This window comes from Rhodococcus sp. YH3-3, from assembly GCF_001653035.1.
GTDB lineage: Bacteria > Actinomycetota > Actinomycetes > Mycobacteriales > Mycobacteriaceae > Rhodococcus_F > Rhodococcus_F qingshengii.
In genome coordinates, this window is record NZ_BCWH01000002.1 from 607,149 (window position 1) to 663,470 (window position 56,322).

At 61.9% G+C, this 56,322-nt stretch carries 56 protein-coding genes (2 of these 56 running past the window's edge); 33 read left to right on the forward strand and 23 right to left on the reverse strand.

The features are described from left to right. The 6 genes from YH3_RS15590 to YH3_RS36055 all read left to right on the forward strand — a co-directional run. A protein-coding gene (locus YH3_RS15590; protein ID WP_042923920.1) for an aspartate ammonia-lyase crosses the window boundary here: on the forward strand, window positions 1-516 show its end. The gene continues 918 nt to the left of window position 1, outside the view; the window shows 516 of its 1,434 coding nt (coding positions 919-1,434); the start codon falls outside the window, past its left edge; the stop codon is at window positions 514-516. Window positions 517-669: 153 nt separating this feature from the next. Beyond that, complete coding sequence (locus YH3_RS15595) at window positions 670-2,256, forward strand: GMC family oxidoreductase (protein WP_058226606.1); 1,587 nt, start codon at window positions 670-672, stop codon at window positions 2,254-2,256. 41 nt (window positions 2,257-2,297) lie between these two features. Further along, the gene (locus YH3_RS15600) at window positions 2,298-4,097 is read left to right on the forward strand and encodes a thiamine pyrophosphate-binding protein (RefSeq protein WP_031330783.1); all 1,800 of its coding nucleotides are present in this window, start codon (window positions 2,298-2,300) and stop codon (window positions 4,095-4,097) included. Window positions 4,098-4,128: 31 nt separating this feature from the next. Further along, window positions 4,129-4,965, forward strand: a complete 837-nt coding sequence (locus YH3_RS15605) for a sugar phosphate isomerase/epimerase (RefSeq protein ID WP_054188413.1) — start codon at window positions 4,129-4,131, stop codon at window positions 4,963-4,965. Between the two features lie 50 nt (window positions 4,966-5,015). Continuing rightward, window positions 5,016-5,156, forward strand: a complete 141-nt coding sequence (locus tag YH3_RS36050) for a hypothetical protein (RefSeq protein ID WP_156778931.1) — start codon at window positions 5,016-5,018, stop codon at window positions 5,154-5,156. A 125-nt stretch (window positions 5,157-5,281) separates the two neighbouring features. After that, window positions 5,282-5,434, forward strand: a complete 153-nt coding sequence (locus tag YH3_RS36055; protein WP_164490599.1) for a hypothetical protein — start codon at window positions 5,282-5,284, stop codon at window positions 5,432-5,434. Here YH3_RS36055 and YH3_RS15615 read toward each other — a convergent pair. Genes YH3_RS15615 through YH3_RS15625 form a run of 3 tightly spaced genes read right to left on the reverse strand, consistent with a single transcriptional unit; the run spans window position 5,427 to window position 8,336 of the window. Continuing rightward, complete coding sequence (locus YH3_RS15615) at window positions 5,427-6,206, reverse strand: ATP-binding cassette domain-containing protein (protein WP_019745466.1); 780 nt, start codon at window positions 6,204-6,206, stop codon at window positions 5,427-5,429. The two genes, YH3_RS36055 and YH3_RS15615, sit on opposite strands and share 8 nt — an antisense overlap. A gap of 33 nt (window positions 6,207-6,239) precedes the next feature. Beyond that, complete coding sequence (locus YH3_RS15620; protein WP_054188412.1) at window positions 6,240-7,208, reverse strand: sugar ABC transporter substrate-binding protein; 969 nt, start codon at window positions 7,206-7,208, stop codon at window positions 6,240-6,242. A 48-nt stretch (window positions 7,209-7,256) separates the two neighbouring features. Further along, window positions 7,257-8,336: an ABC transporter permease gene (locus YH3_RS15625; RefSeq protein WP_021331893.1), complete on the reverse strand. Its 1,080-nt coding sequence runs from the start codon at window positions 8,334-8,336 to the stop codon at window positions 7,257-7,259. A 346-nt stretch (window positions 8,337-8,682) separates the two neighbouring features. On the opposite strand from YH3_RS15625, the gene YH3_RS15630 reads away from it, so the two are divergent. After that, a complete protein-coding gene (locus YH3_RS15630) occupies window positions 8,683-10,224 on the forward strand; it encodes a PucR family transcriptional regulator (protein ID WP_042923930.1) in 1,542 nt (513 codons plus the stop codon). 924 nt (window positions 10,225-11,148) lie between these two features. After that, a complete protein-coding gene (locus tag YH3_RS15635) occupies window positions 11,149-12,195 on the forward strand; it encodes a LacI family DNA-binding transcriptional regulator (RefSeq protein ID WP_081377525.1) in 1,047 nt (348 codons plus the stop codon). A 29-nt stretch (window positions 12,196-12,224) separates the two neighbouring features. Here YH3_RS15635 and YH3_RS15640 read toward each other — a convergent pair whose 3' ends face one another. Further along, window positions 12,225-13,388, reverse strand: a complete 1,164-nt coding sequence (locus tag YH3_RS15640; RefSeq protein ID WP_042923934.1) for an iron-containing alcohol dehydrogenase — start codon at window positions 13,386-13,388, stop codon at window positions 12,225-12,227. Between the two features lie 63 nt (window positions 13,389-13,451). Then, the gene (locus YH3_RS15645) at window positions 13,452-14,942 is read right to left on the reverse strand and encodes a CoA-acylating methylmalonate-semialdehyde dehydrogenase (RefSeq protein ID WP_054188408.1); all 1,491 of its coding nucleotides are present in this window, start codon (window positions 14,940-14,942) and stop codon (window positions 13,452-13,454) included. 114 nt (window positions 14,943-15,056) lie between these two features. Here YH3_RS15645 and YH3_RS15650 point away from each other — a divergent pair, with 114 nt between their 5' ends. Continuing rightward, window positions 15,057-15,950 (forward strand): LysR family transcriptional regulator, encoded by an 894-nt coding sequence (locus YH3_RS15650; protein ID WP_064444202.1) that lies wholly within the window; start codon window positions 15,057-15,059, stop codon window positions 15,948-15,950. A gap of 127 nt (window positions 15,951-16,077) precedes the next feature. On the opposite strand, the gene YH3_RS15655 is transcribed toward YH3_RS15650, so the two are convergent. Next, window positions 16,078-16,656, reverse strand: coding sequence for a TetR/AcrR family transcriptional regulator (locus YH3_RS15655; protein ID WP_042923936.1), 579 nt, complete (start codon window positions 16,654-16,656; stop codon window positions 16,078-16,080). A gap of 82 nt (window positions 16,657-16,738) precedes the next feature. Here YH3_RS15655 and YH3_RS15660 point away from each other — a divergent pair, with 82 nt between their 5' ends. Beyond that, window positions 16,739-17,668 (forward strand): DMT family transporter, encoded by a 930-nt coding sequence (locus YH3_RS15660; protein WP_064444203.1) that lies wholly within the window; start codon window positions 16,739-16,741, stop codon window positions 17,666-17,668. Here the strand turns inward: YH3_RS15660 and YH3_RS15665 are convergent. The 6 genes from YH3_RS15665 to YH3_RS15690 form a co-directional block, all read right to left on the reverse strand. After that, a complete protein-coding gene (locus YH3_RS15665) occupies window positions 17,655-18,476 on the reverse strand; it encodes a tyrosine-protein phosphatase (RefSeq protein WP_003939715.1) in 822 nt (273 codons plus the stop codon). The genes YH3_RS15660 and YH3_RS15665 overlap by 14 nt on opposite strands. 38 nt (window positions 18,477-18,514) lie before the next feature. Beyond that, window positions 18,515-18,928 carry a phage holin family protein gene (locus YH3_RS15670; RefSeq protein WP_003940418.1) on the reverse strand — a complete coding sequence of 138 codons (414 nt, stop codon included), beginning with the start codon at window positions 18,926-18,928 and terminating at the stop codon, window positions 18,515-18,517. A 27-nt stretch (window positions 18,929-18,955) separates the two neighbouring features. Further along, window positions 18,956-19,933 carry a DUF1214 domain-containing protein gene (locus YH3_RS15675; protein WP_030537231.1) on the reverse strand — a complete coding sequence of 326 codons (978 nt, stop codon included), beginning with the start codon at window positions 19,931-19,933 and terminating at the stop codon, window positions 18,956-18,958. A 65-nt stretch (window positions 19,934-19,998) separates the two neighbouring features. Next, window positions 19,999-20,307, reverse strand: coding sequence for an SHOCT domain-containing protein (locus YH3_RS15680; RefSeq protein WP_007729626.1), 309 nt, complete (start codon window positions 20,305-20,307; stop codon window positions 19,999-20,001). A 1-nt stretch (window position 20,308) separates the two neighbouring features. Next, complete coding sequence (locus tag YH3_RS15685; RefSeq protein WP_007729624.1) at window positions 20,309-20,746, reverse strand: DUF6325 family protein; 438 nt, start codon at window positions 20,744-20,746, stop codon at window positions 20,309-20,311. Continuing rightward, window positions 20,743-21,117, reverse strand: coding sequence for a PLDc N-terminal domain-containing protein (locus tag YH3_RS15690; RefSeq protein WP_007729621.1), 375 nt, complete (start codon window positions 21,115-21,117; stop codon window positions 20,743-20,745). Before YH3_RS15690 ends, YH3_RS15685 begins: the two co-directional genes overlap by 4 nt. Before the next feature lie 171 nt (window positions 21,118-21,288). Between YH3_RS15690 and YH3_RS15695 the strand changes: the two genes are divergently transcribed. Then, the gene (locus YH3_RS15695; RefSeq protein ID WP_064443687.1) at window positions 21,289-22,824 is read left to right on the forward strand and encodes a LuxR family transcriptional regulator; all 1,536 of its coding nucleotides are present in this window, start codon (window positions 21,289-21,291) and stop codon (window positions 22,822-22,824) included. Here YH3_RS15695 and YH3_RS15700 read toward each other — a convergent pair. Next, a complete protein-coding gene (locus YH3_RS15700; protein ID WP_030537226.1) occupies window positions 22,759-23,346 on the reverse strand; it encodes a TetR/AcrR family transcriptional regulator in 588 nt (195 codons plus the stop codon). The two genes, YH3_RS15695 and YH3_RS15700, sit on opposite strands and share 66 nt — an antisense overlap. A gap of 95 nt (window positions 23,347-23,441) precedes the next feature. On the opposite strand from YH3_RS15700, the gene YH3_RS15705 reads away from it, so the two are divergent. The 4 genes from YH3_RS15705 (at window position 23,442) to YH3_RS15720 (ending at window position 28,263) form a co-directional block, all read left to right on the forward strand. Next, window positions 23,442-25,220: an ABC transporter ATP-binding protein gene (locus YH3_RS15705; protein WP_007729612.1), complete on the forward strand. Its 1,779-nt coding sequence runs from the start codon at window positions 23,442-23,444 to the stop codon at window positions 25,218-25,220. Window positions 25,221-25,295: 75 nt separating this feature from the next. Further along, entirely contained in the window at window positions 25,296-26,507 is a 1,212-nt protein-coding gene (locus tag YH3_RS15710) for an acyl-CoA dehydrogenase family protein (protein WP_003940162.1), read from the forward strand. Next, window positions 26,504-27,529 carry a phosphotransferase family protein gene (locus YH3_RS15715; RefSeq protein ID WP_007729609.1) on the forward strand — a complete coding sequence of 342 codons (1,026 nt, stop codon included), beginning with the start codon at window positions 26,504-26,506 and terminating at the stop codon, window positions 27,527-27,529. Before YH3_RS15710 ends, YH3_RS15715 begins: the two co-directional genes overlap by 4 nt. Then, complete coding sequence (locus YH3_RS15720) at window positions 27,526-28,263, forward strand: SDR family oxidoreductase (protein ID WP_030537223.1); 738 nt, start codon at window positions 27,526-27,528, stop codon at window positions 28,261-28,263. Before YH3_RS15715 ends, YH3_RS15720 begins: the two co-directional genes overlap by 4 nt. A 4-nt stretch (window positions 28,264-28,267) precedes the next feature. On the opposite strand, the gene YH3_RS15725 is transcribed toward YH3_RS15720, so the two are convergent. Continuing rightward, entirely contained in the window at window positions 28,268-28,813 is a 546-nt protein-coding gene (locus YH3_RS15725; protein ID WP_007729604.1) for a hypothetical protein, read from the reverse strand. A 144-nt stretch (window positions 28,814-28,957) separates the two neighbouring features. On the opposite strand from YH3_RS15725, the gene YH3_RS15730 reads away from it, so the two are divergent. From YH3_RS15730 to YH3_RS15745, 4 genes are read left to right on the forward strand one after another with little or no spacing between them, the layout of a single operon-like run. Beyond that, window positions 28,958-29,458: a methylated-DNA--[protein]-cysteine S-methyltransferase gene (locus YH3_RS15730; RefSeq protein ID WP_003940613.1), complete on the forward strand. Its 501-nt coding sequence runs from the start codon at window positions 28,958-28,960 to the stop codon at window positions 29,456-29,458. Further along, on the forward strand, window positions 29,445-29,999 hold the full coding sequence (locus tag YH3_RS15735) for an RNA polymerase sigma factor (protein WP_082920593.1): 555 nt from the start codon (window positions 29,445-29,447) through the stop codon (window positions 29,997-29,999). Before YH3_RS15730 ends, YH3_RS15735 begins: the two co-directional genes overlap by 14 nt. Further along, entirely contained in the window at window positions 29,996-30,595 is a 600-nt protein-coding gene (locus YH3_RS15740) for a methylated-DNA--[protein]-cysteine S-methyltransferase (RefSeq protein WP_007729599.1), read from the forward strand. The genes YH3_RS15735 and YH3_RS15740 overlap by 4 nt, the downstream gene beginning before the upstream one ends. After that, window positions 30,592-31,437: a DNA-3-methyladenine glycosylase gene (locus tag YH3_RS15745; RefSeq protein ID WP_064443688.1), complete on the forward strand. Its 846-nt coding sequence runs from the start codon at window positions 30,592-30,594 to the stop codon at window positions 31,435-31,437. The genes YH3_RS15740 and YH3_RS15745 overlap by 4 nt, the downstream gene beginning before the upstream one ends. A gap of 4 nt (window positions 31,438-31,441) precedes the next feature. Here YH3_RS15745 and YH3_RS15750 read toward each other — a convergent pair whose 3' ends face one another. The 5 genes from YH3_RS15750 to YH3_RS15770 form a co-directional block, all read right to left on the reverse strand. Beyond that, entirely contained in the window at window positions 31,442-33,667 is a 2,226-nt protein-coding gene (locus YH3_RS15750) for an MMPL family transporter (protein WP_064443689.1), read from the reverse strand. A 102-nt stretch (window positions 33,668-33,769) separates the two neighbouring features. Continuing rightward, the gene (locus tag YH3_RS15755) at window positions 33,770-35,320 is read right to left on the reverse strand and encodes a bifunctional 3'-5' exonuclease/DNA polymerase (protein ID WP_047272080.1); all 1,551 of its coding nucleotides are present in this window, start codon (window positions 35,318-35,320) and stop codon (window positions 33,770-33,772) included. Window positions 35,321-35,366: 46 nt separating this feature from the next. Continuing rightward, window positions 35,367-36,230, reverse strand: coding sequence for a biotin-dependent carboxyltransferase family protein (locus YH3_RS15760; protein WP_064443690.1), 864 nt, complete (start codon window positions 36,228-36,230; stop codon window positions 35,367-35,369). Then, complete coding sequence (locus tag YH3_RS15765) at window positions 36,227-36,859, reverse strand: allophanate hydrolase subunit 1 (protein ID WP_003940006.1); 633 nt, start codon at window positions 36,857-36,859, stop codon at window positions 36,227-36,229. The genes YH3_RS15760 and YH3_RS15765 overlap by 4 nt, the downstream gene beginning before the upstream one ends. Continuing rightward, the gene (locus YH3_RS15770) at window positions 36,856-37,335 is read right to left on the reverse strand and encodes a MarR family winged helix-turn-helix transcriptional regulator (protein WP_064443691.1); all 480 of its coding nucleotides are present in this window, start codon (window positions 37,333-37,335) and stop codon (window positions 36,856-36,858) included. The genes YH3_RS15765 and YH3_RS15770 overlap by 4 nt, the downstream gene beginning before the upstream one ends. Window positions 37,336-37,409: 74 nt before the next feature. Between YH3_RS15770 and YH3_RS15775 the strand changes: the two genes are divergently transcribed. After that, window positions 37,410-38,243, forward strand: a complete 834-nt coding sequence (locus YH3_RS15775) for an alpha/beta fold hydrolase (protein WP_064443692.1) — start codon at window positions 37,410-37,412, stop codon at window positions 38,241-38,243. Between the two features lie 4 nt (window positions 38,244-38,247). On the opposite strand, the gene YH3_RS15780 is transcribed toward YH3_RS15775, so the two are convergent. Beyond that, complete coding sequence (locus YH3_RS15780) at window positions 38,248-38,691, reverse strand: hypothetical protein (RefSeq protein ID WP_054188400.1); 444 nt, start codon at window positions 38,689-38,691, stop codon at window positions 38,248-38,250. Between the two features lie 49 nt (window positions 38,692-38,740). Here YH3_RS15780 and YH3_RS15785 point away from each other — a divergent pair, with 49 nt between their 5' ends. Beyond that, complete coding sequence (locus tag YH3_RS15785; RefSeq protein ID WP_064443693.1) at window positions 38,741-39,019, forward strand: hypothetical protein; 279 nt, start codon at window positions 38,741-38,743, stop codon at window positions 39,017-39,019. A gap of 118 nt (window positions 39,020-39,137) precedes the next feature. Here YH3_RS15785 and YH3_RS15790 read toward each other — a convergent pair whose 3' ends face one another. Then, entirely contained in the window at window positions 39,138-40,514 is a 1,377-nt protein-coding gene (locus YH3_RS15790) for an NAD-dependent succinate-semialdehyde dehydrogenase (RefSeq protein WP_039973099.1), read from the reverse strand. Between the two features lie 99 nt (window positions 40,515-40,613). Further along, on the reverse strand, window positions 40,614-41,927 hold the full coding sequence (locus YH3_RS15795) for a YhgE/Pip domain-containing protein (RefSeq protein WP_007729572.1): 1,314 nt from the start codon (window positions 41,925-41,927) through the stop codon (window positions 40,614-40,616). A gap of 171 nt (window positions 41,928-42,098) precedes the next feature. On the opposite strand from YH3_RS15795, the gene YH3_RS15800 reads away from it, so the two are divergent. From YH3_RS15800 to YH3_RS15840, 9 genes are all read left to right on the forward strand, one after another. Beyond that, on the forward strand, window positions 42,099-42,731 hold the full coding sequence (locus YH3_RS15800) for a DUF4178 domain-containing protein (RefSeq protein ID WP_042448586.1): 633 nt from the start codon (window positions 42,099-42,101) through the stop codon (window positions 42,729-42,731). Then, the gene (locus YH3_RS15805; RefSeq protein ID WP_042448582.1) at window positions 42,728-43,228 is read left to right on the forward strand and encodes a DUF2617 family protein; all 501 of its coding nucleotides are present in this window, start codon (window positions 42,728-42,730) and stop codon (window positions 43,226-43,228) included. The genes YH3_RS15800 and YH3_RS15805 overlap by 4 nt, the downstream gene beginning before the upstream one ends. Window positions 43,229-43,254: 26 nt before the next feature. Then, window positions 43,255-43,632, forward strand: a complete 378-nt coding sequence (locus YH3_RS15810; RefSeq protein WP_042448578.1) for a DUF4247 domain-containing protein — start codon at window positions 43,255-43,257, stop codon at window positions 43,630-43,632. Further along, window positions 43,629-44,132, forward strand: a complete 504-nt coding sequence (locus YH3_RS15815; protein ID WP_042448576.1) for a DUF350 domain-containing protein — start codon at window positions 43,629-43,631, stop codon at window positions 44,130-44,132. Before YH3_RS15810 ends, YH3_RS15815 begins: the two co-directional genes overlap by 4 nt. After that, the gene (locus YH3_RS15820; protein ID WP_064443694.1) at window positions 44,132-45,706 is read left to right on the forward strand and encodes a polyamine aminopropyltransferase; all 1,575 of its coding nucleotides are present in this window, start codon (window positions 44,132-44,134) and stop codon (window positions 45,704-45,706) included. Before YH3_RS15815 ends, YH3_RS15820 begins: the two co-directional genes overlap by 1 nt. 150 nt (window positions 45,707-45,856) lie before the next feature. Then, entirely contained in the window at window positions 45,857-47,410 is a 1,554-nt protein-coding gene (locus YH3_RS15825) for an acetolactate synthase large subunit (protein ID WP_064444205.1), read from the forward strand. Window positions 47,411-47,459: 49 nt separating this feature from the next. Further along, on the forward strand, window positions 47,460-48,137 hold the full coding sequence (locus YH3_RS15830) for a GAP family protein (protein WP_064443695.1): 678 nt from the start codon (window positions 47,460-47,462) through the stop codon (window positions 48,135-48,137). Between the two features lie 18 nt (window positions 48,138-48,155). Then, a complete protein-coding gene (locus YH3_RS15835; protein ID WP_064443696.1) occupies window positions 48,156-50,048 on the forward strand; it encodes an SEC-C metal-binding domain-containing protein in 1,893 nt (630 codons plus the stop codon). A 35-nt stretch (window positions 50,049-50,083) separates the two neighbouring features. Continuing rightward, on the forward strand, window positions 50,084-52,006 hold the full coding sequence (locus YH3_RS15840; RefSeq protein ID WP_231917396.1) for an SEC-C domain-containing protein: 1,923 nt from the start codon (window positions 50,084-50,086) through the stop codon (window positions 52,004-52,006). 36 nt (window positions 52,007-52,042) lie between these two features. Here the strand turns inward: YH3_RS15840 and YH3_RS15845 are convergent, their stop codons facing one another. Continuing rightward, entirely contained in the window at window positions 52,043-53,473 is a 1,431-nt protein-coding gene (locus YH3_RS15845) for a coniferyl aldehyde dehydrogenase (protein WP_064443697.1), read from the reverse strand. A gap of 109 nt (window positions 53,474-53,582) precedes the next feature. Between YH3_RS15845 and YH3_RS15850 the strand changes: the two genes are divergently transcribed. The 3 genes from YH3_RS15850 to YH3_RS15860 all read left to right on the forward strand — a co-directional run. Beyond that, entirely contained in the window at window positions 53,583-54,380 is a 798-nt protein-coding gene (locus YH3_RS15850; protein ID WP_003939812.1) for an enoyl-CoA hydratase, read from the forward strand. A gap of 45 nt (window positions 54,381-54,425) precedes the next feature. Beyond that, window positions 54,426-55,946 carry an acyl-CoA synthetase gene (locus YH3_RS15855; RefSeq protein ID WP_003940405.1) on the forward strand — a complete coding sequence of 507 codons (1,521 nt, stop codon included), beginning with the start codon at window positions 54,426-54,428 and terminating at the stop codon, window positions 55,944-55,946. Window positions 55,947-56,066: 120 nt separating this feature from the next. After that, window positions 56,067-56,322 carry the beginning of an acyl-CoA dehydrogenase family protein gene (locus YH3_RS15860; protein WP_007729538.1) on the forward strand. It continues 911 nt past the right edge of the window, so only the first 256 of its 1,167 coding nucleotides appear in the window; it begins with the start codon at window positions 56,067-56,069; its stop codon lies off the right edge, out of view.

The following is a 56,322-nucleotide window of genomic DNA, read 5'->3' on the forward strand; positions in this document are numbered from 1 at the left end:
GGTGAGATCAATTTACCTGCGGTGCAGGCAGGTTCGTCGATCATGCCCGGAAAGGTCAATCCGGTCATTCCGGAAGTGGTCAATCAGATTGCCTACCGGGTGGTGGGAAACGATCTGACCATCACCATGGCTGCCGAGGCGGGTCAACTGCAGCTCAACGCATTCGAACCGGTCATTGCACACAGCTTGTTCGAGACTGCAGAACTCCTCACGCGGGGCTGCACTGTGTTGCGCGAGCGATGCGTGATCGGCATTACCGCCAACGTCGAGCATCTCGAACGAACGGTCGCGGCTTCGATCGGTGTCGTGACCGCGCTCAATCCCTACATCGGCTACACAGCCGCGACGGAATTGGCGGCGGACGCGCTTGCTTCCGGTCGTACCGTCGTGGAGTTGGTGCTCGAACGCGGGTTGTTGGGCAAGGAGGATTTGGACGCGATCATGGAGCCTGCGAATTTGGCACGAACTGCGATCGTGTCGGCTCCCGATTTCGATCCACTCGTCCCGTCGACCTGACCAGGTCTTCAGGGCGGTTGACACCGCACATGTGGGCGGTATCGTTTAGTGATACGTATAACTACTTGCAGTCCTGTTGTGTCAGGATTGACAGAAGCTGAGTCGGCACGGTTCAAGGACGTACCGCGCCAAGCCAGCCAGGAGACGGAAACCATGTTCGAAAAGACACGAATGGACAGTCATCCCCCCTGTAAGAGCAACTACGACGTCATCGTCGTGGGAAGCGGAATGGGGGGTGGAACGATGGCATACGCTCTCAAGGATTCCGGCCTCGATGTGCTCTTGATCGAGAGGGGAGACTTCCTTCCACAGGAACGTCAGAATTGGGACCCCCGAGCGGTGTTCGAGAAAGATCGGTACAAGAACGCCGAAAAATGGGTCGACACCGAAGGGCGGGAGTTCGCCCCCGGCACCTACTATTACGTCGGCGGAAACACCAAATTCTACGGTGGCTCGTTGGTCAGGTTCAGGAGAGAGGATTTTCAGTCCTCACGGCATCAGGACGGTGAATCGCCGGCATGGCCGTTCTCGTATGACGATCTCGAACCCTACTACGCACGTGCCGAGCAGGTGTACAAGGTTCACGGCGACCACACCGACGACCCGACGTTGCCACGCGACCAACCATTTCCGTACCCTCCCGTAGGGCACGAGCCAGCGATACAGCAGGTCGCCGACGACATGCGTAAGGCGGGTTTCACCCCTTCCAATCTCCCTCTCGGGGTCGACCTTCGGCAGGGTGGGTCATGTATTCGATGCAAGACATGCGACGGGTTCCCCTGCCGTACCTTGGCGAAATCGGATGCCGACGTCTGTTGCGTGCGACCCGCACTCGATTCGGGCAACGTCGAAATCGTCACGAACGGGTACGTGGAGAAGGTGTTAACCGACGATTCCGGACGTCGAGCATCAGGCGTCGAAGTGACCCATCGCGGCGTCACCTCCACAGTACGTGCGGATACGGTCGTAATCTCCTGTGGTGCGGTCAATTCTGCAGCGCTGCTGCTACGTTCGGCCACATCTGTCCATCCTGACGGGCTCGCAAATTCCTCCGGAATGGTCGGTCGTAACTACATGGTGCACATGAACTCGATCATGGTGGCCATCGACCCACTCAAGAAGAACAAGTCCGAATTTCAAAAGACGTTGTACTTCAACGACTTCTACCTGCGTGGCACTGACGATCATCCGTATCCGCTAGGCCACGTGCAACTGATCGGGAAGCTCCAAGCGGAGATGATCAAGGGGCAACGGCCCCACATCCCCAAATGGGCGTTGAGCCTTGCCACGAACCGTAGTACCGATTGGTGGCTGTTCACGGAGGATCTGCCCAACCCTGAAAATCGTGTCACGCTGACTCCCGGAGGGCGTATCCAGATCGCATGGAAACCGAATAACGTCCGGGCACACGAGGTTCTGGTTCGCGAGACGCGAAAAATGCTTCGCAAGATCGGATTTCCGGTGGTCATCAGTGAAGGAACAGGGATAGAGGTCAACTCGCATCAGGCCGGAACCGTTCGGCTCGGTACCGACCCGGCTACATCGGTCCTCGATCCGAGTTGCCAGGCACACGATGTCGACAACCTGTATGTCGTCGACTCCTCCTTCTTTCCGTCGCTCCCGGTGATGAATCCGGCGCTGTCGATCGCGGCGAACGCGTTGCGTGTTGCAGATTCGATCATCGCTCGAAGCGGCGACTCCACGGCGGGTGCATCGCACGGCTCGTCGATCTCTGCATAAATTGCTCACCCCCAATTCTTTTCGATTCGAAAGTGAAGAACATGACTGTGCAAAAGCTCACCGGTGGCCAGATGGTGGTCGACATACTGATCCGTGAAGGAGTTGAAAAGGTATTCGCTATTCCGGGACACGGCAATACGGCGTTACTTGATGCGTTCGTCGACCGGGCCGACGAAATCGAGTTGGTTCCCGCCATCCACGAGCAGGGCGCCGCACACATGGCCGACGGCTACTACCGCGCATCGGGCAAGATCGCGGCCGTCTGTACTTCCATCGGACCGGGAGCGACAAACACCGTAACCGGAATCGCGACTGCGTTCGCGGACTCGCAGCCGATGATTCTGATCACCGGCGCCGTTCACACGTATATGGAGAACCGCGGCGTCCTCCAGGAGATCGATCGGCCGCACGGGAACAATTTCCCACGGATGGTCGAGCCGGTCGTCAAGCGCTGGTGGCAGCCCGGTCGACTCGAGCAGCTACCTTCCGCGATGGCTCAGGCGTTCAACACGATGCTCGAAGGTCGCAGAGGGCCTGTCCTGGTGGATATCCCGCAGGACCTGCAAGCTGAGTACGGCGACTATGTTCCAGAGTTGTACTCGCGCCGAGCTCAGACCCGGGCGACTGGTGATCCCGTCGCCATTGCCGAGGCAGCCAAGCTACTGGCGGGTGCTAAGCGTCCCGTGATCCTCGCTGGCGGAGGCGTCATCGCAGCCGAGGCCGGTGCGGAACTCCTCACACTGGCGGAACGTCTCGGCGCTCCCGTGACGCACTCCTTCCAGGGCAAAGGCGCATTCCCTGCAGACCACGATCTGTACGCGTGGCCGTGCGGCGACATGGGATCGATTCCGGGTAACGGAGTCACCAAGACCGCCGACGTCATTCTTGCAGTGGGTTGCCGATTCAGCGATCGCATCACGTCCTCGTACCGCCCCGGAGTCACATTCGACATCCCTAACACGAAACTCGTTCACATAGACATCGACGGATTCGAGATCGGCCGCAACTACCCGGTCGAGGTCGGGATCGTCGGCGACGCCAAGACCTCGCTCTCGTCTCTGATCGACGAACTCGGCGCACCGGCAGCGGATTACGACTTCCGGGCAACCGACTACTACGCCGAACTTCAGGACTTGAAGGCACAGTGGGACGAGCACCTGCGCCCTATGCGTGAGACCGACTACTTGCCGATGACCAACTCGCGGGCAATGGTCGAGATCCGAAAGGTCCTTCCGCGTAACGGAATTCTGGTCACCGATTCCAGCAACCCGGCAAATCAGGCGTTCAACGAATTCCCGATCTACGAGCCGAAGAGCAACATCGTTGCCGGCGGATTCTCCGGAATCGGATTCGGTGTACCTGCCGCGATCGGCGCCGCGATCGGCGCACCGGACAAGCCGGTTCTCGCGCTCGTCGGCGATGGCGCGTTCCTACAGACCGGCACGGAGATCGCAGCTGCCGCCATGAGCGGCGTCAATGTCGTCTTCGTCGTTCTGAACAACGGTGGCTGGGAAGCAATCAAGGACCTCCAGATCAATCTCTTCGGCGCGGAACGGGAAATCATCTCAGGCTGGAAGTTGCCGGATGGATCCCCGTACTTCGCCGATATCACTGCGTTCGCGCAGTCTCTCGGATGCAAGTCCGAGCGAGTCGAGGATCCCGCAAAGCTCGGCGCCGCTGTTCAGCGCGCATTCGAGACCGAGGGCCCCGTAGTCATCGAGGCGATCAGTGCTCGCGAGCTTCCCTGGACCGAGATGCATGCAATGGGTTGGTGGGATATCACCGTGCCGGCCTACCACGGCGAAGTTCGAGACGACTACGTGAACCAGCGCGGCTTCTGACCCACCCCTCACCGGAAAGTAGTTGTAAGTCATGGGCAACATCAAACTCGGACTTAATCTGGAGTTCGCGCGATACGAGAACGGCTCTTTCGATTGGGCCATGGACCAAGCTGCCGAGATCGGCTACAAGTACGTCGAGCCGATGGTGCACTGGGGTCGTGAACTGCTCAGTGCAGCAGGATATTTCCACAGCCGTTCCATGCTCGACGATCCGTTGATCCTGCGGAATGCGGCCGAAGATCGCGGTCTCAGCATCTCGTCGCTGTCGAGCCACGCGCCACTCGCCAAGCCGGAGGTGGCAGTGGAGTACTTCCGCCAGGCCATCCGCTACGCCGCGGAGGTGGGTTCTCCGATGATCATGGTCGACGATGGACCCACCCCGTCCTGGACCACGGAGGAAGAGAACTACACGCTCATGCGGTACACCCTGAAGGAGGCAGCGCTGGTCGCGGAGCCCCGGGGTATCAAGATCGCAATCGAGACCCACGGGCCGTACACCGCGACTCCGGAGCGCCTCGACAAGATCATGAATTTGGTCGACAGTCCTGCCCTGACGATCAACCTCGATACCGGAAACAGCTACCTGAGTGAGAACGATCCGCACGAGTGGCTCGAAGCCATCATCGGTCAGGTCACGCACTTGCACGCCAAGGACATTGCGGTGGACGACGCGAAACGTCTACGCGGAAAAGTGAGAGGCATGCTGGGATGCGCCTGCGGTGAAGGTGTCATCGACTGGAAGCGCATCGTCGACACGCTCGCCGCGGCCGACCACGACGTCGTCTTGTCGGTGGAGTGCGGCACGCTCGACGCCGCGAAGAAGAGCTACACCCACCTCAGCGCATTGATCGAAGCAGTCGGTCAGTAGCCGTGTTCGGTTTGGAGATGCATCCGGGAAACATGAATACAGTCGTGATCATGAACCCGTCCGTGATGAAGCAGAGGATTCCGAACGGTGAAGTACCGACCGTCGAGGAGTTCGTGACAGCCCCGCCTGCCTTACGCGCACTGCCGATCCCGCGGATCGAAGCCGTCGATGGCCGAGTACAGATCAACTAACCGAACACCGAAAGTGCTCGGGCCCAACCTCATCAGGTTGGGCCCGAGCACTTTTCGTCTCGGCGGCTGTAGTTCTGCCTCGTCTGGGGCGGTGGGGGCCAGAGGGGTGACGGAAAGGGTCTCGGATGTCCGACGCCGACGCCGACGCCGACGGTGACGGTGACGGTGACGGTGACGGTGAGTATCGGATCCGCGACACGAACAGGCCCGTCGAAAGTCGTGGTGACTTCAGACGGGCCTGTACGTCGATCTGCCTGCAGCTACAGCTGCTTACGTGACGGCCTCTGCAGGTCGAGCGCCGGTGATCATCGAGACGATCTCGTCGGCGGTGGTTTCCTTGGTGTTTCGGCACCCGACGACCTGGCCTCGCCGGAAAACGTACACCCGGTCGGTCAGTTCCAGCACCTGTTGCATGTTGTGGCTGACGATGATGACCGCGACTCCGCGTTGTTTGAGGCGTTTGATGATGTCGTGGACGTGGGCGGTCTCCTGCAGGCCCAGTGCCGCTGTGGGTTCGTCCATGATGATGAGCTTCGATCCCCAACCGGATGCGCGGGCGATGGCGATACCCTGGCGCTGGCCACCGGAAAGACCCCGAACGGTCCGGTGTACCTCGGGCACGTTCACTCCGATCTCCGTGAGCAATTCGGTTGCACGCTTGGCCATCTTGCGTCTGTTGAGCACGCTCAAGCCGCCCAAGTTGATCAGCTTCTCTTCACGCCCGAGGAACAGGTTGGTCAGGACGTCGAGGTCGTCTGCGAGTGAAAGATCCTGATAGACGGTTTCGATCCCGGCTTCGCGTGCATCGATCGGGCTTTGGAACTCACAGTCCGCACCGTCGAATCGGATGGTGCCATCACTCGACGGTTGCGCGCCGGAAAGGATCTTGACGAAGGTGGACTTGCCTGCGCCGTTGTCGCCCATGATGGCGATGTGCTCACCGTGTCCGACGCTGATGGAGGCGCCTTGCAAAGCTTTGACGCCGCCGTAGAACTTGGAGAGGTTCGTAGTCTGGAGAAGAGGCTCGGTGGTGTTGGTGATAGTACTCATTGAGGTGGTTCCGATCTGGGGGGTCGTCTCGAATCAGTACGCTGCGGGAGAGTCGGCGACATTGGCGGATGTTACGGGCGGGATCGGGACGAAGATCTTGGGTTGCACCGTGCCACCGTCCAGCAGGGTCAGCATGGCGGCGACAGCTTCTCGCGCCATCTCCTTGGGATCACCGTTGATGGTTCCGTACGTGTCTCCCGCGAGGATGCTCTCGCGCATCTCTTCCGGATAGTCGTTGCCGACGAAGACGATTTCGCTTCGGCCCATAGACTTGGCCAGGCGGGCGCCCGCAGCCAATTCAGGTCCTTGCGCGACAACGGCGTTGATCTGCCCCGCCGGATACTTCGCGAGCCAGTCCTGGGTCAGGCTGATGGTCTTGTCGTTCGCCCAGTTGTTCGGCTGCTCTTCTACGAGCTTGACGTCGGGGAAGTTCTCCTGCAGTTCGGCACGGAATCCTTCCGACCGACCGATCTGCGGCCCACTGCCGAGGATGCCGGTCATCAAGGCGACGTTGCCCCGATTGCCTATTGCTCCTGCGACCATCTTCGCCTGCTCGCGTCCGACCTGAACGTCGTCGGTCCCTACGAACGAGGAGACCGGGGCGTCTTCGGACAGCGCCAGGGAGAATGCGATGACCGGGATTCCTGCTGCTTCGGCTCGTTTGATAGACGGAGTCATGCTGTCCTGGTCGCTGGGGGCGAGGAGAATGGCGTCGACCTTCTGCGTGACCAGCTGGTCCATTCCGCTACTCATCTGAGCGATGTCGTTGTGCCCGTTGACAACACTGAGCTTGTATCCCGCAGCTTCAGCTTCTTCTTGCACAGTCGAGATGGCTACGTTCATCCATGGGTCGACGCCGACGTCGTACACCACGAAGCCCAATGTCTTGTTCGCACCCGAGGAAGGTGCGGTTCCGCAGGCCGTGAGTGCGACGGCGACGAACGCAGCCAGGCAAAGGGCAAATGCGGTTTGGATCGTTCGAGAAGTTCTTCTTACGGTCATGTGTTTTCACTCCTGGAATGTGGTTGGCTGCGAGGGGAATCGGATGTATCAGCGTTTGCGGGCGCTGCGGAACGCTTCGAAGCCGACTGCGAGCAGAACGGCCGTACCCGTCAGCGCCGGCTGCCAGTAAGCGGACACGCTGTACAGGTTCAACGCGTTTGTCAGGACGGTGAGCGACAGGATGCCGATCACCGCGGAGCTGATGCCGCCGACTCCGCCGGTGAGTGGTGTGCCGCCGATGATGACGGCGGCGATGGCGAGAAGTGCCCACTGTGTACCTGTTGCCGGACTCCCGATTCCGGAGATCGAGACAAGAAGAATTCCTGCGATGGCGGCGCACAGCCCGCCGATGGCATAGACGGCAATCAGAACCCGATCGACATGGATTCCGGCGCGGCGCGACCCTTCCTTGTTGCTCCCGACGGCGTAGATGTGCTGGCCGAAGAGCGTGCATCGTAAGACGAACAGCAGAATCAGGATGACCACGACGAATGTAAGACTGGCAAAGGAGATTCCGGCGATGTTCTTCAAGCCCAGATCGGTCCATCCGGAAGGAAGAGGAGCGATCGGGGTGGCGCCGGTTGCGGCGTACAGCAGTCCGGTGACGACGGCTTGTGTACCGAACGTGGCCACGAATGGGTTGATGCCGATCTTGGCTACGAGGATGCCGTTCACGAAGCCGGCGAGTAGACCGGCGACCAATCCGACGAGAATTCCGATGGCTATACCGTGCTGGAGACTGACGTACGCTGCAGCGCATCCGGCTGCCGCTGCCACGATTCCGACCGAGAGATCGAAGCCACCCGAGATAATCATCAGCTGCATACCGCCGGCAATGATTCCGACCATCGCCGCCTGTTGCAGCACGTTGAGCAGGTTGTCCGACTGCCGGAAGATCGGGTTGGCGATGCACAGAATCACCACCGATGCGACCAGTACAGTCAGCATCACCCGCTGAACGACCTGCGAAGGTGTGCTCGGCAGAATGCGTTTGAGCAGAGCCGGTAGCCATTCCTGCGAGGATGCGTGGGGCGGCTGAGGTGCCGCGGAACGAGTGGAACGGCCGACGTCATCGACAGAGATTCCCGCGCTTGGCGGCCGTTTCTGCTGGTCTTCGGTCAGGGGCATTGAGGACTCCTCGAAAGGGTGTTTCGGTGTTCGGTCGAAAGAGCGAAATCAGGTCACCCGGTCGCACGGCGTTGTGCGTGTCGAGATTCGGATCGGTGCCCTGCAGTTCGCGTTCGGTTCGAGAATCGGTAGCGATTACTCGGACGGTGGGCCGGCAGTACAGGGGCGCTGAAACAAATCTTCGGACAGGTAGGAAGCGGGTTCGCCATGTGTCTCAACTCTGTTTGGCGACCCCCGGCGAAGCCCTGGGGTTGTAGAAATACTGTCCTGTGACTGCATTCACAGCTAGACGCAAGCCGGGAAAGATGTCTCGGCTGGACGACACGTTTTGTGTAGTGTCTTTGACATGTCTTTCACGGTTGCGGACGCTCTGGAACTCTCACTGATCCGCGCGGCCGGTCCTCACGTACTCACCAGCGGAACGGATCTGGATCAACGCGAAGTCCGATGGGTTCACTCGTCCGAGATCCCCGATATCGCACGATTTCTCAGCGGCGGCGAATTGTTGCTGACGGCGGGCCTCGGTATAGGGGAAACAGAAGCCGAGCAGCGTGCTTACGTGAAGGCGGTTTCTCGAGCCGGTGCGGCAGCTCTGGTGATCGAAGAATCCGGTCGCATGTTCGATCGAGTTCCTCAAGCTGTTGTGCAGGAAGCCCAACAAATGCTGCTTCCGGTGATCGCGCTGACCCACGAAGTGTCGTTCGCCGGAGTCTCCGCCCAGGTGCACGAAATTCTGACCGAAATGCGACTTCGGAGCCTGACTCGTGAACGTGAGGTCGAAGCAACATTCTCGGGATTGCTGCTCGACGGCGCAGACCATCTCGGAATAGTGGAGACTCTGGCGGCGCTCACCGACAGCACGGTGGTTCTGGAAAACATCGCTCACCGGGTGACGGTCTATTTCTCAGTGGACGGTGTCGAATTCGACGACGACGAGTGGAATCGTCACGCCAGAGTATCGCACGACAATGAAACTGATTGTGTCCGAAGGCCCGTCGTCATGCGTGGTCAACCGTGGGGGTGGATCCACGTGCTCCAAGGACAATCGCCGACCGCGCCGTTCTCGGCTGAATTCGCGGCGGAGCGGGCAGCAGCAGCGATCGCGATCTCGCTTCTCACCGATCGTAGCCGCGAGGCGCGTGACGATCAGCGCAGTACCGCTTTGATGACACACTTGCTGCTGGGAGAAATTTCCGGCGATGAGTTCGTGAAGCAGGCCAGTCGTCTGGGGTATCGGCTCGGATCTGGCCTGATGCGAGTGTTCGTGGCCAACAAGAATACTCGTGACGATTCTGCTGGAATCCGGCCCAAGCGCAGGAGCAGTCCCAATGCGATCAGTGCCGACATGGGTGATTACATCGTCACGGTGGCGCCGGAAGTGGGTGGCCGTCCGCCGGAGATCGAGGATCTTGTCGGTTTCGTCGGTGCGGGTGTCGGTGTGAGCCGCGCTATTTCACGTGACATGGTTGCTGTCGCGCTCACTCAAGCGCGCAGTGCTGCCGCGGTCGCCCGAGCTTCTGGTGGTGTCCTTCACTTCGACGAACTGGGGGTCGAGCGGATTTTGGTGACCCTGGCGCAGGGCCCGGAACTGGCGAGCTTCGTCGAAGACGAATTGGGTCCGTTGTTGACGAAGGATGCGCACTCGGCCAGTCCGCTACTGCCGACACTGCGCGCATTTCTCAGCGTCGACGGTCGCAAGACTGAAGCGGCGGACAAGCTCTACGTGCAGCGCAGAACTCTGTACAACAGGTTGGAGCGGATCTCGACGATTCTCGGGAAATCCCTTGATGCCCCGGAAACGCGGCAGCGCTTGCTGTTGGCAGTCAAAGGTCTCGAGCTGCTGGAGGGGTCGGCGATCAGTTCGTCGCGACGTTCCGGAAGGAACTAGCATTCCGACTTCGATGAGGGGGACGGCGGTGCGGGCTGCGCGCGCGGCAGTGAGACGGCCTGTTGCCGGCAATCCGCACAGGGAACCACCGGGCAGTCCCAAGATGACGAAACCGAATCCGCTGGTGGTGAGCTCGAGTGCATTCTTGACGTCGGGTGTCCCTGTCGCCCAAGAGGCTTGGCAAGCTCCGTGAAGTGCGAAAGATGACAAGCAATGCCCATTTCGTGCGGTCGAGCACGAACGGCGACTTCGGCTAGAGCATTTCGTTGATTCCCTTCATAGAAGAGATGAGTGAATCGTATCACTAGGTGATACGATTCACTCATGTCGGTGGTGGTAAAACAAGGTGAAGGTTGAGATGTGGCGCGACAGGCGAAAGTATCGCAAACCGCGGTGTCGCGCCTACCTTCTCCCGAAGTGTCCAGTCGGGGCAATCGCCGCTGTCGACAGTACGTCTCACGGACGTCGTCGTGTGTACATATGCGGGACCTTCAGTGCAGAAACATCTTTCAGGCTACCGAGCTACGGCAGGAGTGGGGCGACGAACATGGCTGGTCACCGTATGGAGGAAGAAGTGGGGTACGTCTGTGTCACGTGTCGCCATATCGGTTCGTCGTTGCCTATGCCCAAGCCGTCTGTGCCGCTGGCCGTGCGAGCTCGATGCAACCTCTGTGGCGAGATCGACACGGCGATGTCGGGGCGGAAAGACGATGTGCCATACCGTGTCGAGCTCTTCGGGGGCTTTCGTAGAGCTTGGACGCATGCAGTCCGGTGTGGGCGAATGTGTGAACACCATCTACTGTGACGACAGGTCAACCGAAGCCAACACTCGGTTGAAACGAGACCACGATAGAATTCGTGAGATCGTCAAGGGTTACGGCGGATGATTCGTCCGGAGCAAGGGGAGTCGCTTCAGTGGTTACGATGAAGGACGTGGCGCGGGCAGCAGGCGTCTCCCAAGCCGCTGTCTCATACGCGTTCAGTAACTCTCCGAAAGTTTCTGCATCGCAGCGTGATCACATCTACGCAGTCGCTCAGTCTTTGTCCTACGCCGGGCCGAACATCGTCGGCAGTAGCCTGCGCTCCGGCCGAGTCGGAGCGGTTGGCATCATGGTGATGGAGTCGTTGGGGCACGCACTGGAAGACCCGTCGACCATGCTGTTGATGAAGGGGGTAGTCGAAGTCAACGAACTCGCCGACGTTGCCCTGACTTTGTTGCCGTTGGTCTCCAGTAGGGAAGAAGGATTCAATTCTCCCGCGGTCAGAGGTTTGGTCGACGGAGTCGTCCTGCACAATGTGACTCCTACCCACCCGATCATTGCGGCCCTGATTCACTCCGGAACGCCGGCAGTTGCGATCGATTCACCCGCGGACTGCGGCTTGCCGTTCATCGGAATCGATGATCGCGCTGCAGGATTCAAGCAGATGGCCCATCTCTTGGATCTCGGGCACCGAAGAATCGGTGTGGTCTGCGAACGTTTGAACATCGGTGGCACCGACGGGTCGATCTCCAAGACAGTTGTCGAACATTCTTCCGAGCGGGTCCAGCGAGATCGGATCCTCGGGTACTTCGATGCTGCAACTGCGCGGGGAGATGCCGGTGTCTCGATCGAGGTTTACGAGGCTTCAGGTATCGATCGTGACAGCGGCGTCCGTGCTGTCCGCTCGATGGTCGAGAAACTGAATCCGACCGCAATAGCCACGACGTCAGATGTCTTTGCCGTCGCTGCCTTGAGCGTGCTTCGTAGCATGAATATCCCAGTACCTGAGGTTGTTTCGGTTGTCGGATTCGACGATGCCCCCATCGCCGAACTCATGGATCTGACCACTGTGCGTCAACCGCTGGTGGAGAAGGGCCGCGCCGCAGCCTCCATGCTGCTCGACAATATCGACGGCGCGAAGCGAAGGCAGAAGATCTTCAAAACCAAGCTGATCGTCCGAAACTCGACAGGCCCGGTCAGCACAGTCTGAACGAGACCATGCTGACCGGGCCGGAGTGGTCAGGATCGATAGACTTTCCGGTACAGTTCGGCGATTTCCTGTGCGCTGGGCACCACCGGGTTGTTCGACGGAGAACCCGACGCCAACGCCTGGTCCGCCATCAGTGGAATGAGCTCCTCCCAGCGAGTCTCGTCGATGCCGAATGTGCGCGGACTGGGTACCTCTACGTCGACGCACAAAGTATCGATGAAGTCGACCAGCTTGTGCGAGGCCGCCTCGTCTGAGTCGCCGCGATCTGCCGCGCCCAGCTGCCTGGCGCAATCGGCGTATCGATCACGCGCCCCGGGTATGGAGAACGCGGTGATCGCCGGAAGCAGCATTGCATTGGAAAGTCCATGCGCCACATGGAAATGTGCGCCGATCGGACGACTCATCCCATGTACCAGGCACACGCTCGCATTGGAGAACGCCATACCCGCCTGAGTGGAAGCATGCATCATCTGTTCGCGCGCCTCCCGATCTGAGCCGTCACGGTACGCGCGCAAGAGGTACTCCCCGATTGTCTTCATCGCAGACAGTGCGAGCCCGTCCGAGATGGGGTTTGCCTTCTTACTGACGTAGGCCTCGATCGCGTGTGTAAGTGCGTCGACACCTGTGTCGGCCGTCAGTCTCGGCGGCATCGACATCGTGAGGTCGGAATCGACGATTGAGGCGATCGGAAGAAATGAAAGTCCAGGGCACAGCATCTTCTCGTCGGTGGTGACATCCGTGATGATCGTGAATTGTGTTGCTTCCGAGCCACTTCCTGCCGTCGTCGGGATGGCGATGATCGGAAGCGCCGGCCCCGCGTACACCCGAGGGGCTTTGAAATCGCGCATGACGCCGCCCTGCTTGAACAAGACGGCAAGTGCTTTTGCCGTGTCCATCGGGCTGCCACCGCCGAAGCCGATGATCGAGTCGGCATCGTGGGCGGTCAGAGCGTCGAGACCAGCCTGTAGAGAATCGGTAGTGGGGTCGGGAACCGTCTCGGAGAAGAGTGCGGCCTTCTTTCCTGCTGCTGCAACGATCTTCAGCAATCGATCGGCTGAACCATTGCTGACCATGAATGCGTCGGTGACGAGAAGCGGACGCTCGATGTTCAGATCCGTCAGCACTTCGCCGAGACTCTCGACGGACCCAGGACCAAGTTTCAAGAACCGGGGAAATGAAATGTTGGCAACCATGCCGATCCCTTCGAATGTTGTGAATGTATTTCCCAGCCCGTGGTATTCGGACGGGATAGGGACTCAGTTGTTTTCGGGGAAGCCGAGGTTGATGCCGCCGTGGCTGGGATCGAGCCAGCGGGTAGTGACGACCTTCCCGCGGGTGAAGAAGTGGACACCCTCGGTACCGTGAGCGTGCGTGTCGCCGAACAGGCTGTTCTTCCAACCACCGAAGCTGTAGTAGGCCATGGGGACTGGAATAGGGACGTTGATCCCGACCATACCAACCTCGATCTCGTTCTGGAAGCGACGTGCTGCGCCACCGTCATTGGTGAAGATCGCGGTGCCATTCCCGAATGCACTCGAATTCACCAGGTCGAGTGCTTCGTCGTAGGAGTTCACCCGCACGACCGAGAGCACAGGGCCGAAGATTTCGTCTGTGTAGATGCTCATGTCGGTGGTGACGTGGTCGATCAGGGTCGGGCCGAGCCAGAATCCGCCCTCACCACCGTTCGCCTGCACTTGCCTGCCATCGACGACGAGTGTCGCGCCGGCGGCCTCACCGGCGTCGACGTAGGAGGCGACCTTGTCGCGGTGGGCCTTGGTCACCAGAGGGCCCATGTCTGAGTTCTTCGTGCCGTCACCGGTTTTCAGGGTGCGGGTCCGCTCGGCGATCTTGCCGACGAGTTCGTCGGCGATGTCGCCGACGACGACCAGTGCCGAGATCGCCATGCAGCGCTCGCCGGCCGAGCCGAATCCGGCGTTGACCATTGCGTCGGCGGCCAGATCGAGGTCTGCGTCAGGCAAGACGATCGCGTGGTTCTTCGCTCCTCCGAGAGCCTGAACGCGCTTTCCATGGCTGGTGCCGGTGCTGTACACGTACTGGGCGATGGGGGTTGAACCGACAAACGAAACGGCCTTGATCGCAGGGTTGGTCAGAAGTTCGTCGACAGCTGTCTTGTCGCCTTGCAGGACGTTGAACACGCCTGCTGGAAGTCCTGCCTCGGCCCAGAGTGCCGCGATCCACAGCGAAGCAGATGGAACTTTTTCGGACGGCTTGAGTACTACCGTGTTTCCGGTGGCGATCGCGATGGGGAAGAACCACATCGGGACCATCGCGGGGAAATTGAACGGCGAGATTATCGCGACCGGGCCGAGTGGTTGACGGATCGAGGTGACGTCGACGTTCGTCGAGGCATTCTCGGTCATACCGCCCTTGAGCAGGTGCGCGATGCCACAAGCGAATTCGACGACTTCCTGGCCTCTTGACACCTCGCCGAGTGCGTCGGAGAGGACTTTGCCGTGCTCGGCGGTGATTATCTCGGCGAGTTCGTGCTTGCGGGCATTGAGCAGTTCGCGGAACGCGAAGAGGATTGCGGTTCGCTTGGCGAGCGAACTGTCGCGCCAATCGGGAAACGCAGCAGCAGCTGCGTCGATAACGGCGCGTGCGTCTTGCACGCTGGCGAGCGCGACACTGCCAGTGACGGCGCCGGTCGCAGGGTTCGTGACCGGCGCGGAGTTTCCGCTCGAACCGGGGGCGATCGTGTTGTCGATCCAATGTGCGATGACAGTCATGACTATTCACTCCTGAGGCTGGGGTTGATTCGAGTCTGTGCCGCAGAATTGCCGTCGTCAACAAGTAAGATCGCAGTACTCAATGCAAAATTGCAGCCAAGAACGGGAATGGCGATGTTTACTTCTGACAACCTGCGCTTTCTGCTGGAACTGTCACGCACGGGGCGCATTTCGGATACGTCGAAGCGGCTGGGGGTCGATCAGACCACTGTCTCCAGGAGAATCTCTAGGCTTGAAAAAGACATGGGAGCAAGGCTTTTCGATCGCGGCGTCTCGGGCTGGCAGCTGACCGAGGCGGGCAGGCGATTGGTTCCCTACGCGGAGAGTATCGAGTCGACGCTACTTTCTGCGCTCGGTGAGACGACCGCCTCGGCGTCGCCGAGCCTCAACGGGACGGTCCGGATCCTGACCCCAGACGGCTTCGGTGCCTTCGTCTTGGTTCCGGGCCTGCGCTCTGTCCGTGTCCGGCACCCGGATTTGTACACCGAAGTGCTGACTTCGACTACCCACGATGTGTTGACCGGGCGTGACTTCGACGTCGCCGTCACGTTGGAGCGTCCCTCTCCCCGATCTGTGGTCGTCAGCAAACTTGCGGACTACAACTTGCGGCTTTACGCCTCGCATCGGTATCTGGAGACGCACGAGTCGATCTCGTCGGTGGACGACCTACGTCATCACACGCTCGTCTGGTATGTGGACGCGTTCTTGGATGTCGAACCTCTGCGTATCCTCGACCGGATACTGCCCACCGGGCGGGCGCAGATCCAGACCAATAACATCGCTGGTCACTACGAGGCGGTCAGGCACGGTGTGGGAATCGCGCCCTTGCCGACATACATCGGCGCGACCGACGATGACCTCGTGCCGGTGCTGCGTGACGAGTTCGTAATTCGGAGGTCGTATTGGCTCGTTGTCCCGCGCGAGCTGATCAGATTGGCCCGCGTACGGGCGATAAGCGATGCCTTGCATGAGATTGTCGACAGGAATCCCGACCTCCATGCGCGGTGATGTGCGTTTCCTGTATTCCCCGGGTTGGGCGATGGTTGACGGTCAGTTTGTAGCGCCTGAGGAATGATCGCGATGTCAGGTGTGGACGCTGTCGAAGGGTCTTGTGGAATGTGCGAAGAGGGGTGGGTTACCCCGAGGTCTTCAACAATTCGAGGGCTGCGTTCCGGCCGGCACCGAAGGGGTTGGTGCCGATACCGATCCCGTCTGCGACGAGGGCACCTTCGTGAAGCAGCATGATTGCCTCGACGAGACGTTCGTCGGCTAGTCCGTCCGTCGCCAGAATGCGCCGGAAAAGGTCTGACATCTCCCGCTTTTGTTCGGCGATGACAGCGAACACCGGATGTGAGTGATCGCTGAACTCGGCGTGCGCGTTGATCATGCTGCACCCTTTGCCTCCGCTCGCCTTGGACCAGGAGGCGGAAGCGTCGAATACCGCACTCAACTGTTCGGCGCGGCTAGCTCCGGCTGATGCGAGCTTCTCGTCGCGAAAGATTCGCCACCGCCGATCTCGAGCCCTCAGGTATTCAACGACGAGACCGTCTTTCGAGCCGAACCGTTCGTACAAAGTCTTCTTCGTGACCCCGGCGTCCAGTGCGACGGTATCCACGCCTACGGCATGAATCCCCTTTTCGTAGAACAGCTTCGACGCAGACTCCAGAATGCGACGCGCTTTCGGAGTCAATTCGGGTGTGGATTCCTCTGCCATGGACAAAAGTATACCGATCTGTATAGTCGGGCTCATGAGTAAACAGATCGGTATACCTCGGATCGTGACCTCGAGATCTGCCGTGACGGCTACCTTGTCGGTCCTGTTCGTCGCGTGCTGGAGTTCGGGATTCATCGGAGCCAAACTAGGCGCCGGCAGTGCCGGGGTCCCCACGCTGCTGATGTGGCGTTTTCTCCCGCTCGCGGTGGTACTGCTCCCGATTGTCTGGTTCTCCGCCCGGCGCCAGAACACGATGCCGACACCACGGGCTCTCGGCAGGCAGGTGGTGATCGGGATGCTCTCCCAGAGTGGCTACCTGTTGTCGGTGTACTGGGCAGTCGATCTCGGCGTGAACACCGGAACAACTGCGCTGATCGACGGTATTCAGCCGCTGGTGGCTGCCGCGCTGCTCGGTCCGGTCCTCGGTGTCGCAGTCCCGCGTATGCAGTGGGTCGGGTTGGCGATCGGAATGGGCGGCGTCGTGATGGTCACGGCAGCCGATGCCGGGGCCGGTACATCGGCGCCGTGGTGGGCGTACGCGATTCCGTTCCTGGGGATGCTCAGCCTGGTTGCATCCACCTTCGTCCAGCAACGCGCTCCCACGTCTACACCGCCACTGCAGGCTTTGGCCATCCACTGCTCAACCAGCGCAATAGTTTTCACAACTCTGGCGATCGTCTCGGATGCTGCCGTACCGCCGAGTATCAGCACATTCTGGATCGCGTTGCTCTGGTTGATCGTGTTGTCCACCTTCGGTGGTTACGGGCTGTACTGGTTGTTGCTCCGCCGCATCGGCATTACGTCCGTCAACACCCTGATGTTCTTGATCGCCCCCGTCACCGCGGTCTGGGGCGCACTGATGTTCGGAGAATCCTTCACTCCGTTCACCGCGCTCGGCTTGGCGGTGGGCATCGTCGCCGTCGTCGTGGTCACCCGGGTGGGTAATCGCCCGAAGAAGCAGGACGAGGGCACGGATTCCTGCCCGCCGAGAGCTTCGATCACGTCGCGCTGATGAAGGCCGATCGGGATGTGAACCGCTCGCGGAGCGCGGTGAGTTGCTCTGCGGTGAGCTTCAGTCCGTTGATTGCGTAGTCCTCGACGGTGCCGAAGTGCGTGCGCATTTCGTCGAGAGCTGCGTCGAAATAGCTGTCACGGACTCCGAGGAGGGGTCGTAGCACTTCTGCGTCAACGCCTTTGCTCGCGGCGAAGTCGAGGATCGGTTCTGTCATGGGAGCCAGATCGGTGTTCGTCTCCAGGTAGTCGGCGCGTACATCGGCTTCGTCGGCCCCGAGGAGGAGTAGGAAAGAGGTCGCGGCCCACCCGGTTCGATCCTTGCCGGTGGTGCAGTGGAAAAGTGCTGCCCCGGTGCGTTTTTCGTCGATGAGGTCGAGGTAGAACGTGCGATAGGCGTCGAGAGCGGACGGCAGGCTGACGAAGTTGCGGTTGGCTTCCTCCATCTGTGCGATCCCACGTCCATCGCTGATGGTCTCGGCGTATGCGACCGGGTCCGTCATGAGTAGTCCAGTGGCCGCGGCGTTTTGGGCATTGTCGGCAAGTACGTCGAGCCAGACTGTGCGCGTCGAGTCAGGGAGATTGTCGAGTGCGCCGTCGCGCTCGGCGGCGGTCCTCAGGTCGTATACCGTCCGGACGTCCAAGTCGGCGACCGCGGCAAGGTCGTCGCCGTCGAGTTTCGCCAGAGTCGCCGAACGATAGAGCGCGCCCGCGCGGACGGTGCCGTCCGCAACAGGAATGCCACCGAGGTCCCGGAAGTTCGGAGCGGTCTTCAGGAGAACGCGGCGATCGAGCGGGTGAGTTGGCATGGCTGACTCCTTGTGGGTTCCGTTTCCGAACTGATCATTCATGCCTTCTGCACACTGCGCACGAGCTTTTCGGCATTGCGTCTCTTGATCCACTTGTCGATGACGAGAGCCATGAAGATCCACCCGCCCAATGCCGTGATCACCCACACGATGATCGGGGCGAGGATCCAGGACCCGACGCCGCTGATCTCGATACCGTCGGGGACCAGGGTCGCAACCCAGAGCGCGAGCAGTGTGGCGACCAAGCCGACACCACCCGCGAGCGGAGCCGCGTAGTGCAGTGCCACGCTGAGCACGAATGGGCCGAGGATCATGTGTGCGAGGGTGAATACACCGATAGCGGCCAAGAAGCCGTTCACGCTCAGGCTGACCCCGGGAAGAGCAAAATGCACGACGATCAGCGCGATCGCGCCGAGAACACATTGCGAAACGAGCTGAAATAACAGACGCATGGCTTGTACCTCCGTGATCAGGTCGAGTCACCCGAGAGTGGTGTGTGCGTGGGGAACGCTTTGCTGCAGGGCTTCGGGACGAGGCGCCGTCCAGGTGCCGTCGAGCACGGAGGGACGGGGGCGGTACAGGCGCAGTACGTAGTTCCACCCGGGCATGATGGGCAGTGCGTTCGCGACGCCGTCGAGATGGACCCCGAAGCGAATGGTGGTGCTGCCGTCGGAGTCTGGGGTGGCCGTGAGGCTGTTGATGCTGTTGACGCCCAGAGCGTTCTCTTCGAAGTATCCGGCCGCGTTGTACAGCGAGACCGACCAGAACGCATCCACGGGAACATCGTTCAGGCGGAGACGGTATTCCCCGACCGGGAGACGTTCGTCGAAGTTGACGTAGGTGGCCTCGTACTCGGGAAGGCCACCCCAGCCGGATGCGGTACCGAGCAGGTGCCTGATCGGATCGACTTCCGCAGCGGTACCGAATGAATGGTCGTACGTGGTGATGCCACGCGCGAGTGCGAGGAGTGCGTCGCGGGTCTCGGTCTGCGATTGCTCGTCGTAGTCGGGCAACGGGAACTCTCCCGTTCCGCCGCCGTCGATGTTGAGGGCGTCTTGCAACCGGTTCACCTCGGCGACGTCTTCGGGGCTGTTCGGATCGACGAGGATGCGCACGATCAGTGCGGCGTAGTCGGTCCCGACCAATTCACGCGTGAGCAGGTGCTCTCCCGGGTCGCGCAGGATGACGGGACCGTAATGATCTTGACTGACCACCCACACGGAGATGTAGCGCTTGCCGGTATCGGGCACCGTGATCGTGACGTTCTCGCGCACGTCGATGATCGCGCTGCTGTACAGAGTGTCGCGGTTCTGGCGGATGATCGGCTGGTTGTCGAGTGACCCGAGATCACGAGTGTGGTTCCACGTGCCCAGGCCGACGCCCGCGGCCAGGCGAGCGAACATGAGATCGGACTCTGCCCGATTGAAGTTCAGGACGTTGACGGCGATCGTGGACATAGTGGGTTCCAATCGGTGTCGGGGTACGGAAGCGGGCGCGGTAATCCATGGCCCGTCGGGGTGAATCAGCCCAGCAGTCGTGCTTTCGCGGCTTGGAACTCGGCGTCACTCAGCAGGCCTTGTGATTTGAGGTCGCCGAGTTTCTGCAACTCGGCGACGAGATCGACCGGGGCCGCGGGTGCGGGTGTGGGCATCGGGAGTGCGGCATGCTGCTGGGCGAATTCGTACTGCGCCTGCTCGTAGTCGGCCTGAGCTCTCCTTTGCCGGCGGGTGGCCATACCGTCGCTGACGGCGGTCGCGGTACCGGTGACGACCGCGGTGCGGGCGGCGAGGCCCAGCAGTCCGGGGCGGCCTCGTCTCGGGATGTACGGCATGTCAGACCTCCAATTTCGGGATGATCGTGTCCATGAGGGCATTGACGACGGGTGCGGGTATCCGCTCGTAACCCAGTAGCACCGCGCCTGACGCAGCGGTGCGGGCGGCGAGTTCGCGCTGATAGACCAGCTCGAGCGCGACCAGCAGCGCTGCAGCGCCGGTGGGAATGGCTGCCGCGAGTTCGGTGATGTCCTCATGCCCGAGCAGACCGGACGCGCCGAGCATCTCGACGTTGATCTCGAAGCCGTTCGGCAACTCCTCGACTTCGATGAGGGTGAGTTCATCGTCCTCGGACTTGGAGATGACGATCAGATCGAGCAGCCGCACCAGGCCGGTATCCGTAAGGTCGGTCAGTGCGGAGAGCGCGGCCGGGTCGAGGCTCTGCCCAGGCAGGCCGAGAAGGTAGAAGTCGACGGGGCCGAAACGCGCGGCACTCACGAGAGGACCTTCAGCTTGAGTGCGGCGAACTCGTCCTCGCTGATCGCTCCGGCTTCGAGCAGTGCTGCGGCTGCGGCGATCTCCTCGCTGGGGCTCTTCCCCGCGACCTCGCGGATATACGATTCGGCGGCCTTCTCGGCGTCGCGTGCGGCCTTGTTGCTGCGTTCCGTCATCCCTTCGCCGCGGGCGACGAGATAGACGAGGGCGGTCAGGATCGGTAGGAAGAGCAGGAAGAACACCCAAACGGCCTTCAACCAGCCGTTCAGCTTGTGGTCGCGGAACAGGTCGGCGATGATCGCGAACAGTGCGAAGAGATATCCGATGAAGACGGTCGCCCACAGCATCCAGCCGAGGCTTTCCCAGAAGCTCATGTGTCTTATCCGTTTCGTGTAAGGCCTGCGCACACGGTATTCCGCTGACTCACGCATTTCGGTTGATTCCGGCAATTCTCACTGGTTTCCGCAGGCTTCGATCGCGGTCTCATCCGAAGCGGATGAGACCGGATTTCCACGGACATCGAACGTCTCGAGTATCTTCGACACATGATCGAAGCCGTGCGTGACGCACTCGCCTCTGGTGAGGCGGAGCAGGCTCGACGAGTCCTGCGGAAAAACTGGCTTCGTTTGATTCTCGAATCTCACACCAGGGAACTCGAGCAGCTCTGCCTTGCTCATCCCGATCCCCACGATCCGCACATCCTGCTGATACGGGCGTGCTGCCGCGATCTCAGCGGTGATCCGTACGGCGCTGAGTTTCTCCGCGGGCAGGGTCTGCGGGTGGCGTCCGACGATTTTGTCGTCTGCTTCACCGACCTGCTGCTCGCTCCGGACACCTCGACCAAGGCCGTCATCGCCGATCGCGCGCGTCACGCGCTCGCCCAGTGCGAGCCCGAGGACGATTACCCGTCCGCGCTTTTCCTCCTCGGATGGACCGAGGTCAGGCTTCGTCGTGACCTTCCTCGTGCCATCGCGCTACTTCGCTCCGCCAGCGACGAGGCGCAGTTGCAGTCGCGCACGGAGACATTGCGTCTTGCACAGTCCAACTTGGCCTTTGCGCTGACCCACGCGGGAGCATTCACCGAAGCCGAACAGATCCTCGACGGCCTTCCTGCGCGAGATGTGGCGTCCGATTGGGAACGCTTCGAAGGTGGTCTCCCACAGTCGAATCGGGGGTGCATCGCTTACTGGCGTGGCGACTTCGAGGAGGCGATCGCTCAGTTCGACTCGATCATCGAGGAGGGCAGCCCTGGAACCAATTTCGAGGCGCTCGCCCGTCTGTACCTGGTGATGAGCCTGATCGCTCTGAACCGGGAAGACCGGTACCACAACGCCGCTCGTCTGCTGCGAGGCGTGAGCACTGCGGACAAGCACGGCATTCCTTGGGATACGCTGCGGCGCGTCACCACGGCCTGGCTCGCCCACGCTCAAGGACAGGACGAGCAAGCTCGCCGCATCGCAATGCCCACGCTGACCAGAACAGGTGCTGCGGTCGCTCACGCGCTTCTCGCGGAGCTCTACCGAGTCATGGGGGATCCGGAACCGTCGGCTCAAGCGCTTCGCTTGGCAACCTCGGCCGCGCTGCCGCGATATGCGCTGGTGAGCACCCTTGTCACGTCTGCCGCCCTGAGCTCCGTCGCCGGGCGTGGACCGCAGGCGCACGAGCAGTTGGATCGTGCGCTGGCGGAAGCAATCCCCGAGCGGATTCTCGCCCCATTTCTGAGCGGCGATCCGGTAATCGTCGATCTGTTGAACGCGCACGCAACACAGGGGTCGAGACACCAGGAGCTCCTGTGCACGATTCTGGAAAAACGGGGCCAGCTCTCTGCCAAACTCGCCGGAGTCCTGACGGAACGTGAGAAAGAGATCCTCACTTTTCTGCGAACTACGATGACTGCAGACGAGATCGCTGCGCACCTCGGCATCGCCTATCCCACTGTGAAGACTCACATTCGCTCGATCTACCGCAAACTAGGCGTGACCAAACGGCGTGCCGCTGTTCAAGCAGCCGACAACCTAGACCGCGGGATCGGGGGCGATTCCGCGGCGGAGGCTGCGAACCGTCAGGTCCAAGGCTTGTAGGCGCGTCCCGGAACCACGGTTCACGTAGTCCATCGACGTGTAGAGCAGTGACCACAGCAGGTTCTGCACCCAGTCCGAACCCATGTCGGGGTCGATGGAACCGTCGGAGTGTCCGCGCTCGATGGCATCGGTGACTGAGTCGTCGTTCGACGCGGACTCGGCAAACGAATCTTCCTGATACACACCGGGAGTGAAGAACAGGACCGTCAAGAGGTCGGCCAGTTCGAAGTATTCATGGCACAGGCGAACCAGCGCTTCGGCTCCCGTACCCTCGCCGAGTCGAGCTGCTGCTGCTGCCTCTCCGACGGCGCGGGTGGCCTCGGCCGCGACTGCGTCGACCAGGTCTGACCGTTCGGGAAAGTAGCGGTGCAAAGTGGTCCGGCCGACCTTTGCGGCCGAAGCGATCTCGCTGAGGGTCGCAGCAGGCTTGGATGCGAACACCGAAACGGCAGCATCGAGGATGGCCTTCCGTGTGCGCTCGCGGGTCGCGCTTTGTTCTGGTGCGCTGTGGATCGTTGTCACGAATCCGAAGCGTAGCCGTGTCCGGTTTCGGTATCCAGTGTTTCCGAATCGGAATTTCTCTTGCCCTTTATGGAACATTCGTGTTCCATAAATTCATGCTTGAATCCGACGCTTCTCAGCCCGCACCGAAATGGAGCAATCTCCGCGTCCTCTCGGAGTTCGCTCGACCGCATCTGCCGTCGCTCCTTCTCGGATTGGTACTGGCGCTGTGCGGCTCCGCGGCGACGCTGGCAACGCCCATGGTCACCAAGTGGGTTCTCGACACCCTCGATACCGGTGCGTCGCTGAAAGGACCTATCCTCACGCTCGTCGTCCTTCTGATCGTCGGTGCCGTGCTCGGTTGTGCTCAGTGGATCGTTCTCGGAACCGCCGCCGAGAAGGTTGTCTTCGACGCCAGGTCGTCGCTGGTGAAGCGATTCCTGGCGGCGACCGTACCTTCGCTGCAATCGCGATCCGTGGGTGAATTGGTCACCCGGGTCACGTCTGACACCTTGCTGCTGCGGGAGGCTGCGTCGTCGGCCGCGGTGAATATTCTGAACGCAGCCGCGTTGACCATCGGAACGATTGTTCTGATGGGCGTACTGGATCTGCCGTTGTTGGGCGTCACCATGGTGGCAATCGTGTTCGCCTCCATACTCTTTGCCGTTCTGATGCCTCGGATTTCCGCAGCCGAAGCGCGAACCCAGGAATCGCTCGGTCAGCTCGGCGGCGTACTCGAGGGTGGCTTGCGTGCGATCCGGACGGTCAAAGTTTCCCTCGCCGAGGATCGCGTCGGCGCTCTGGTGACGAACAATGCGTCCGATGCGAAAAAGCATGCGATCACGGCAGTTCGAGTGTCGGCAACCGCGTGGACTGTCGCGTGGACCGCCATTCAAGGATCGATCATTGCCATCCTCGGCTTTGGTGCCTGGCGAGTCGCCGACGGCGAAATGGCAGTCTCGACGCTAATCGCGTTTCTGCTCTACGCCTTCACCCTGATGGGGCCGGTGTCGGAGCTTGCGCAGAACGTGACCTCCGTTCAGTCGGGAATCGCGGCAGCTATCCGGATTCGCGAGATGCAGTCGTTGCCCACCGAGCAGTACGACGAGGTCGTGGACGTGGTCGCGAAAACCAACGCTGCCGCGCCGCTGATCGAGTTGCGCGACGTCACCGTGAGCTACCACGGATCGAACCAGCCGGCGTTGCGCGATGTCTCGCTGGTCATTCCGACGCGTGGGCACATGGCCATCGTCGGCCCGTCGGGTGCAGGAAAGACGACCTTGCTCTCGACCGTGCTGCGATTTGTCGAACCGCGATCGGGTGAGGTTCTCCTGCATGGAGTCGGTTACGACGCGCTCGATCACCGCGCTGTGCGCGAGAGTCTCGCATACGTGGAGCAGGAGACACCGGTGGTGCCCGGAACGATTCGGGAGAACGTCGTCTTCAGCCATCCCGATGCGACGGACGAAGAAGTCCAGGCCGTTCTGCGCTTGCTCCGGCTCGACGACGCGATCGAGGCCCTGCCCAACGGACTCGACACCGCTCTGACGGCCACTTCGCTGTCGGGCGGCCAACGTCAGCGGATCGCGATGGCGCGCGCAGTTCTGCGGCCGAGTGCTTTGCTTCTGCTCGACGAAGCCACTGCCCAGGTCGACACGCTCACCGAAGCCGCGATTGTCGACGCGATCAACGAACGTGCGCGCACCGGGGCCGTGGTGACTATCGCTCACCGGCTCTCGACGGTGCGTGACGCCGACTGGATCGTGGTCATGGAAGACGGTCGGATCCGCAACATCGGCAACCATGACGAGCTCATGGACAAGGACGATCTGTACCGCGACATGGTGGTTGCCGGCCGGCTCGATCAGGGCGAGGCAATGCTCGAGGATTGTTGACCCGACGCGTCGGCGTGTGCGAGAGTGCTGATACCGAGCGATCGCTCGGTCGGGATGTTCTTTCGGAGGTGGCTGGTGGCAATCGATCTGACGTACGCGCCCGAGGTGGTGGCGCTGATCGAGAAGACGCGCGACTTCACGCGCAACGTAGTGCTCCCCATCGAAGACGAACACGCCGGTGACATCGCTGTAGCGGGTGGCGATGCAATCCGCATCGAGATGCAGTCGGCAGCAAAAGAAGCCGGTGTCTTCGCCCCGCATGCGCCGATCGAGTACGGCGGACACGGACTCAACATGAGTGATCGCGCGCCGGTCTTCGAGGAAGCCGGCTACTCGCTATTCGGGCCGACGGCGCTCAACATCGCGGCGCCGGACGAGGGCAACGTTCACATGCTGGCCCACGTGGCGAACGAAGCACAGAAGCAGCAGTTCCTCGCGCCGCTCGCAAGCGGGGACATGCGGTCGGCATTCGCCATGACCGAACCCGCGCCGGGAGCGGGATCCGATCCTTCGGCTTTGAACACCCGCGCCGAGAAAGTCCCCGGTGGCTGGAAGATCAACGGTAAGAAATGGTTCATCACCGGCGCCGACGGCGCCGGGTTCTTCATCATCATGGCGCGCACGTCCGGTGAGCCCGGGCAGCGCGGCGGAGCGACCATGTTCCTGGCGCCGACGGACACTCCCGGCCTGGTAGTGGGTCGACACATCGACACCCTCGACAAGGCCATGATCGGCGGGCACTGCGAGGTCACGTTCGAGGATCTCTTCGTACCCGACGAGGCCGTTCTCGGTGAGGTCGATCAAGGTTTCGCCTACGCGCAGGTTCGCCTCGGTCCCGCCCGCATGACGCACGTGATGCGCTGGCTCGGTGCAGCGCGCCGCGGCCACGACGTCGCCGTGGCCAGGGTTGCCGAACGAGAAGGCTTCGGCTCGAAACTCGGTGATCTCGGAATGATCCAGAAGATGGTCGCCGACAACGAGATCGACATCGCAGCCAGCCGCGCACTTCTGGTGCAGGCCTGCTTCGAACTCGATCAGGGCGGGCACGCGAGCAACGCGACGTCCATCGCCAAGACCTACGCTGCCGAGGCGATCTTCCGGATCGTGGACCGCTCCATTCAGATGTGTGGCGGAATGGGCGTGTCCGGCGATCTGCCGCTGGCACGCTTGTCCCGCGAAGTGCGTCCCTTCCGCGTCTACGACGGCCCGTCCGAGGTTCATCGCTGGGCAATTGCGAAACGTGTTGTCGGAGCTGCGAAGCGCGCTGCTCGGGAGGAGTCGAAGTGACGGACTTTCCAGGACTCGATCTCGCGGCGCTCCACAAGTATCTGCAAGCCGCAGGCGTCGAGGTGAGCGGTGAGTTGCGAGCCGAACTGATTTCAGGCGGCAAATCCAATCTCACCTACGGAATCTTCGACGACAACTCGAAGTGGATTCTCCGTCGTCCACCCACGGCCGGCCTCACGCCGTCGGCGCACGACGTTGCGCGTGAGTTCCGAATCACCTCGGCGTTGCAGAACACCGCCGTGCCGGTCGCGCCGACCGTCGTGCTGTGCGAGGACGCCTCGGTGATGGGTGCGTCGTTCACGGTGGTCGAGTTCGTCACCGGTCAAGTGATCCGAACCAAAACCGAGTTGGAAGCTGTTCCGGCAGCGCAGGTCACGCAGTGCACCGACGAGTTGGTGCGTGTTCTCGCTGCACTGCACGACGTCGACTACACCGCAGTGGGTCTCGGCGAACTCGGCAGACCCGACGGTTACGTAGCCCGCCAGGTGAAGTTGTGGGCCGGTCAATGGTCACGCGTCAAGACCGAGGACTCGGCCGACGTGGACAGGTTGGCGTCGAGCCTCGCGGAATTGATTCCGGCGGAATCAGCCTCGTCGATCGTGCACGGCGACTACCGGATCGACAACACGATTCTCGCGGCGAACGACGTCACCAAGGTTGCCGCAGTGGTGGACTGGGAACTGTCGACGCTGGGCGATCCGCTGGCGGACATCGCGATGATGTGCGTCTATCGGCATCCCGCGCTGGATCTGGTTCTGGGTGAGCCTGCTGCGTGGACGAGCCCGTCGCTACCGTCCGTTGTCGATCTGGCGCAACGGTATTCGTCCGTGTCGGGTCGTGAACTGGCGCATTGGAACTTCTACATGGCGCTCGGGTTCTTCAAACTCGCCGTCGTGGCGCAGGGCATCGATCACCGATTCCGAGCAGGAGCCACCGTCGGCGGGGGATTCGACAAGGCTGGATCTTCTGTGCCGGAACTGATCTCGGCCGGACTCAACGCACTGCAAGGGAAATTCGAATGACTCGATCAGCACTGGTCACCGGCGCCTCCAAGGGAATCGGGCTCGGCATCGCAACACGCTTGGCTTCGCAAGGGTACGGGCTGACCATCACAGCGCGTGATACCGAGCGGCTCGCCGTTGTCGCCGAAGAACTTACCCGCGCCGGATCGCCGGACGTCGTCGTCTCGGCCGGCGACATGGCGGACGAGAACTTCGCCGCAGCACTCGTCGCCACACACAATGAGCGATTCGGCTCCATGAGGGCTCTCGTCCTCAACGCCGGAGTGGGAACCAGTGGGCGAGTAGCGGATTACCCGATGCGACGTTTCGACAAGACCGTTGCCGTCAATCTCCGAACACCGTTTGCACTATTGCAAGCGTCGCTGCCGCTCCTGCGTACAGCGGCGGACGCGGACCTTGCCGGCGGAGCGAAGGTGATCGCTCTCGCCTCGATGGCCGGTGTGTATGCCGAGAGCGGCCTGGCCGTCTACGGAGCCACCAAAGCTGCGCTGATTTCGATGGTCGAGGCACTCAACGCCGAGGAATCCGGAAACGGCGTCAGTGCGACGGCCATCGCTCCCGGTTACGTCGACACCGACATGTCGGCATGGACACACGATCGGATCACACCGGACACCATGATCAAGGTCGACGACATCGTGGAGTTGGTGGACGGTCTGCTCAAGCTCTCGTCTCGAGCGGTCGTTCCGAAGGTCGTCATGGCGCGGGCCGGGACCAACGGCTACTCCGCCTGAAATTTCAATCCAGCTTGGCTTCGCCCCGCTTGCGAAAGAAGTGAAAGCCAGGCACCCCGACGATCGCCTGCCGCAGGTCCTTGACCACTCCGAGGAGTTCGTGGATCTCGGGCGAGACGGAGTCCAAGGTTCCGAGGATGGGCAACACCGCGGCCACCCGGTCGGTGAGCTCCGGTAGTTGGTCGATCAGCTTGATCGCGGCGCTGACCTCTGCCTCGGAAAGGTCGTCGGCGAACCTGGCGGCCAGCGGCGCGAGCTGTAGGGCGATGGGCTCGTAGATCTCGAGGAGTTGACCCGCGATGTCCGACGTCTGCTCGACGGCCTCGACCAGTGTCTCAGCGCGAACGGTCACGGCGGCAGCTCCGATGACGACGCGGTCGGCGTTGTCGGCGATCTGGTTGATGCGCGCCACCAACCTCTCGACCGAGAAGAGGAGCGCCTCGAGTCGAGTGGGCAGGGTGACCGCAAATGCGACCGTGGACAGGGACCAGTGCACCACGTCGCCGACGGAGCGGACGACGGTGGAGCTGCCGGGCAAAACTAGAGCCATCCCTCGATACTGCCTGATGTGACGTCAAAGTACAGGTAAATCTCACATTCACGAGGCCCGCGGCGTCTTCGAGGTGTCGGTGCCGGCGCGGACAATCACTTCACCCGCTGCCTGCCGCACCGCGCAACCTGGAAGGATCGAGACATGACGGCTATCCGTACGCACACTGTGATCGACTCGCCGATCGGAGCGTTGACGCTGGTAGCAGCAGGTGACGACCTCTGTGGTCTGTACATGGCGGAGCATCGCCACAAGCCGGACGAGTCCACGTTCGGTGATCGTTCCTCGGCGGTCTTCGGTGAAGTCGAATCGCAGCTCACCGAGTACTTCGAGGGTGATCGCACGGAGTTCTCCGTGCCGCTGGCGCCCGTGGGTACCGAGTTCCAGAAGCGGGTGTGGGACACCTTGCGAACGATCCCGTACGGCGAAACCTGGACCTACATGGAGCTCGCGCAAACTTTGGGTAACCCGCTTGCGATCCGTGCTGCCGCCGCGGCAAACGGCAAGAATCCGATCAGCATCATCGTTCCCTGTCATCGCGTGGTCGGTAGCGACGGAAGTCTGACCGGTTTCGCCGGCGGCCTCGAACGTAAGCGGTTCCTACTCGACCGCGAGCACGGCGGCGAATCGGATGTCCTCTTCTGATGCGCTCGGCTCACAATTCGGTGATCGGGAACGTCTACCGGTCGTGACACTCAAACCGTTCGAAGACGTCGTGACCGAATACGGTGCAGTGGTCCTCCGTGTCTGCCGCGCGGTGGTCGGGCCCGTCGACGCCGAGGACGCGTGGTCCGAGACGTTCATCGCGGCGATGCGGGCATACCCGGATCTGAACCCGGACGCGAACATCGAAGCCTGGCTGGTCACCATCGCGCACCGCAAGGCAATCGACATCACCCGAGTGCGTGCCCGCGTGGCCGTGCCGACAGACGACGTTCCGGAGTTGGCGACGCGAATCGGCGTGCCGGGCACGTGGGATCACGAACTCTGGGACGCACTCGAACAACTACCACTCAAACAACGTGCGGCGGTCGCCTATCACTTTCTGGGTGGGCTGCCGTACGCAGAGATCGCGGACATCCTCGGCAACACGCCGGCAGCCGCCAGACGCGCGGGTGCCGACGGTATCGCCACACTACGAAGAACCTACTTGTCCGCTACCGCTGCGGAAGGGAGTCACTCATGAGTAACGATGTGTTCGAGGCGCTTCCAGCCGTTGACGCTGACGCCATGATCCGCCTACGGGCGCGCCTGGCTGCGCAGGCGTCCGAAGCTGAATTGATCGACGTGGCATATCGAACCGTCGATTCGCCGGTCGGAAAGCTGCTCCTGGCGGCGACCGATGTCGGCCTGGTGCGGGTTGCCTTTGCCGTCGAAGGGCACGACCTCGTTCTGGAACGTTTGGCGGACACCGTCAGCCCCCGTGTGCTTCATTACCCGCGCAGGCTGGACACTGTCGCTCGCGAGTTGGACGAGTACTTTGCCGGTGCGCGTCGAGAATTCGATCTGCGCTTGGACTTCCAACTCGCGAAGGGGTTCCGACGCGAAGTGTTGCGTCATCTTCCCGAGATCGAATACGGCCACACTGCAAGCTATTCGGTGGTCGCGGCAGCATCGGGAAGCCCACGTGCGGTGCGTGCCGTAGGGACCGCATGTGCAAAGAACCCGCTGCCGTTGGTGGTCCCGTGTCACCGGGTGGTGCGCAGCGACGGCAGCCTCGGGCAGTACGCGGGTGGCCCCGAACTGAAAGCGATTCTGCTGGATCTGGAAGCCGGCCGGTGAGCGCAGTGACGCTGCGCTTTCAGGCGCCCTATGCAGTCGAACCGCTCACCGGTGCCCTGCGGGCTCACTGCGTCGCAGGCCTCGAGCGTCACGACGACGGTGTTCACACCAGAGTCGTACCGTTGCCTTCCGGACCCGTTGTCGTGTCGGTGTCGTGGACCGACGACGGTGTCGTCGTGGATTCCGATGTGCCGGTAGCGGATTCCGCAGTGCTGGAGGTGATCGTGCGCCGTTGGCTCGACCTCGACGCCGATCACACTGCTGTCGAAGCGGCGTTCGGTAGTGATGAGTTGTTGGCCCCACTTGTTGCCGCCCGTCCAGGATTGCGTGTGCTCGGTTCGGTGGACGGGTTCGAGACCGCAGTGCTCACTGTTCTGGGACAACAGGTTTCGCTCGGCGCGGCGAGGACGTTCGGTGGTCGTTTTGTCAGCGCATTCGGAGCGCCGGTGCAAGGGGATTTTCTTGCCTTCCCTGATCCGGACGCGGTTGCAGCGCAATCAACCGAGGGCATACAGAAAGCCGTCGGATTGACCACAGCGCGCGCAAGAACAGTGCACACGCTGGCAACTGCGGCAGCGAACGGCCTCGACCTCTCCTGGAATGCGGATCCTGTCCAATTTCGGCGAGAGCTGTTGGCGCTAAAGGGGATCGGACCGTGGACCGCTGACTATCTCACCGTCCGGATTCTCGGTGATCGCGACGCATTCGTGCCCGATGATCTGGTGTTGAAACGTGCGCTGGGGGTCTCGACGGCCAAAGAAGCCGCAGCGTTGTCCGAGCGCTGGCGACCCTGGCGAGCCTACGCGCTCTTTCATCTGTGGACCAAGGAAGCGTTTCTGTAGTCGGTCAGTCTTTCGCGCGCGCCAGTTCGGACGGCCACCAAATACGTTTCCCGATGTCGTGAGAGAGTGCCGGCACCAGGACGCTGCGCACGATGATCGTATCGAGCAGCACGCCGAAGGCCACGGCAAATCCGATCTCGGCGAGGAAGACCAGTGGCAGGATGCCCAGTACGGCAAATGTTGCGGCCAAGACGATTCCGGCTGACGTGATCACACCGCCCGTCACCGCAAGACCGCGCAGTACACCTGCACGGGTGCCGAATTCTCCGGTCTCCTCCCGGACTCTGGTCATCAGGAAGATGTTGTAGTCGATACCCAGCGCGACGAGGAAGACGAAGGCGAACAGCGGGAACGATTGATCCGCCCCGGCGAACCCGAATACGTGTGTGAAGAAGAATCCGCTCACACCGAGGGTCGCCGCGAATGAAAGCACCACGGTGACAATGAGAATCACCGGGATCAGCAGAGCGCGGAGCAAAGCGGCCAGAACCAGGAAGATCACCACCAGCACGATCGGGATGATCAGGTTTCTGTCGCGGACCGAGGCCGCCTGGACATCAAGGGTGGTGGCCGTGCTGCCGCCGACGAGCGCGTCGGCGCCGGGCACGTCGTGGACGGCAGTCCGCAGTCGCTTGACAGTTTCGAGTGCCTGCGGCGAATCGTAGGAGTCGGCGAGGGTTGCATTGATCATGGTTCGGCCGTCGATCGGTGCAACGGTGAAAGCCGCAGGGGCGCAACCCGCAGCGGCGGCTTGTGCGACGGCAGCGGGGTTGGTCTTGATCAAATCGCTGACCTTCGCGACGTCCACCTGGGTGCAGACGGCGCCGGGATCCTGCGAGATACCTTCGACGCCGCTGGCTGCTTTGATGACGGCGTCGGCCTGGTCGGCGTTTGCGGTGATCACGGCCGGTGCGCCGGCTCCGGGATCGAACTTCGAGTCGTAGAGTTCCTGTCCGACAACGGCGTCGGGACGATTGGTGAAGCTTTCGGTAGACGTCAGGCCATCGGTTTTGAGACTGCCGATCCCGGCCGCGAACAGGATGATCAACAACACTGTGGCGCCGATCCACAGTGGGCGGTCCTTGCTACCGACGGCCTCGGCGATCTTGCCCCACATCCCGTGCGTCGTAAGGTCTGCGGCGTGATCGACCTTGGGCTTGCGCGGCCAGAAGACCCACCGTCCGGTGGCGGCCAGAGCGACCGGCATGAACGTCATCATCACCAGATAGGTGCAGGCGATCCCGATGGCGGCGACGGGTCCGAGGCTCTTGTTGGAGTTGAGTTGAGAGAACGTCAGGCAAAGCAGACCGAGAATCACGGTGACAGCCGAAGCGGTGATGGCCGGCGCAGACTCGCGCCAGGCCTTGATCATCGCGTCGAAGCGGTTGGGATACGTGTGCAATTCTTCGCGATAGCGAGAGATCAAGAGTAGGGCGTAGTCGGTACCGGCACCGATCACCAACACGAAAAGGATGCCTTGAGACTGTCCGGTCAGAGTGAGTAATTCGGCTTTCGCGAGAAAATAGATCACCATCGACGACAAACCGATGGCGAGGAGCGCGGAGAACAGCGGGAAGAACCACAACACCGGCGATCGGTACACGACAAGCAGGATGAGGATCACGACCAGGAGTGCCGCGCCAAGGAGCGCTCCGTCCAGACCGGCAAAGGCGTCGATGAACGCAACGAGTAGCCCACCTGGCCCGGCTGGGAGTACCTCGACATCACCAGCTGCTTGTTTTGCTGCGTCGATGACGTTCTGCTCGGTGGTCGCCAGGACATCGCCTGCCACGGCGGTGTCACCGTCTTTGGCCACGAGTGGCACGAAGATCGACGCAGTTGTGCCGTCGGCGGAGTACTGAGTGGGCTGCATACCGTCGGCGTCTACCCCGGAGATGCCGGCAATGGCGCCGTAGGCCGAGTTGATTGCAGATTTGTCCGCCTCGGTGAGGGCCGAATCTCTATGGAACAGAACAAATCCAGGGATCGTCTCGACTGCGAGGAAGTTCGCGGATTGGTTGCTGACGATTGTCGATTCGGCGGAACTCGGGAGGTACGAGGCGTTGTCGTTCTTTTGAACCTCGGCGAGTTTGCCCTGGAAAGAACCGCCGAATCCGCCTGCGACGAAGGCGAAGATCGCAAGGGCGATCACGGTGAAGATCGGCACGCGAAGGCGCTTCACGGCTCCGCGCTCGTTCCGTTCTGCGTCAGTTGTGTCCAGCTTGGTCATGGTTCTCCTCGAACGCAGTCGACCAGCACCAACAAAGCAACGTTTTCCAGTAGAACACGCAATACGGGCGCGGTGGAACCACTTGGCGTGGAATTGACGACGCTACGAAGTGCCTTTGCCGTATGTCTCGCGGGCTGCGACGTCCATGGGAAAACGGACGACTGTGTCGCCGAACAACAATCGAGTTGCCGAAGCAGCTGCGGCCAGCACGTGCGCGGTACCGGTTTCGGGGTTGCGGGTATGCACGACTACCTCGTCGTGCTGGAAGAAGACCAACTCGCCGTCCGGATCTTCGGCGAGGCGGCGCCTGAGGTCGGCCAGGAGGCACAGCGCCCACTCGGACGCAGTGGCCTGCACGACGAAGTTGCGCGTGAAACGACCGCGGGCGTGAGCGTCGCCGTGGGAGTAGAAGTCGGGAGACGGTGGGGGACAGGCCCGGCCGAGCAGTGACTTCACCACCTCGCCGCGCTCACCTGCCTTGGCAGCTTGCTCGACGTACTCGACGGCGACCGGGAATCGCTTCCGCAACAAGATGAGCAGTGCTTTGGCTTCACCCGCCGTCGCCCCGTACAGGACTCCGAGGATTGCGACCTTGGCTTTTGCGCGATCCCCGCCGAAGGCTTCTGCACCGACAAGTGCGTACAGATCGTCGTCGCCGGCGGCAGCCATCATGCGGCGGTCGCCGGACATGGCGGCCAGAATTCGGGGTTCGAGCTGACCGGCGTCGGCGACGACGAACACGTGGCCCGGATCTGCGACGACGCTCGAGCGCATGGTCTTAGGAATCTGGAGGGCCCCGCCGCCCCGGCTCGCCCACCTGCCGGACACGACACCACCGGGAACGTAGATCGGGCGGAATCGATCGCCCCGCACCCAACTGTCCATCCACTGCCAACCGTTGGTGCTGTACAGCTTGGCGAGTTCGCGGTGACGTAGGAGCAGCGGCACAGCCGGATGATCGATTTCCTGCAGAAACCACTTGCGCGTCGACGGTAGTTCGATGCCCTGACGTCCGAACGCCTCGGTGATCTCCACCGAAGACGAAGGATTGACGGTGCGCCCGAAGACCTCGCTGATCTGGGCGGCAAGTTCCTGCATGCGTGCGGGGAGGTCGTATCCCGTCGGCCGCGGCCCCAGCCGTTCTTCGAGGAGTTCGCGATGCTTCTGCGTCGAGAACGGAAGGCCCGTGTGCGTCATCTCGGCGGCGCTGAGAGCGCCGGCCGATTCTGCTGCGATCAACAAGTCCAGTCGAGCGTCCGCGCCGATGGTTGCGCGCTGCTCGGCGAATTCGGTGACGACGGCGAGGGGATCGAGAACGGGTGCAGTGTCGAAGAGTCCGAGTCGATCGTCGTCGAACTCGTCGGCGGGCGGTGACGGTTTGCCGGCGCGCATTCCGAGTATCGCGCGGGTCAGGGAGATGTCGTGGCACCGTTGAACCCGTACGCCTGCCCGCAGTAGAGGTGGGTACACGGTCGCCGTACTCGGCCACACCCACCGCGGGTGCTCGGCTTCCTCGATGGTGCGTACCGCTGCGATCAGGTCGGGGTATTCGACGGGATCGGCGAGCGGCGTTCCAGCGGGATCGGTCCGTAGGACAGTTGCCGTCACAGCTCCCGTGGACGTCGTACTACCGGGGACCAGGACAACTCGCACGACATCAGTGTGACGGCTGGGTCCGACACGCCATCGCTCGGCGTGCTCAGGCCCTGACGAACCGGATGTGTTGACCCGGGCGGGCTTGGCCGAGTCGGTCGATATCTGCGTCCGCGACCACTCCCACCACCGGATAGCCGCCGGTGATGGGGTGATCGGCGAGGAACACGACAGGTTGGCCGCTGGGTGGGACCTGGATCGATCCGAGTGCCACGCCTTCGGTGGGCAGTTCGGTGTCGTCTGTTCTTCGAAGTAGTTCGTCGGCGCCGACGCGATCGACGCGTGCGCCGATTCGGTCCGAGTCGGTCGAGATCGCCCATCGGCCATGGAGGAGTGTTACGGGGTTGGTGAATCGATCTGCGCGAGGACCGAACACCACTCGAATGGCGAGAGTCTCGTTTGCCATCGGCGGCACCGGTGCGAGGTCGACGGCTGAGAACGTGGTCGGCGATGGCCCGATCGGTAGAAAAACACCAGGCTCGAGAGGCGCCGGACCGATCCCGGACATCGTGTCGGTGCTGCGCGATCCCAGGATCTCGGGAACCACAATGCCGCCTCGGACGGTCAGATACGTCCGCAGTCCACTCGGTGCGTAGTCCAGGCGGACGGTCTGACCAGCCCGCAGATCGATCACGCTCGAATGCCCGACCGGAATGCCGTCGCGGTAGGCCTGTGCCGGCGCACCGGTGAACGCGATCGTTGTCGGTTGCTGCGCCCGAAGACTCAGCCCACCCAGGAGGACCTCGACACCGGCTGCGCCCTCGTTGTTGCCGACGAGCCGATTGCCAAGCCTGAGAGATCGCCTGTCTGCCGCACCGGAAACCCCGACACCCGAGCGAAGATGACCTATCCGTCCGAGGTCCTGGATCAGGCTCAGCGGCCCGGTGTCGAGTATCTCCAGACCGTTCATCGTTGTTCCTCGTTCACGAAGCGCACGCGTCTGCCGGGCTGAACGGTGGCCGGTGGTGTGGCGTTCAGATCCCACATCACGGCATCGGTGCTCCCGATGATCTGCCAGCCACCCGGTGATGCACGCGGGTAGACCGCGCTGTATCCAGCGGCCAGGGCGACGGAACCGGCAGGCACAGCGGTTCGTGATTGCGTTCGACGCGGAACGTCGAGCCGAGTGTCGCCTGAAGTCAGGTAGGCGAAGCCGGGTGCGAATCCGATGAAGGCGCAACGCCACATTGCCCCGGTGTGGGCCGCAACCACCTCGGATCGGCTCATACCAAGTGACTGTGCGACGTCGTCGAGGTCGGGCCCGTCGTACCTGACGGCGATGGTGAGTGCATCCGTCTCGAAATGCTCGTCTGTGGTCGCCGCAGAATCGGTCTGCTCGAGATCGTTCAAGCGCTTCCGGACGTACGTGAGATCTGCCGCCGGGGTGCACGTGACCAGGACCGTGCGAGCTGCGGGGAGGAAGTCTTCGACCCCGACCGGGGTGTTACGCGTCAGTGCTTCGGTGAACGCTAGAACGCCAGCTTCGGAATCGAAGTCCACGAGCAATGCGCGTTCTCCCGCGGGAAGTATGCGAGTCACCGGGAGGGCTCCCTATCGACTCGAGTCCGCTCCACGTCCGCTCGCATCGCGGCGATGAAACTCGCGATGGTGGCTCGCTCTGTGGCGGTAAAATTGCCGAGGGTGCTCACCGCCCGTGAAATGAGTGGGCCGAAGTAACTCTCGCCCAGAGTGACCGCCGATGGTGTGACCTGCAAGAGCACCCGCCTGCGGTCTGCTGAGTCTCGCTCCCGAGCTACGTGGCCCGCTTTGACCATCCGGTCGACGAGCGCGGTCACCGACGCCGAGTTGATACCCAGCTGTGCGCCGAGCCAGCCTGGTGTCGCCGGTGCGTCCGAGCGCTCGGCATCGAGAAGGCAGATCAACGCGCGCACGTCGGTGGAGTGCATTTTGTACTTGTTCGCAAAGCCGGAAACCGCCACGTTCAAGTCGACGGAAAGTGCGCGAAGCGAGTGGACGATCGCCATCGCTTCGTCTTCTGCATCGCCGACGCTCAAGGATGCCTCCAGCCCTGGTGTGTTGTCTCTTGATTGTCTACTATCTCGATAATCGAGAGAAATGGGGGTGGGGGATGGACTTCAATCGCGCATACGACGCTGTACTGACCAAATGGCCGCAGAAACCGCTGGGTGTGGATCTCGCGGGGCGGTTCGGTAACACGCATGTGAACGTCTGTGGGCATGCAGACTCGCGGCCGTTGATCCTTCTGTCCGGGGGAGGTGCCACTTCGACGGTGTGGTTCGACAATGTTGCGACGCTGTCGAAATCCCGGCGTGTCTTTGCTGTCGACACCATGGGCGATGCCGGGCGGAGCGTTCCGAATGGTGATCCGATGAAGTCCGTCGACGATCTGATCGAGTGGATGGACTCGATAGTCGATTGCACCGGGGCCGGCACCGTTGATGTGATCGGACATTCCTATGGCGCAATGATTGCGTTGGCCTTTGCGCTGCATCGACCGAATCGTGTCGGGAAACTTGTTCTGCTCGATCCTAATTCGAGTTTCTCCGGCATGAAGGCGGGCTACCTTCTGCGTGCGCTTCCGCTGTTGCTCTCCCCGTCGCGAGCACGCCGACGGCGACTGTTGGATTGGGAGACAGGTGAGTTGAGTATCGACTCCGACTGGCTGTCTCTTGTGGAAGTGGGCACTTCGGATCTACCGCGACCCGATCTCGTAGTGCCTCGACGTCCGTCGAAGGAGGACTTGAGCGCACTGGATGTCGAGTTGCTGGTGGTCCTCGCGCAGGACGGACGGGTGCATGATGCGGAAACGGTGTCGAAGTCAGTGCGGCAGAGGGTACCTGCAGCACGCGTCGAGGTGCTGAAAGATGCTTCACATCACAGCATTCCGATGGTTCCCGCCGATGAAGTCAACCGGGTGCTCGTCGACTTCTTGGAGGGCTAGCGGATCAGGGTGCGACGACGCACCCCGGACCGATCGGGGTGGCCGGATTGACCATGACCGTTGCGACCGGCCCGCCCGCGGACGTCTGGTAGGCCATCAGGGAGTGCTCACCGGGTGCGGTCGGAGTCCACAGCGTGACTGCGTGGCCGAGCACCACCGGCAAGGTGAAGTAAGGATTGACGGTGTCCCAGATCAATTCCTGCGGGAACATGGTCGACGCCCGGTTCATGTCGACAATCGAGACGTTCGGCTCGTTCAACGCTGCTGTCCTGGCAACCACCAGATATGTGCAGCCCGCTCCGTACGGCGTCGTCGGTCCGCTGCTGAGACCCGGAAGGATCGTGACGTCGACTACGTCCGCGGAAGCTGACGTCGCGGAACAGATGGCTGCGCCCGCGCAGAGGGCGGCGGCGATCACGGAAGTGCGAGCGATACGTGAAAGTGTCATACCAGCAGGTCGGTTTTATCTGGGTGGGCGTTACAGGCAGACTGACCGGATGCGCGCACTTCACGTTCTGCTGGCCGGCTTCGGCTTCCTGCTGGGGTTCCTGATTATTGTTGTCTCCGGCCTGATCGAGTGGGCGTCCTTCGCCTCCCGAACCGATTTCGCCTTCGTCGGTGACTCCGCCGTGTCGGTTGGTGTTTCCAGCGAGGCGATCTACACCGCCGTCGCTGCTCCACTGGTGGGTGCGCTGATGGGCTGGCTGTCAGCTGTCATCGCGACGAGGTTCGGGTGGAGCCTCACTCGTGGGAGTGTCACTCTGGCAAGCGAGTGACCAGGCAGCGGACCCGCTTGCTGGTCCGTGGGTTATGAGGAAAGGCCCCGACCTCCATCGAGGTCAGGGCCTTCCTTTGCGCCGAGCTACTTCTGTGTCGAACTACTTCTGTGTCGAACTACTTCTTCGAGACGCGGAGCAGCTTCTTGTTGACGAACTCGTCCATTCCCCACGGACCCAGCTCGCGGCCGACTCCGGAGCGCTTGACTCCGCCGAAGGGCAGACCGGGCAACGTCGTTCCGTGCTCGTTGACGAACGCCATTCCCACGTCGAGATCTGCGGCGACCGACCGGGCGGAATCGAGATCGCTGCTCCAGACGGATCCGCTCAGACCGTAGACCGACGAATTGGCAAGTTCCACAGCCTCGCTGGCCGACTTGACCTTGTAGACGACTCCGGCAGGTCCGAACAGTTCTTCGCTGTAGGCCCGCATGTCCGGTGTCACGTCTGCGAGCAATGTCGGTTGAACGTAGGCGCCCGGGCCGTCGATCTTCTTTCCACCGGTCAGCAGCGTGGCACCCTTGGACACAGCGTCGTCGATCTGCTCGATCAGAGTATCTGCCGCGCTCTGCGAAGAGAGTGGACCCAAGACTGTGGATTCGTCCAACGGGTCACCGGCAGTGACGGATTCGAAGGACGTCGCCAACTTGTTGGTGAAGTCGTCGTAGAAATCTTCGGTGACGATGAAACGCTTGGCCGCGTTGCAGGCCTGGCCGGCATTGGACAGACGTGCCTTGGTTGCGGACTTGACGGTGGCATCCATGTCGTCGGAATCGAGGACGATGAACACGTCTGATCCGCCGAGTTCGAGGACGACCTTCTTGAGATTGCGTCCGGCAGTTTCGGCGACGCTGGTTCCGGCGCGTTCGCTGCCGGTCAGTGACACACCTTGAACTCGGGGATCGGCGATCATGTCCGCGATCTGCTCGTTGGTCGCGAAGACGTTGACGTAGGCGTCGTCCGGCAATCCGGCTTGTCGCAGAATCTCTTCCATCAGCAGCGCCGACTGCGGACAGTTCGATGCGTGCTTGAGAATGATCGTGTTACCGAGCATCAGATTCGGTGCCGCGAAGCGGGCGACTTGGTAGTACGGGAAGTTCCACGGCATGACGCCGATGAGAGCGCCGATCGGTCGCCGGTACACAACCGACTCCTCGGCCCCGGGAACGTCGAGTCGTTCTTCCTCGAGCAGTGCCGGACCGTGGTCTGCATACCACTGATAGATCGCGGCCGAGAGTTGTACTTCGCCCTTGGCCTCGCGGACCGGCTTACCCATCTCCAAGGAGATCATTCGGGCCAGTTCGTCTGCGCGCTCTGTGTACAGTTCGGCGGTCTTGCTCAGGACTGCCGCACGCTGCTGTGGCGCACTGTTGCGCCAGGTCAAGTAGCCGCGATGCGTGTTCGCAAGTGCGGCTTCAACTCCGGCGTCATCCAAAGTATCGAATTCCCTGACGGTTTCACCTGTCGCGGGATTGACTGTTTTGTAATTAGCCATAGTTGTACAACGTGCGGAAGGGGCTCGAAGATTCCCGAAACGCGCGATCACATTGAATCGGCTCAACAGGTTTCGATCAAATCCCGGCTGGGTACCATGTCACGCCACCTTGGGACGATGGGTGCGCTCGTAGCCCTTGCGGTCGTAGAAACGGGTGGTCACGATGCCGAGTACGACGCCGATCAGTAGCCCCACCAACGTCATCCAGACGGCATGCAGCAGGCCTGCCTCACCGCGTGCGCCGAAGAACAGGATCGATCGCGTGCCCATGTAGATCTGGTGCATCGGCTCGAATTGCGCCAGCCAGGCATACAACCTGGGGCTGGCTTCGAGGGGGATGGTGCCACCGGACGAGGGCAGCGCGAGAATGACGAACACGAACAGGTTGATCAACATGCCCAACGAGCCGAACGCGGCCATCACCGACATCGCCGTGATGCCCACCGCTGTGATGACCAGCGCGCCGTACTCCCACAATGCAAGCCCGTGAGTGACCGGCATTCCGAGGGCGCGACTGATCCACTGGAACAACGCGGAGACTATGCCGGACAACACGATCATGAATGCCCATTTGACGAGCAGCGTTCGAAACCTGTTGATACCCACAACGTCGTTCTGAACGAAGAGTGGACCGAATTCGGTAGGCGCGTATCCGAGCATGCCGTCCACCAAGGAATTGACCACGGTTGCTCCGGTGAATCCCGCAAGGACCAACAGCAGCGCGAAATAGAATGCCACCAAACCGAATCCGGTTCCGTCGGGAAGCGGATCGTGGGCAACCGTGAGTACGTTCACCGGGTTTTCGAGCAGCAGGCGGCTCGCTCCGGAGATCTGGGTTCCGGTGCCTCCCGCTTCCAACTGCGCGGTGACAAGGGCGGTGAGTTGCTCGCCCATGTTCTTGTTGACCGAGGCGAGGGCTGTGGTTCCGATCGACTGGACCAGCGATGCCGAGACGGAACCGGCGCGAGGATTGGTGTAGATCGTGATGATCGGTTGCTCTACGTCACCGGCGACGACGCTGGCCTCCGCCAGGATGATCGTCCTCTTCGTGAAATCACTGGGAATCACGATCGCGCCGTACAGCGTGCCGGAGTTCAACCGCGATTGGGCTTCGGCGATACCGATCTGCTGCAGGTCGATCTTCTGGTGGTCGATTCCGCTTTCGAGGCCGGCGACGATGTCGTTTCCGAAGTTCTTGCGGTCGGCGGGGTCGCCACCGGGGAGGGTGTCGCCCTCGTCCTGGTTGACCAGGGCGATCGGGAACTGGTCCAGGTGTTTCTTGGGGTCGAGTATTCCGCCCATGTACAACGCTGCCAGCGCAGACATCAAGAGGGTGACCACTATCAATGGTGTCAACCAGAATCGTGGTGTGTGCATGACGGTGCGGGCAGACGGCTCCGTGTTCTTGCTCATCGTCAGTCGACCGGCTTTCGTTCGCGCGGAGTTCCTCGGGCTGAGCGTAAACGCAAAGGTGCGCCGGGGCAGTCTTTCGATCTGCCCGCGGCGCTGGAGACCTGTCCGGTCGGCGACAGGCCGGATTGCCGGCAGTCTCATCCGAAAAGGCTGAGAACGGATCGGTAGGGTATGGCCCGCGGCAACCCTGCCGAGACGATTTCGGAGAAACCGTTGACCAACGTGCTGATAGTTGTCCTGATACTCGTAGTGATCGCTGCCGTCGTGTTTGTGGTCCTGCGTGGACGCCAGGGCAAGCCGAGTGCTCGCGTCGACCCGCTCGCCGACTATCCCGAGGTGTACGACCCCCACAAGATCGGGGTCGGCGACATCATCACGTACGCGGGTATCGACCATGTTGTTCGAGGGACCATCACGCTCGACGAAGAGGGGTACATCTGGCGTGAGCACCTTCTCGACGGTTCGACCGGTCGTCGTTGGTTGACGGTCGAGGACGACGAGGGCGAATTGGAGATGACTCTCTGGATGCGTCGAGAAGGAACCAACCTGGTCCCGAACGGCGACGTCATTCTCGACGACAAGGTTCACCGCAAGATCGAAAGTGGAACGGCGAAGTTCACGGCCGAGGGTACGACGGGTACGGCCCCTTCCGGCTCGATGGAATACGCGGACTATGCGACCGCAGACAAGACCGGCCTGATTGCATTCGAGAAGTGGGCGCGCGGACAGTCGTGGGAGGTTTCCACGGGACGGGCGGTCACTCGCAGCGAACTCACTGTCATCCACTCGGGCCCCCCGGAATGAGCCTGTATCTACTCGACGTGGAGCCGACCGACGTGGATGCCTCGGCACTGGGGTTGGTACTGGGAGCTCCTGCGCCACCGACCCTCGCCGAGTTGGTGATCGGAACTTCCGACGCGACGCTGACACTCGGAGTGCTCGGGGCTTCGCACGTGGTGACGGCCTGGGCGTCGGGAAAGGAACTGACCGAGCAGGTTTCGTGCGATGCTCTTGCCGCCGGCGGTGAACCCTTGCCGGCAGTGGAGTCCACGGAAAACTACCGGTTCGAGTCTTCCTCGCTGATCCTGGACCGAGTCGAATTCGATTCGGAAGCTGCATCGTTGAGAGAGTCCGCCGGCCAGGACGGTTGGATCTGCGGATCCTTTCCCGGCGACGACACAGCGTTGACCGCGTTGTGTGGCGTGCGAGACCGCCAGGGGTGGAGTTGGCAGAGTTGGCATTTGTACCCGGGGGAGGGGACAGGAGTGATCGTGAAGACGCGCAGTAGGTGGCGCCCGTGAGGGGGCGGACGTGGTTTGCTCCGGTGATGCTGGCGGCCGCAATTATGTTGTCGGCGTGCGGTGGTGGAGCCAAAGACTTCATCGCGGACAACTATTCCAAGACGTCCCAGGATGGCGACGTCGTGTTGTACTCGTCGAAAGATCCAGTGGGCACGACCGTCTCACGGATTGTCGACGCGGACGAACCAGCGGCGCGAAGTGCTGACGGCGGCAACGAATACCTGCGCTACGACGACGACATCGTCACTGTCAGTTCGGCTTCGGGCGGTGGCAGCACCATCAAGGTAGAGGACATCGACGGCACGTATCGCAGCGGCGGATACGCGTACCTGGGACCGGGCTTCAACCCGGGATCCCCGGCGGGTGGAAGCAGTGGCAGCGGCGGCTCGGGTAGTGCCAAATGACGGTAATGCTCAATGAGAAGGAGAACGGCGTGACGAACATCTTTGCATCCACTTCCGTCGAGATCGGAACGGTGGATCCGGCATTGCTCGTCGGGGGCGTTCTCGGCACCCTCGCCTACTTCGTCGTCGGTGCAGCGGTTCTGGCGACGGGATTCCTGGTCCTCGACCTCATGACACCCGGAAATCTCCGCCACCAGGTTTACGTCGACAAGAACCCGAACGCTGCGATTCTGTTGGCCTCCAATCATCTTGCGCTGGCGATCATCGTGGTGACGGCTATCCTGACCAGTTCGGACGGCTTTGCTCAGGGACTCGCCGACTCCGCGGTGTACGGACTGTTCGCGATCGTGTTGCAAGCGATCGCGCTGCGATTGATGAACGCATTCCTTCCCGGCAAGTTGGTTGCGCTGGTGCAGGATCCGAAGATGTGTGGCGCCGCGTGGGCTGTGGGTGTGAGCTTGCTGTCCATCGGTTTGGTGAACGCCGCAGCGCTCACCTGATGGTTGCCGCTGATCCCGATGTGACAGTTGACGAGCGTTCGACGATGCTCGGCCCGCGCGCACGCGTCCTTCTCCTTGCGGCTGTTGCGGCGTGCGCTGCGTGTGGCCTGATCTACGAGCTGGCCCTGTTGACACTCAGCGTGAGTCTGACCGGCGGCGGCATCACCCAGACGTCGTTGATCGTCGCGGGATTTGTTGCCGCTCTGGGTATCGGAGCGCTGGCCGCCAAACCTCTGCTGGGACACGCTGCCGTTTCGTTCGTGACGGTCGAGATACTGCTCGGGCTGATCGGCGGATTCAGTGCCGTCACGCTGTACGTGACCTTCACGTTCTTCGGTTCCAGCGCAGCAGTTCTGGTGGCGGCGACCGCGCTGATCGGCATCCTCGTCGGTGCCGAAGTGCCTCTGCTGATGACGCTCTTGCAGTCCGGTCGCAGCGACAACGACGCACAGAGCACCGGAAAGGTACTGGCCAACCTCAATGCCGCCGACTACCTCGGCGCATTGATCGGTGGTCTGCTGTGGCCGTTCGTACTGTTGCCGTGGGCGGGAATGATTCGCGGTGCCGCACTCACCGGCATGATCAATCTCGTGGCTGCGGCAGTGGTCGCGCTGATACTCCTTCGGTGGCAGCTCAGCCTGCGCGCACGATCGATCGCCGTCGTCGCAATGCTGTTGGCAGCAAGTTTGATCGGATGGTTGCTGATCGCGGCCTCGGACATCGAGACCACGTCGAGGCAGCGGCTCTACACCGATCCCGTGGTGGCCGCCGAGCGATCGGTGTACCAGGAAATCGTCGTCACCGAGCGGGGGAACGACGTGCGCCTGTTCCTCGACGGAGACCTGCAGTTCTCCAGTGTCGACGAGCATCGGTACACGGAGTCGCTGGTGTATCCGGCCCTGGTGAACGACCCCCGGCGCGTGCTGATTCTGGGCGGCGGTGACGGCCTCGCTGCACGGGAAGTGCTGCGAATGAGCAGCGTCGAGCAGATCGTTCAAGTGGAACTTGATCCGGCAGTCTTGGAGTTGGCCAACACGCGTCTTCGTGATCTGAACGAGGGAGCGCTCGAGGATCCACGGGTGGACGTCGTACTCGACGACGCGTTTCGGTGGCTGCGAGAGCGTCCGGAACCGGGTTTCGATGCGGTGATCGTCGACCTCCCAGATCCCGACACCCCCGCACTTGGCCGCTTGTATTCGATGGAGTTCTACGGACTTGCCGCTGCCGCGATGAATCCGGGCGGGCTGATGGTCGTCCAGTCCGGCAGCCCGTACTCGACACCGGATGCGTACTGGAGAACGGTGTCGACGGTATCGGCTGTCGGACTGAGCGTCTCGCCCTATCACGTTTTCGTGCCGAGCTTCGGTGACTGGGGATATGTGCTCGCGCAAAGAGGTTCCACGCCGCCCGAGCTTCGTCTGCCCGCTGATGTGCCGGAACTACGGTTCCTCGACGAGCCGACGCTGGCGTCGGCCTCGGTGTTTCCTCGCGATCGCCCGAGGCGGGAGTTGGAACCCTCGACGCTCGACCGGCCACGCATCGTCGACGATATGCGCAAGGGCTATGAACGCTGAACTCCCGACCGAGTAGCTTGAATCGAGACTCTCGGCCACGACGGAGGTACGGATGACTGTTCGGATCGAGGAGCACGCACCGGGAGTTCGGTTGCTCACGATGAAGCGCAGGAAGCATTCGCAGCTTTTCATGAAGAAGAGGTGATCGAAATGAACGGTGCACAGTCGCTCATCCAAAGCCTGGTCGACTCGGGCGTCGAGGTGTGCTTCGGCAATCCAGGAACGTCCGAGATGCATTTTGTCGCCGCACTCGATTCCGTTCCGCAGATGCGGGCGGTACTCGGCTTGTTCGAGGGCGCCGTGACCGGTGCCGCGGACGGCTACGCACGGATCGCCGGAAAGCCTGCCGCGACGCTGCTCCATCTGGGCCCCGGTATGGCGAACGGACTGGCGAACCTTCACAACGCGCGCCGCGCCCACACACCGATCGTGAACATCGTCGGGGACCACGCGACCTACCACCACGGTTTCGACGCTCCTCTCGAATCGAACATCGATGCGCTGACCGAATGGTTGGAGGGGTGGAGTCGACGTTCCGAATCCACCGCGACCGTCGGTAGCGACGCGGCCGACGCCGTTGCCGCCTCGTTGAATCCGCCCGGACGCATTGCCACACTTGTCCTCCCTGCCGACGTCTCGTGGGGCGAAGGTGGAGTTCTTGCGGGTCCTCGGGACATACCGGGGCGGGCGGAAGTTTCTGCAACACAGATCGACTCGGTGGTGGGCGCGCTCAATGCCGAGGGTCGCGCCACGCTACTGCTGGGCGGCGCAGCCTGTTCCGAAGCTGGGCTGCGCGCCGCTTCCCGAATTGCGGTCGCGACCGGTGCCCAGATTCTGATCGAGACTTTTCCAGCCAGGCTTCAACGAGGTGCGGGGCTACCGTCATTCGAGCGCTTGGGATACTTCGCCGAGCACGCCACCGAACAACTTCGCGGAACAACTCAGCTGGTTCTGGCCGGAGCGGTTTCGCCGGTCTCGTTCTTTGCGTATCCCGGAAAACCGAGCGATCTGGCACCGGAGGGTGCTGCGGTGACAACGCTGGCAAGCGTCGGCGACGATGTTGCCGGTGCACTGGAGGCAGTGGCCGAACTCGTGGCACCGGGAGTCGAACCTGTTGTGCAGGAAGCGAATCGGCCGGCGCTGCCGAGCGGGCCTCTGGACGTTCGAAATTGGGCCGACGTGATCGGCGCCCTGCTGCCAGGCGACGCCATCATCTCCGACGAGGCGGCGACTTCCGGTTGGGCGATCCCGATTGCCCTTGCCGGAGCGCCGCGCCACGACGTGCTCACGCTCACCGGAGGTGCCATCGGCCAGGGCATCCCGGTGGCGACGGGCGCCGCTGTGGCAGCGCCGGAGCGACCGGTGATCAATCTCGAAGCCGACGGAAGCGCGATGTACACCATCACGGCGTTGTGGACGCAGGCGCGAGAGATGTTGAACGTCACGACGATTCTGCTCAACAATCGCGCGTACGCCATCCTGCGTGGCGAACTGCAACGAGTCGGCGCAGAAGGTGGCGGCGTCGTCGCACAGTCGATGCTGGATCTGTCATCTCCGAACATGGACTACGTCAAGATCTCCGAGGGGTTGGGAGTGCCCGCGTCGCGGGCGAACACAGCGGAGGAGTTGGCCCAACAGTTTGCCGCAGCGCTGGCGGAACCCGGCCCGCATCTCATCGAGGTCATGCTGCCTCCGACGTCGTGATTTCGACCTCGAATCGATCGTCGATCGTGCATTCAACTGGAGGTTTTCGGTGCTAGCTGCGATCGGTCTGTCTCTTCCGATTGCCCTCGGCCTGCTTTTCGTCTCGATGCCCATGGCGGTGATCGTGCTCGTCATGATCACCGCTGGAGCACATCGAGGGGCGGCATCTTTTCTACTCGGGTGGGTCCTCGGAATCTCGGCAGTCGTCGCGGTGACCATCGTGATCGCGGACTATTCGTTTGCGGAGTCGGAGTCGTCGCGGACTTCCGTGTGGTCGAGCGTCGTACGAATCGTGTTGGGTCTGGTCCTGTTCGGCTTGGCATACAAGCAGTGGCGCGCGCGTCCGCGAAACGGGAGTGAGCCGACAGTTCCGAAGTGGATGAAGAGCGTCGACGGGTTGACTCCGCGGAAGGCGTTCGGGTTGGCGTTCTTGTCCGCGGCGGTCAATCCCAAGAATGCAGCGCTGGCGGTATCCGGTGCGGCCACTATCGCGGTCGCCACGAATGTCGTTGCCCAACAGATTGTTGCCGCGGTGATCTTCACGGTCATCGCGAGCGTCGGCATCGCGTTGCCGATCCTGGTGAAGGTGCTCTCCGGCAAGCGTGCCGACGAGATCCTCGCGTCCGCGAAGGCATGGATGACCGCCAACAACGCGGTGATGATGACGGTCATCCTGACGATCCTCGGTGCGACCGTGCTGGGCGAGGGGCTCAGTGGGCTGCAATAGGTCGCCTACCATTGGCGGGTGACTGATTTCGACGACGACGCTGCCGGTTCCATTACCTCCGCTGCTTTGGCTGTTCTGCGCGAGCAAGGCCCGCTGAGTCTCGAAGAGTGGGCGACCCATCTCGAGGAGTACGGAACTGCGACCGAGTTGGCCGATGTACTCGAGTACCTGTCCGAACCGATGCTCGGGTACCTGCCCAACGGAAAGTACGTCGCTCTCGACACGGTCCTCGAAGGGCTCGTGTTCACTCACCGGCTCAGCGAAGTCGAAATTGCGTCGGACATCCTTGACGCGAGCCCCGACCTGGAACCGATCTTGGCATTCGGCGACGACGACGGGGCGATCCGGGTGGCCCTGGCGGAAGAAGCAGCCTCCGAACGCGGAGCTGCTCCGTTCCGGAGTCGACGAGTTGTGGTACTTCCGGCCGGAACCCTCGGCGAGTGCGCCGACGGTGATCTCGTCGGCTTGGCTGTCGAAGACGGAACACTTGCGTTTCGTCTGGTCGAGATCGAGGACGAACCCGATCTTGCTCCGGCGCTCGGCGAACTCTTCGAGGAGGACGGAGTCGAGGCCCTGGATTCTGTGTGCTGGCAACTCCTGATCGAGGATCCGTCACTCTTCACGGTTCCTGTTGCGCCGCTGGGTGAGATCTTCGAGGTGGCAGGTTACGAGCACGAGCGTGAGCTACTGGCTCGGCGGGGATTCGACTTCGACGCCTACGACCTGCAGATTCGGACAGCCTTGGTGGCCGGTACCTACGACCTGACCCACGACGAGGCAGTCTCTGCCGTTGCGTTTGTCGATCTGGCGGACCGCGGATACACCGACGCGGTCATCGCCGACTTCGATATCGCGGACTGGGCCCACCGTCATGTGAGCGCTGCTCCGGACTCTTTTGTCTCACTGGCAGATCCGGGTGCTGCAGTGGCCGTGTTCGATCTCGGATTTCGGAATCAGGACCCGGTGACCGACGCAATCCTCGAAGCGCTTGCCTCCGAACTGGCCGAGCGAGGGCCACGGTCGGTGCGGGCGGCGGCTCATTGGCTCGCCGGTAAGGCCGTCGATCGGCTGGGGCGCGTCCTCGAAGCGGAGGCGCACTACGAGAAAGCGCTCTTTGCCGAATCCGGTTGGGGTCCGGCCTTGTTCGAGCTGGCTCAGTTCGCGTCGGACCGCGGCGATGCGACCCGGGCGCTGTCACTGCTCGGGCGGATCGACGGCGGAAGTGAAGAGAATCTCTACGCCGTACTGCAGGACTTCGTGCCATCCGATCACCCGGAACTCGGTCGAAACGACAAGTGTTGGTGCGGTTCCGGCCGCAAGTACAAGGTCTGCCACCTCGGAAAGGCCGATGAATCCGTCAAGGCGGACGGTCGGTGGCTGTACAAGAAGGCATGCCTGTTTGCGTTTGCCTCCGAATTCGTCGACATCGTGACCGGGCTCGACGATCTCGAAAACGAAAATCTCTCCGAGGACGAACTGATCGCGGCCACGATCTTCGACGGCTCGGCACTGGACGTCGCTCTGTTCGAGGGTGGAATCTTTGCCGAATTCTTGGCCAGACGCAGCGAACTACTTCCGGAGGCGGAAGTTGTGACAGCCGCACAGTGGCTCGGAATCCGGAGGTCGGTGTACGAGGTGATCGAAACGTCCGACACCGGCGTCGTGCTGCTCGATCGTGGGTCCAAGGAGACCGTCACGGTTGCTCACTCGGTCGAAGGCAAGCCAGGTGATGTGATCAGTGCTCGGGTCCTGACGGCCCCCACTGGCGCGTTTGCGGTGGGTGTTGTGGTCATGGCAACGGAATCGCAGGCTGCGAGGGTGCTCGAGGTTCTCGCTTCCGAAGATCTCGTGGCCGAAGAACTGGTGCGCGAGTTGCGTGGAGGCGCCGATCACTCGACCGATGACCGGTGACGATGTATCGAGTCGACCCCGTTAAAGTTGGATAGGTGAACGAACCGATGGATGCCAATGACTTGATCGCCGAAGCCGCGATGGAGTTGTTGCGTGAGCACGGCCCGCAGACAGCGGCGGACTGGGGCACCCTGTTGGCTGACGCCGGGCACGGTACAGCCGAGGACATGGCCGAATTTGTCGAGTACGTCGAGGACCCGTTGCTCGGATACTTGAGTGAGGAACGGTACGCCGCCCTCGACACATTGTTCGAGCATCGAGTGTTGACCCATCGGCTCACCGAAGCGGAAATCAGGTCCGGCGTTCTCGACGCGAACCCCGATCTGATGATGCTGCGGGTTTTCCTCGATCGTGACGACGACGAAATCCACGGCATCAGCGTCGTGCACCGCGGGACCGACGACGATCTATTGGCTGATCGTGGGATCGAAGATCCGGAGTTCCCACACGACGAAGGCTTTCTGCTCGACACCGACACCCTTGCCGAGTGCTCGGAAGGTGACTTGATCGGATTGTTCGTCGCTGACCGTGAGCTGACGCTCTGCACCATCCCCGAGGTACTGGATCCCGCACCCGGATTCGGCGAGCACCTGGCGACGGTCCTTGCCGACATCGGTGCTGACACCCTCGATGCCATTGTCTGGCAGTTGATGCTCGACGAGCCGTCGCTGTTCCGTCAGCCGACCGCCCCGCTGGGCGAGATGCTCGAGGCGTCAGGTTACGTCCGCGACGGTGACTACGTTGCGGTCGACGGATTCGATTTCGAGGCATACCACCTGGCGAACCGGGCCCGCATGCTCGAGGTCCGCGAGAATCTGCACCCCGAAGAAGCCGCGTCGGTGATCGCCTTCGTCGATGTGGTCATGGCCGCGAAAGCCGAAGGCGTCGACGATGTCTCGGACTGGGCGCGCAAGCAGATCAAGGAGGATCCGCAGGCCTTCGCAGGCCTCGCCGAGCCGCCCGCGGCTGCGGCAGCGTTGGAGCTGTTGTCCGAACTCGACGATCATGATTCCGTATTGCATTCTGTTGCAACTGCTCTCGCCGAAAAAGGGTCGCGTCGTGTCAAGCCGGCAGCGCACTGGCTGGCGGGCAAGGCTTCGGATCGTCTCGGCAAGATCCTGGCCGCTGAGGCGTCGTACGAATCAGCGCACGATCTCGATCCCGACTGGACTCCCGCGATCTTCGATCTGGCGCTACTGGCCGCCGATCGAAGCGATGTGACGCGCGCGCTGGCTTTGCTGGGCCGAATCGAGGGTGGCGAGTCCGAGGTTCTGCACGAGGTTCTTCAGCGCTACGCCCCGGCCGAGCACCCCGAACTCGGACGAAATGACAAGTGCTGGTGCGGTTCCGGTCGAAAGTTCAAGGTTTGCCATCTCGGTAAGTCCGAGGTGACGTTCGACGACCGGGCCAGCTGGCTCTACGTCAAGGCTCAGTTGTTCTCGCGCACGCCGGAGTACTTCGACGCCGTGTTCGATCTTGCGCTCATCCGTGCCGAGCAGTTCAACAGCGAAGAAGCACTGACGCTGGCCGTCGAAGGTGGTTTGGCCGTCGACGCTGCCTTGTTCGATGCGGGTATTTTCGCAGCTTTTGTCGAGCGCCGCGGAGAACTGCTGCCTGCCGACGAACGCGAACTGGCCGATCAGTGGTTGTCGATTCCGCGCTCGGTGTACAAGGTCGCCTCGACGGAGCCTGGACAGTTGGTGACCCTCAGCGACGTCCGCAACGGCCATCTGGTGAAGGTCACGGACGAGTGGGGCTCGCTGAACCTCGAGCCAGGCACACTCGTGTGTGCTCGTGTTCTTCCGGCCGGGTCCACGATGCGCACGTTCGGTGGCATCGAACCGCTTGCGGTAGAAGACAAGAAGGAGTTGATCCAACTGATCGAGTCGGTGGATACCGAACCGGGTCAGCTGGTGGAGTTCCTCAGCCGCGGCCTTGCCGGTGCGCCTTTCCGGTAGCGCGAACTACCAAAAAGGCGCACGGGGCCGGAGGCCCTAGGGCGTTACCTGAGCCAACATCATCTGCTCGAAACCCTCACCGTACGGCGGGAGCATTCCCCACTCGCCGCGTGGGTCATGCTGCGCTGCTTCGAATACCGTTCGGGCGTGACTGAACTCGAGGAAACCCTCGCGGCCGTGGTAGTGCCCGATACCCGAAGCCCCGACGCCGCCGAAGGGTGCGTCGCTCAGCCCGGGGTGAGACATTGCGTCGTTGATGGTGACGCCGCCCGAGACGGTGCGTTCGAGTACGGATTCCTTCTCGTCCAGATCGGTTCCGAAGTAGTACAGCGCCAACGGTTTCGGTCGTGAATTGATGTCGGCGACGACGTTGTCGAGTTGGTCGTACGGCAAGACGACGACGGCCGGCCCGAAGATCTCCTCCTTCATGATCTGCGCGTCGGTCGGAGGGTCGACCACGATTCGCAGTGGGCGACGACGAGTGTCTGCGGAGAGTTCTTCGTCGGGAACGGTGATGATTCGTGCCCCACGTTCTTCGGCGTCCGCGATGTACCCCTCGATGCGTGCGAGGTGACGATCGCTGACTATCGAGACCATGTCTTTGTTGTCGGCGATCGTGGGAAACAGTCCCGTGAACTGGTCGGTGAACGCGTCGATGAATGCTTCCGTGTTCTCGCGCGGAACGTAGATCAGATCGGGAGAGACACAGAGTTGACCGGCGTTGGTGGACTTCGCGATAGCCAAACGCGAAGCAGCAGAGCTGATATCGGCACTGCGGCTCAAGACGCTCGGTGACTTGCCGCCGAGTTCGAGGGTGACCGGCACCAGGTTCTTCGCAGCATTGGCCATGACCAGCTTTCCGACGGTCGTGCTGCCGGTGAAGACGAGGTGGTCGAAAGGCAGCGACGTCAGCCGATCAGCGACCTCCGGGCTGCCGGTCACCACCGCGACCTCCACGGGGTCGAGAGTTCGACGCGCCGCCTCGGCCAGGACGGTCGCAGTATTGGGCACGATCTCCGACGGTTTGAGAACGGCGCGATTTCCTGCTCCGAGGGCGCAGGCGAGCGGGCTCAGGAGAGTGAACAGGGGAGCATTCCAGGTTCCGATGATGCCGATCGAACCCTTCGGCTGGTACGACACGTACGCCGTGGCACCCAACTGGTCCTGCATCGCTCCGGTAGCTCTCGGTGAGCGAATCATCCACTCTTCGAGCGAATCACGAACGTGCTTGAGTGAAACCATCGACCCGAGAACGTCATTCATCACCGAGTAGGCCGGGATTCGGCCGCCGAAGTCTTCGTTGATCGCCTCGGTCAGATCCTTGTGGTTTGCCACCAGGAGATCGACGACGCGTTGAATGCGCTCGCGTCGTGTCTGCGCTGACGGAAGACCAGCGGCTCGAGTTGCTTCCTGCTGAGCGCGCAGAATCTCTTCGAGATCAGTGGTGACGGCGGCATCGGTGCTCATGGGCACTCCTCGTAGTGGCGAAGTATTGACCGGACGGTATCGACGCGGTGCGAGTGGATGTCCTTTTCGTCTCGTTGACCGGGACGGATTCGATTGGTAGAGAGAACACATGTCGCAGACACAGGTAGAAGACACTGCAGTGAAGATTTCCGTCGAGGAATCGGTGGGACTCGGTTTCCTGACGCTCGATCGGCCGGCGCGGCGCAATCCGCTCTCGGCGGAGACCATGCGTGAGGTGACGGCTGCCCTTGTCGAATTGTCTGTAGACGAGCGCGTGCGGGTCGTGATCGTGCGCGCCGAAGGCCCGGTGTTCTCCGCCGGACACGATCTGACGGAGATGATCGGGAGAACCCTCGAGGACGAGCGGGCGATCTTCGACGGCTGTACCGAGATGATGGAGACCGTACAGCGGATTCCGCAGCCGGTGATTGCCGCAGTACAGGGCCCGGCTATCGCGGCGGGCTGCCAACTGGCTGCGTCGTGTGATCTGGTTGTTGCTGCGTCGAATGCTGTCTTCGGCACGCCGGGCGTCAAGATCGGACTGTTCTGCTCGACGCCCATGGTGGCGCTGAGCAGGGCAGTAGGGCGCAAGCGCTCGATGCAGATGTTGCTCACCGGGCAGACGATCGACGCCGACACCGCTGCGGACTGGGGTCTGGTGAACTTCGTCGTCGCGCCCGAAGACCTGGACCGAGAGGTGCGCGAACTGGCCGCCAAGATCACGACGGCCAGCCCCTTGACGGTGAAGATCGGTAAGCAGGCGTTCTATCGCCAGATCGATCTGCCGCAAGCGCAGGCGTACGAGGCGATGGCGGAAACTATGGCAACCAACGCCGTGACCTGCGACGCTCAGGAAGGTATGCAGGCCTTTGTGGACAAGCGAAAGCCCGAATGGCGCAATAAGTAACGATTGCTCTTCCGGTTTAGTTGGACGTCCTATAACCTGAGGCGCATGAGCCTGGATCCACGCACCAACACTGTCGACGGAGTGCTTCGGCGCTCGGCAGCCAAGTACCCCGACCGTGTAGCCGTCGTCTTCGAAGATCGCACTCGCACCTACCGCGAACTCGACGACGCGGTGACGCGGGTCGCCGCCTACTTGCTCGGTCTGGGGCTCGAACACGGCGACCGCGTCGCGGCATACGGAACCAACTCCGACGCCTATGCAATCGGATTTCTTGCCTGTGCACGAGCAGGTTTGGTGCATGTTCCCGTCAATTACGCACTGAAGGGGGAGGAACTCCGGTACCTCGTGGCGCAGTCAGGCGCCCGCGCGGTGTTGGTGGATCCGGCATTGGCGCCGACACTCGACTCGGTACGCTCCGACCTCGATCTCGATCACGTGATCGCACTGCGGGACGCGGAACTGTCCGTCGTCACGATCGGTGAGGCAGGCGAGGTGCCGGTCTTCGAACCGCGTGCGACGTCGACCGATCTGGCGCAACTGCTGTACACCTCGGGCACCACCTCGAAGCCCAAGGGCGCCATGATGTCTCACGGTGCACTGGTTCACGAGTACGTGTCCTCGGTGATCGCGCTCGGCCTCGACAAGAACGACAACCCGCTGATCTGCATGCCGATGTACCACTCCGCGGGCATGCACGTCTTCATGCTGCCGTACCTGTCCGTCGGCGCGACGGTCAGTCTGATGCAGGCGCCGGACATCCCGGAAATCCTGCGCCGTGTCGAAGCCGAAAAGATCGGATCGCTGTTCCTGGCGCCGACCGTGTGGGTACCGCTGGCCAACCATCCGGACCTCGAGACCCGCGATCTGTCGTCGCTGAAGAAGGCGCAGTACGGCGCCTCGATCATGCCGGTCACCGTGCTCAATCGTCTGCGCGAGCGCTACCCGGACATCGGTTTCTACAACTGCTTCGGCCAGTCCGAAATCGGCCCACTGGCAACAGTTCTCCAGCCCAGCGAGCATGCTGATCGCCCGTCTTCCTGTGGTCGCGCGGTGTTCTTCGTCGAAACCCGCGTCGTCGACGCCGACGGAAACGATGTCGCCGACGGTGAGTCCGGCGAGGTTCTCTACCGCTCACCGCAGCTGTGCAACGGCTACTGGGAGAATCCGGAAGCCACCGCCGAGGCCTTCCGTGACGGCTGGTTCCATTCGGGCGATCTGGTCGTGCGGGACGAAGAAGGTTTCATCACGGTCGTCGACCGGATCAAGGACGTCATCAACACCGGCGGCATCCTGGTGGCGTCACGCGAGGTCGAAGATGCGGTCTACACGCACCCCGCCGTGGCAGAAGTTGCCGTGATCGGTACGCCCGACGAGAAGTGGATCGAGGCCGTCACCGCGATCGTCGTGCTCAAGGACGGCAACGACGAGTTGACGCCCGAGGCGTTGATTGCCCACGTCAAGGAGCGAATCGCTCCGTTCAAGGTGCCCAAGCATGTCCGTTTCGTGGCCGAGCTTCCGCGCAACCAGAGCGGCAAGCTACTGAAGCGGGAACTGCGCACCGTCTGAAGCTTGCTATAGGTTCTGCCTTACCTTCGGTTCGTTTTCAGGTCTTTGACTCCGATTGCCTCACGGTATTGACTTCGGGGGACGGCATGGACTTCGGAAACAGCAAGGTGAGTGGTGGGAATGCAGGTCGACGCAGATGACTTCGCAGATATCTTGGCGACTGCGCGGGAGTTCATCCGTAAGGAAGTAGTTCCGCGTGAGCAGGAGATAGCCGACACCGACGCCATTCCTGAGGACATACGCAAGAAGGCCGCAGCTATCGGGCTCTTCGGTTACGCGATCCCTCAGGAATGGGGTGGGCTCGGGCTCGACCTCACCCAAGACGTCGAACTGGCAATGGAATTCGGCTACACGTCTCTGGCGCTGCGTTCGATGT

Excerpts from the sequence above, each read along its gene's own strand:
- YH3_RS15645 (WP_054188408.1), bottom strand. The coding sequence starts at position 14,942 with ATGACTGTCATCGCACATTGGATCGACAACACGATCGCCCCCGGTTCG.
- YH3_RS36055 (WP_164490599.1), top strand. The coding sequence starts at position 5,282 with ATGTCCGACGCCGACGCCGACGCCGACGGTGACGGTGACGGTGACGGT.
- YH3_RS15730 (WP_003940613.1), top strand. The coding sequence starts at position 28,958 with ATGACGGCTATCCGTACGCACACTGTGATCGACTCGCCGATCGGAGCG.
- YH3_RS15735 (WP_082920593.1), top strand. The coding sequence starts at position 29,445 with ATGTCCTCTTCTGATGCGCTCGGCTCACAATTCGGTGATCGGGAACGT.
- YH3_RS15675 (WP_030537231.1), bottom strand. The coding sequence starts at position 19,933 with ATGTCCACGATCGCCGTCAACGTCCTGAACTTCAATCGGGCAGAGTCC.
- YH3_RS15690 (WP_007729621.1), bottom strand. The coding sequence starts at position 21,117 with ATGAGCTTCTGGGAAAGCCTCGGCTGGATGCTGTGGGCGACCGTCTTC.
- YH3_RS15820 (WP_064443694.1), top strand. The coding sequence starts at position 44,132 with ATGGTTGCCGCTGATCCCGATGTGACAGTTGACGAGCGTTCGACGATG.
- YH3_RS15605 (WP_054188413.1), top strand. The coding sequence starts at position 4,129 with ATGGGCAACATCAAACTCGGACTTAATCTGGAGTTCGCGCGATACGAG.
- YH3_RS15800 (WP_042448586.1), top strand. The coding sequence starts at position 42,099 with ATGGCCCGCGGCAACCCTGCCGAGACGATTTCGGAGAAACCGTTGACC.
- YH3_RS15725 (WP_007729604.1), bottom strand. The coding sequence starts at position 28,813 with ATGGCTCTAGTTTTGCCCGGCAGCTCCACCGTCGTCCGCTCCGTCGGC.
- YH3_RS15665 (WP_003939715.1), bottom strand. The coding sequence starts at position 18,476 with ATGCCAACTCACCCGCTCGATCGCCGCGTTCTCCTGAAGACCGCTCCG.
- YH3_RS15855 (WP_003940405.1), top strand. The coding sequence starts at position 54,426 with ATGAGCCTGGATCCACGCACCAACACTGTCGACGGAGTGCTTCGGCGC.
- YH3_RS15600 (WP_031330783.1), top strand. The coding sequence starts at position 2,298 with ATGACTGTGCAAAAGCTCACCGGTGGCCAGATGGTGGTCGACATACTG.
- YH3_RS15785 (WP_064443693.1), top strand. The coding sequence starts at position 38,741 with ATGCGCGCACTTCACGTTCTGCTGGCCGGCTTCGGCTTCCTGCTGGGG.
- YH3_RS15805 (WP_042448582.1), top strand. The coding sequence starts at position 42,728 with ATGAGCCTGTATCTACTCGACGTGGAGCCGACCGACGTGGATGCCTCG.
- YH3_RS15650 (WP_064444202.1), top strand. The coding sequence starts at position 15,057 with ATGTTTACTTCTGACAACCTGCGCTTTCTGCTGGAACTGTCACGCACG.
- YH3_RS15680 (WP_007729626.1), bottom strand. The coding sequence starts at position 20,307 with ATGCCGTACATCCCGAGACGAGGCCGCCCCGGACTGCTGGGCCTCGCC.
- YH3_RS15750 (WP_064443689.1), bottom strand. The coding sequence starts at position 33,667 with ATGACCAAGCTGGACACAACTGACGCAGAACGGAACGAGCGCGGAGCC.
- YH3_RS15775 (WP_064443692.1), top strand. The coding sequence starts at position 37,410 with ATGGACTTCAATCGCGCATACGACGCTGTACTGACCAAATGGCCGCAG.
- YH3_RS15620 (WP_054188412.1), bottom strand. The coding sequence starts at position 7,208 with ATGACCGTAAGAAGAACTTCTCGAACGATCCAAACCGCATTTGCCCTT.
- YH3_RS15630 (WP_042923930.1), top strand. The coding sequence starts at position 8,683 with ATGTCTTTCACGGTTGCGGACGCTCTGGAACTCTCACTGATCCGCGCG.
- YH3_RS15625 (WP_021331893.1), bottom strand. The coding sequence starts at position 8,336 with ATGCCCCTGACCGAAGACCAGCAGAAACGGCCGCCAAGCGCGGGAATC.
- YH3_RS15790 (WP_039973099.1), bottom strand. The coding sequence starts at position 40,514 with ATGGCTAATTACAAAACAGTCAATCCCGCGACAGGTGAAACCGTCAGG.
- YH3_RS15825 (WP_064444205.1), top strand. The coding sequence starts at position 45,857 with ATGAACGGTGCACAGTCGCTCATCCAAAGCCTGGTCGACTCGGGCGTC.
- YH3_RS15850 (WP_003939812.1), top strand. The coding sequence starts at position 53,583 with ATGTCGCAGACACAGGTAGAAGACACTGCAGTGAAGATTTCCGTCGAG.
- YH3_RS15780 (WP_054188400.1), bottom strand. The coding sequence starts at position 38,691 with ATGACACTTTCACGTATCGCTCGCACTTCCGTGATCGCCGCCGCCCTC.
- YH3_RS15740 (WP_007729599.1), top strand. The coding sequence starts at position 29,996 with ATGAGTAACGATGTGTTCGAGGCGCTTCCAGCCGTTGACGCTGACGCC.
- YH3_RS15845 (WP_064443697.1), bottom strand. The coding sequence starts at position 53,473 with ATGAGCACCGATGCCGCCGTCACCACTGATCTCGAAGAGATTCTGCGC.
- YH3_RS15615 (WP_019745466.1), bottom strand. The coding sequence starts at position 6,206 with ATGAGTACTATCACCAACACCACCGAGCCTCTTCTCCAGACTACGAAC.
- YH3_RS15670 (WP_003940418.1), bottom strand. The coding sequence starts at position 18,928 with ATGCGTCTGTTATTTCAGCTCGTTTCGCAATGTGTTCTCGGCGCGATC.
- YH3_RS15635 (WP_081377525.1), top strand. The coding sequence starts at position 11,149 with ATGAAGGACGTGGCGCGGGCAGCAGGCGTCTCCCAAGCCGCTGTCTCA.
- YH3_RS15760 (WP_064443690.1), bottom strand. The coding sequence starts at position 36,230 with ATGAACGGTCTGGAGATACTCGACACCGGGCCGCTGAGCCTGATCCAG.
- YH3_RS15655 (WP_042923936.1), bottom strand. The coding sequence starts at position 16,656 with ATGGCAGAGGAATCCACACCCGAATTGACTCCGAAAGCGCGTCGCATT.
- YH3_RS36050 (WP_156778931.1), top strand. The coding sequence starts at position 5,016 with ATGAACCCGTCCGTGATGAAGCAGAGGATTCCGAACGGTGAAGTACCG.
- YH3_RS15705 (WP_007729612.1), top strand. The coding sequence starts at position 23,442 with ATGCTTGAATCCGACGCTTCTCAGCCCGCACCGAAATGGAGCAATCTC.
- YH3_RS15595 (WP_058226606.1), top strand. The coding sequence starts at position 670 with ATGTTCGAAAAGACACGAATGGACAGTCATCCCCCCTGTAAGAGCAAC.
- YH3_RS15810 (WP_042448578.1), top strand. The coding sequence starts at position 43,255 with ATGCTGGCGGCCGCAATTATGTTGTCGGCGTGCGGTGGTGGAGCCAAA.
- YH3_RS15695 (WP_064443687.1), top strand. The coding sequence starts at position 21,289 with ATGATCGAAGCCGTGCGTGACGCACTCGCCTCTGGTGAGGCGGAGCAG.
- YH3_RS15795 (WP_007729572.1), bottom strand. The coding sequence starts at position 41,927 with ATGAGCAAGAACACGGAGCCGTCTGCCCGCACCGTCATGCACACACCA.
- YH3_RS15720 (WP_030537223.1), top strand. The coding sequence starts at position 27,526 with ATGACTCGATCAGCACTGGTCACCGGCGCCTCCAAGGGAATCGGGCTC.
- YH3_RS15815 (WP_042448576.1), top strand. The coding sequence starts at position 43,629 with ATGACGGTAATGCTCAATGAGAAGGAGAACGGCGTGACGAACATCTTT.
- YH3_RS15640 (WP_042923934.1), bottom strand. The coding sequence starts at position 13,388 with ATGGTTGCCAACATTTCATTTCCCCGGTTCTTGAAACTTGGTCCTGGG.